Annotated in this window: 50 protein-coding genes (1 of these 50 cut by a window edge); 29 read left to right on the top strand and 21 right to left on the bottom strand. The window is 72.6% G+C overall.

The window, feature by feature from the left end:
- The coding region (locus FH608_RS33685) for a rhamnogalacturonan lyase family protein (protein ID WP_455430074.1) at positions 1–779 on the top strand (779 nt) is incomplete at its 5' end.
- A 70-nt stretch (positions 780–849) separates the two neighbouring features.
- Here FH608_RS33685 and FH608_RS33680 read toward each other — a convergent pair.
- From FH608_RS33680 to FH608_RS33665, 4 genes are all read right to left on the bottom strand, one after another.
- The gene (locus FH608_RS33680) at positions 850–1215 is read right to left on the bottom strand and encodes a DoxX family protein (RefSeq protein WP_139634400.1); all 366 of its coding nucleotides are present in this window, start codon (positions 1213–1215) and stop codon (positions 850–852) included.
- A complete protein-coding gene (locus tag FH608_RS33675; RefSeq protein ID WP_139634399.1) occupies positions 1212–1988 on the bottom strand; it encodes an SDR family oxidoreductase in 777 nt (258 codons plus the stop codon). The genes FH608_RS33680 and FH608_RS33675 overlap by 4 nt, the downstream gene beginning before the upstream one ends.
- Positions 1989–2518: 530 nt before the next feature.
- Complete coding sequence (locus FH608_RS33670) at positions 2519–2815, bottom strand: hypothetical protein (RefSeq protein ID WP_139634398.1); 297 nt, start codon at positions 2813–2815, stop codon at positions 2519–2521.
- A gap of 24 nt (positions 2816–2839) precedes the next feature.
- Complete coding sequence (locus tag FH608_RS33665) at positions 2840–3379, bottom strand: hypothetical protein (protein ID WP_139634397.1); 540 nt, start codon at positions 3377–3379, stop codon at positions 2840–2842.
- On the opposite strand from FH608_RS33665, the gene FH608_RS33660 reads away from it, so the two are divergent.
- Positions 3351–4115: a hypothetical protein gene (locus FH608_RS33660; RefSeq protein WP_139634396.1), complete on the top strand. Its 765-nt coding sequence runs from the start codon at positions 3351–3353 to the stop codon at positions 4113–4115. The two genes, FH608_RS33665 and FH608_RS33660, sit on opposite strands and share 29 nt — an antisense overlap.
- A gap of 151 nt (positions 4116–4266) precedes the next feature.
- Here the strand turns inward: FH608_RS33660 and FH608_RS33655 are convergent, their stop codons facing one another.
- Positions 4267–5295, bottom strand: coding sequence for a LacI family DNA-binding transcriptional regulator (locus tag FH608_RS33655; protein ID WP_139634395.1), 1029 nt, complete (start codon positions 5293–5295; stop codon positions 4267–4269).
- Positions 5296–5392: 97 nt separating this feature from the next.
- Here FH608_RS33655 and FH608_RS33650 point away from each other — a divergent pair, with 97 nt between their 5' ends.
- The 4 genes from FH608_RS33650 to FH608_RS33635 all read left to right on the top strand — a co-directional run bounded on the left by FH608_RS33650 (position 5393) and on the right by FH608_RS33635 (position 8400).
- On the top strand, positions 5393–5998 hold the full coding sequence (locus FH608_RS33650; RefSeq protein WP_139634394.1) for a TetR/AcrR family transcriptional regulator: 606 nt from the start codon (positions 5393–5395) through the stop codon (positions 5996–5998).
- A 53-nt stretch (positions 5999–6051) separates the two neighbouring features.
- Positions 6052–6756 (top strand): tyrosine-protein phosphatase, encoded by a 705-nt coding sequence (locus FH608_RS33645; protein ID WP_139634393.1) that lies wholly within the window; start codon positions 6052–6054, stop codon positions 6754–6756.
- Between the two features lie 174 nt (positions 6757–6930).
- On the top strand, positions 6931–7359 hold the full coding sequence (locus FH608_RS33640; RefSeq protein ID WP_226900131.1) for a cold shock domain-containing protein: 429 nt from the start codon (positions 6931–6933) through the stop codon (positions 7357–7359).
- Positions 7360–7560: 201 nt separating this feature from the next.
- Positions 7561–8400 (top strand): AfsR/SARP family transcriptional regulator, encoded by an 840-nt coding sequence (locus tag FH608_RS33635; protein ID WP_139634392.1) that lies wholly within the window; start codon positions 7561–7563, stop codon positions 8398–8400.
- On the opposite strand, the gene FH608_RS33630 is transcribed toward FH608_RS33635, so the two are convergent.
- Entirely contained in the window at positions 8385–8870 is a 486-nt protein-coding gene (locus FH608_RS33630; protein WP_139634391.1) for a S26 family signal peptidase, read from the bottom strand. The genes FH608_RS33635 and FH608_RS33630 overlap by 16 nt on opposite strands.
- A 20-nt stretch (positions 8871–8890) precedes the next feature.
- The gene (locus tag FH608_RS33625) at positions 8891–9433 is read right to left on the bottom strand and encodes a TlpA family protein disulfide reductase (protein ID WP_139634390.1); all 543 of its coding nucleotides are present in this window, start codon (positions 9431–9433) and stop codon (positions 8891–8893) included.
- Between the two features lie 171 nt (positions 9434–9604).
- Here FH608_RS33625 and FH608_RS33620 point away from each other — a divergent pair, with 171 nt between their 5' ends.
- Together FH608_RS33620 and FH608_RS33615 are read left to right on the top strand one after the other, a co-directional pair.
- Entirely contained in the window at positions 9605–9784 is a 180-nt protein-coding gene (locus tag FH608_RS33620; protein WP_139634389.1) for a hypothetical protein, read from the top strand.
- Positions 9785–9855: 71 nt separating this feature from the next.
- Positions 9856–10365, top strand: a complete 510-nt coding sequence (locus FH608_RS33615) for a thioredoxin domain-containing protein (protein ID WP_139634388.1) — start codon at positions 9856–9858, stop codon at positions 10363–10365.
- Positions 10366–10653: 288 nt separating this feature from the next.
- Here the strand turns inward: FH608_RS33615 and FH608_RS33605 are convergent, their stop codons facing one another.
- Complete coding sequence (locus FH608_RS33605; protein WP_193318774.1) at positions 10654–11511, bottom strand: FRG domain-containing protein; 858 nt, start codon at positions 11509–11511, stop codon at positions 10654–10656.
- 104 nt (positions 11512–11615) lie between these two features.
- Between FH608_RS33605 and FH608_RS33600 the strand changes: the two genes are divergently transcribed.
- A complete protein-coding gene (locus tag FH608_RS33600) occupies positions 11616–12041 on the top strand; it encodes a nuclear transport factor 2 family protein (protein ID WP_139634386.1) in 426 nt (141 codons plus the stop codon).
- A gap of 139 nt (positions 12042–12180) precedes the next feature.
- Here FH608_RS33600 and FH608_RS33595 read toward each other — a convergent pair whose 3' ends face one another.
- The 4 genes from FH608_RS33595 to FH608_RS33580 form a co-directional block, all read right to left on the bottom strand.
- Positions 12181–12516 (bottom strand): tetratricopeptide repeat protein, encoded by a 336-nt coding sequence (locus tag FH608_RS33595; protein WP_139634385.1) that lies wholly within the window; start codon positions 12514–12516, stop codon positions 12181–12183.
- 2 nt (positions 12517–12518) lie between these two features.
- Positions 12519–13493, bottom strand: coding sequence for a pirin family protein (locus tag FH608_RS33590; protein ID WP_139634384.1), 975 nt, complete (start codon positions 13491–13493; stop codon positions 12519–12521).
- A 71-nt stretch (positions 13494–13564) separates the two neighbouring features.
- Positions 13565–14785: an FAD-dependent oxidoreductase gene (locus FH608_RS33585; protein ID WP_139634383.1), complete on the bottom strand. Its 1221-nt coding sequence runs from the start codon at positions 14783–14785 to the stop codon at positions 13565–13567.
- The gene (locus FH608_RS33580; protein ID WP_226900130.1) at positions 14782–15222 is read right to left on the bottom strand and encodes a nitroreductase/quinone reductase family protein; all 441 of its coding nucleotides are present in this window, start codon (positions 15220–15222) and stop codon (positions 14782–14784) included. Before FH608_RS33580 ends, FH608_RS33585 begins: the two co-directional genes overlap by 4 nt.
- 85 nt (positions 15223–15307) lie before the next feature.
- On the opposite strand from FH608_RS33580, the gene FH608_RS33575 reads away from it, so the two are divergent.
- On the top strand, positions 15308–15772 hold the full coding sequence (locus FH608_RS33575) for a MarR family winged helix-turn-helix transcriptional regulator (protein WP_139634382.1): 465 nt from the start codon (positions 15308–15310) through the stop codon (positions 15770–15772).
- A gap of 233 nt (positions 15773–16005) precedes the next feature.
- On the opposite strand, the gene FH608_RS33570 is transcribed toward FH608_RS33575, so the two are convergent.
- The 3 genes from FH608_RS33570 to FH608_RS33560 all read right to left on the bottom strand — a co-directional run bounded on the left by FH608_RS33570 (position 16006) and on the right by FH608_RS33560 (position 20332).
- A complete protein-coding gene (locus FH608_RS33570) occupies positions 16006–16389 on the bottom strand; it encodes a hypothetical protein (protein ID WP_139634381.1) in 384 nt (127 codons plus the stop codon).
- Positions 16390–16412: 23 nt separating this feature from the next.
- A complete protein-coding gene (locus tag FH608_RS33565; RefSeq protein ID WP_139634380.1) occupies positions 16413–16799 on the bottom strand; it encodes a hypothetical protein in 387 nt (128 codons plus the stop codon).
- Between the two features lie 326 nt (positions 16800–17125).
- Positions 17126–20332: a GH92 family glycosyl hydrolase gene (locus tag FH608_RS33560; RefSeq protein WP_226900129.1), complete on the bottom strand. Its 3207-nt coding sequence runs from the start codon at positions 20330–20332 to the stop codon at positions 17126–17128.
- Between the two features lie 179 nt (positions 20333–20511).
- Here FH608_RS33560 and FH608_RS33555 point away from each other — a divergent pair, with 179 nt between their 5' ends.
- Positions 20512–21927, top strand: a complete 1416-nt coding sequence (locus tag FH608_RS33555) for an acyl-CoA carboxylase subunit beta (RefSeq protein WP_139634379.1) — start codon at positions 20512–20514, stop codon at positions 21925–21927.
- A gap of 22 nt (positions 21928–21949) precedes the next feature.
- On the opposite strand, the gene FH608_RS33550 is transcribed toward FH608_RS33555, so the two are convergent.
- Both FH608_RS33550 and FH608_RS33545 read right to left on the bottom strand, forming a co-directional pair.
- A complete protein-coding gene (locus tag FH608_RS33550; RefSeq protein ID WP_139634378.1) occupies positions 21950–24661 on the bottom strand; it encodes a helix-turn-helix transcriptional regulator in 2712 nt (903 codons plus the stop codon).
- 38 nt (positions 24662–24699) lie between these two features.
- A complete protein-coding gene (locus tag FH608_RS33545) occupies positions 24700–26433 on the bottom strand; it encodes a 2-isopropylmalate synthase (protein WP_139634377.1) in 1734 nt (577 codons plus the stop codon).
- Between the two features lie 328 nt (positions 26434–26761).
- Between FH608_RS33545 and FH608_RS33540 the strand changes: the two genes are divergently transcribed.
- The 3 genes from FH608_RS33540 to FH608_RS33530 all read left to right on the top strand — a co-directional run bounded on the left by FH608_RS33540 (position 26762) and on the right by FH608_RS33530 (position 29486).
- The gene (locus FH608_RS33540; RefSeq protein ID WP_139634376.1) at positions 26762–27655 is read left to right on the top strand and encodes a prenyltransferase; all 894 of its coding nucleotides are present in this window, start codon (positions 26762–26764) and stop codon (positions 27653–27655) included.
- Positions 27656–28000: 345 nt separating this feature from the next.
- Positions 28001–28837: a sensor histidine kinase gene (locus FH608_RS33535; protein ID WP_139634375.1), complete on the top strand. Its 837-nt coding sequence runs from the start codon at positions 28001–28003 to the stop codon at positions 28835–28837.
- Positions 28818–29486, top strand: coding sequence for a response regulator (locus tag FH608_RS33530; RefSeq protein WP_139634374.1), 669 nt, complete (start codon positions 28818–28820; stop codon positions 29484–29486). Before FH608_RS33535 ends, FH608_RS33530 begins: the two co-directional genes overlap by 20 nt.
- Here FH608_RS33530 and FH608_RS33525 read toward each other — a convergent pair.
- Positions 29462–30421 (bottom strand): aldo/keto reductase, encoded by a 960-nt coding sequence (locus FH608_RS33525; RefSeq protein ID WP_139634373.1) that lies wholly within the window; start codon positions 30419–30421, stop codon positions 29462–29464. The two genes, FH608_RS33530 and FH608_RS33525, sit on opposite strands and share 25 nt — an antisense overlap.
- A 257-nt stretch (positions 30422–30678) precedes the next feature.
- On the opposite strand from FH608_RS33525, the gene FH608_RS33520 reads away from it, so the two are divergent.
- A complete protein-coding gene (locus tag FH608_RS33520; protein WP_139634372.1) occupies positions 30679–31518 on the top strand; it encodes a TIGR03621 family F420-dependent LLM class oxidoreductase in 840 nt (279 codons plus the stop codon).
- Here the strand turns inward: FH608_RS33520 and FH608_RS33515 are convergent.
- The gene (locus FH608_RS33515; RefSeq protein ID WP_226900135.1) at positions 31499–32857 is read right to left on the bottom strand and encodes an NDP-hexose 2,3-dehydratase family protein; all 1359 of its coding nucleotides are present in this window, start codon (positions 32855–32857) and stop codon (positions 31499–31501) included. The genes FH608_RS33520 and FH608_RS33515 overlap by 20 nt on opposite strands.
- A gap of 164 nt (positions 32858–33021) precedes the next feature.
- On the opposite strand from FH608_RS33515, the gene FH608_RS33510 reads away from it, so the two are divergent.
- From FH608_RS33510 to FH608_RS33500, 3 genes are read left to right on the top strand one after another with little or no spacing between them, the layout of a single operon-like run.
- Positions 33022–33612 (top strand): DUF1707 SHOCT-like domain-containing protein, encoded by a 591-nt coding sequence (locus tag FH608_RS33510; protein ID WP_139634370.1) that lies wholly within the window; start codon positions 33022–33024, stop codon positions 33610–33612.
- A gap of 10 nt (positions 33613–33622) precedes the next feature.
- Complete coding sequence (locus FH608_RS33505; RefSeq protein WP_139634369.1) at positions 33623–34843, top strand: class I SAM-dependent methyltransferase; 1221 nt, start codon at positions 33623–33625, stop codon at positions 34841–34843.
- A 4-nt stretch (positions 34844–34847) separates the two neighbouring features.
- Entirely contained in the window at positions 34848–35417 is a 570-nt protein-coding gene (locus tag FH608_RS33500) for a dTDP-4-dehydrorhamnose 3,5-epimerase family protein (RefSeq protein ID WP_139634368.1), read from the top strand.
- Between the two features lie 4 nt (positions 35418–35421).
- On the opposite strand, the gene FH608_RS33495 is transcribed toward FH608_RS33500, so the two are convergent.
- A complete protein-coding gene (locus tag FH608_RS33495; RefSeq protein WP_139634367.1) occupies positions 35422–36522 on the bottom strand; it encodes a DegT/DnrJ/EryC1/StrS family aminotransferase in 1101 nt (366 codons plus the stop codon).
- A gap of 169 nt (positions 36523–36691) precedes the next feature.
- Between FH608_RS33495 and FH608_RS33490 the strand changes: the two genes are divergently transcribed.
- From FH608_RS33490 to FH608_RS51775, 3 genes are all read left to right on the top strand, one after another.
- Positions 36692–37891, top strand: coding sequence for a macrolide family glycosyltransferase (locus FH608_RS33490; RefSeq protein ID WP_139634366.1), 1200 nt, complete (start codon positions 36692–36694; stop codon positions 37889–37891).
- Entirely contained in the window at positions 37888–39378 is a 1491-nt protein-coding gene (locus tag FH608_RS33485; RefSeq protein WP_139634365.1) for an AfsR/SARP family transcriptional regulator, read from the top strand. The genes FH608_RS33490 and FH608_RS33485 overlap by 4 nt, the downstream gene beginning before the upstream one ends.
- 118 nt (positions 39379–39496) lie before the next feature.
- Positions 39497–39646: a hypothetical protein gene (locus FH608_RS51775; RefSeq protein ID WP_193318773.1), complete on the top strand. Its 150-nt coding sequence runs from the start codon at positions 39497–39499 to the stop codon at positions 39644–39646.
- 153 nt (positions 39647–39799) lie between these two features.
- Here FH608_RS51775 and FH608_RS33480 read toward each other — a convergent pair whose 3' ends face one another.
- Entirely contained in the window at positions 39800–41407 is a 1608-nt protein-coding gene (locus FH608_RS33480) for an FAD-dependent oxidoreductase (protein WP_139634364.1), read from the bottom strand.
- A gap of 140 nt (positions 41408–41547) precedes the next feature.
- Here FH608_RS33480 and FH608_RS33475 point away from each other — a divergent pair, with 140 nt between their 5' ends.
- The 8 genes in view from FH608_RS33475 to FH608_RS33440 are tightly spaced (at most 51 nt apart) and all read left to right on the top strand, a layout consistent with a single transcriptional unit that may run on beyond the window.
- Positions 41548–42300 carry an SDR family oxidoreductase gene (locus FH608_RS33475; protein ID WP_226900128.1) on the top strand — a complete coding sequence of 251 codons (753 nt, stop codon included), beginning with the start codon at positions 41548–41550 and terminating at the stop codon, positions 42298–42300.
- 51 nt (positions 42301–42351) lie between these two features.
- A complete protein-coding gene (locus tag FH608_RS33470; protein ID WP_139634363.1) occupies positions 42352–42642 on the top strand; it encodes an acyl carrier protein in 291 nt (96 codons plus the stop codon).
- A complete protein-coding gene (gene fabZ / locus FH608_RS33465) occupies positions 42639–43124 on the top strand; it encodes a 3-hydroxyacyl-ACP dehydratase FabZ (protein ID WP_139634362.1) in 486 nt (161 codons plus the stop codon). The genes FH608_RS33470 and fabZ overlap by 4 nt, the downstream gene beginning before the upstream one ends.
- Before the next feature lie 2 nt (positions 43125–43126).
- A complete protein-coding gene (locus FH608_RS33460) occupies positions 43127–44191 on the top strand; it encodes an aminomethyltransferase family protein (protein ID WP_139634361.1) in 1065 nt (354 codons plus the stop codon).
- A 29-nt stretch (positions 44192–44220) separates the two neighbouring features.
- Positions 44221–46530: a beta-ketoacyl-[acyl-carrier-protein] synthase family protein gene (locus FH608_RS33455; protein ID WP_139634360.1), complete on the top strand. Its 2310-nt coding sequence runs from the start codon at positions 44221–44223 to the stop codon at positions 46528–46530.
- A gap of 32 nt (positions 46531–46562) precedes the next feature.
- The gene (locus FH608_RS33450; RefSeq protein WP_139634359.1) at positions 46563–47291 is read left to right on the top strand and encodes a nitroreductase family protein; all 729 of its coding nucleotides are present in this window, start codon (positions 46563–46565) and stop codon (positions 47289–47291) included.
- The gene (locus tag FH608_RS33445; protein WP_226900127.1) at positions 47288–48535 is read left to right on the top strand and encodes an FAD-dependent oxidoreductase; all 1248 of its coding nucleotides are present in this window, start codon (positions 47288–47290) and stop codon (positions 48533–48535) included. Before FH608_RS33450 ends, FH608_RS33445 begins: the two co-directional genes overlap by 4 nt.
- Positions 48532–49031, top strand: the 5' portion of a protein-coding gene (locus FH608_RS33440; RefSeq protein ID WP_139634357.1) for an alpha/beta fold hydrolase. Its footprint extends 370 nt past the window's final position; only the first 500 of its 870 coding nucleotides appear in the window; the start codon lies at positions 48532–48534; its stop codon lies beyond the right edge, outside the window. Before FH608_RS33445 ends, FH608_RS33440 begins: the two co-directional genes overlap by 4 nt.

The raw sequence follows: 49031 nt of genomic DNA, 5'->3' as shown, positions 1-49031 counted from the left end.
AGGGCAATCACAACCTGTCGGTGGCCGATGTGGATGCCGATGGGCGGGACGAGATCGTCTACGGGTCGATGGCGGTCAACGACAACGGTGCTCCGTTGTGGAACAACCGCAACGGTCACGGCGATGCCATGCACGTCGGCGATCTGGATCCGTCCCGGCCGGGGCTGGAGGAGTTCAAGGTCGATGAGGACAGCAGCAAGCCGGGCTCCTGGTTCGCCGACGCGCGGACGGGTCAGGTGTTGTGGTCGACCGCTTCGGGTGGCGACAACGGCCGCGGGGTGTCGGGGGACATCTGGGCGGGCAGCCGGGGCGCGGAGTCGTGGTCGGCGCGGGACGGGTCGCTGCGCAGTCCCAGTGGCGCGAATGTGGGGCGCAAGCCGTCCTCGATGAACTTCCTGGCCTGGTGGGACGCCGATGCGGTGCGGGAGTTGCTGGATGGCACGCATATCGACAAGTACGGCACCGGTGGTGACAGCCGGCTGCTGACCGGGAGTGATGTGCATTCCAACAACGGGACCAAGGCGGTTCCGTCGCTGTCGGGCGACGTTCTGGGGGACTGGCGTGAGGAGGTGATCTGGCCCACCTCCGACAACCGGGCGTTGCGGATCTACGCCACGCCGGTCCGTACCGGCATCAAGATCCACACGTTGCTGCACGACCCGCAGTATCGCGTGGCTCTGGCCTGGCAGAACACCGCCTACAACCAGCCGCCGCATCCCAGCTTCTTCATCGGCGACGGCATGAGCACCCCGCCCCAGCCCGACATCTACGTCCGCTGACCATCCCCTCCGCCCTGGGCCCGCCCTCGCCCTCCTACGAGGCCGGGCCCGGGGCCTCATGCACGGCTCGCTACGACAGGACGAAGCGGCCCCAGACGACGGCCGCGGCGGCGAGGAACAGAACGGCGGTGAGCACGGTCGAGCCGTACTCGCGGCGGCGCAGATGCGTGCGCGCGGCCAGCACCATGATCACCGCCAGGCCGACCGCCGCCAGCGGGGTCAGCACCGGCGCGATGCCGGTGGCGGCGGGCAGGACCAGCCCCGCCGCCCCGGCCAGCTCGGCGACCGCGACGAGCCGGACGGCCGTCAGCGAGAAGCCGCCCAACGCGGGAAGCCCCGCCTTCAGGCCCTCCTCGGACTGGATCGCCTTGCGCAGGCCGGTCACGACGAACACCGCCGCGAGGGTGCCCTGGACGGCCCAGAGGAACGCGTTCACAAACCCGCCGCGGACACGCCGCCGTCGATGGTGAAGACCGCGCCGGTGGTGTACGCGGATCGGTCGGAGGCCAGGAAGGCGACCAGATCGGCGACCTCGCGCGGGCCGGCCGCGCGTCCGAGCGGGAACATCGCGGCCAGCTCGGCGTGGCGCGACTCGTCGCCGAAACGGGCGCGGGCCTGCGCCTTCATGAGCGTCAGGATGCGTTCGGTCGCCACCGGGCCGGGGTTCACGCCGACCACGCGGATGCCGTCGCGCAGGCTGTGCCCGCCCAGGGCCTTGGTGAACGTCATCAGGGCGGCGTTGCCGGTGCTGCCCGCGATGTAGTTGGCGTCGTAGCCCTCGCCGGAGGCGCCGATGTTGTTGACGATCACGCCGTGCCCGCGCTCCTTCATCCTGGCGTACAGGTGGCGGGTGAGGTTGATGTAGCCGAACACCTTCAGCTCCCAGCCGTGCCGCCACGCCTGCTCGTCCACCGCCGCCAAGGGGCCGCCGGGGATGTCGCCGGCGTTGTTGACCAGGACGTCCGGTACGGGCACCGCGGCGGCGAACCGGTCGAGGTCGTCGCCCTGGCGCAGGTCCACGACGTGCGTGGAGACGTCCACGCCGTGGTCGGAGCGCAGCCGGAAGGCCAGCTTGTCCAGCTCGGCGCCGCCGCGCGCGACCAGGTCGAGGTCGCAGCCCTCCTCCGCCAGGACCTCGGCGATGGCGGCGCCGATGCCGCGGGAGGCGCCGGTGATGAGCGCCCGCTTGCCACGCAGGTGCAGATCCATGTCATTCCCCGTTTGTCGGAACCGATGGTTTCGACAAAAGCCTTGCCGAAACTTACAGTTCCGTCAAGCGCCGCTGACTCGCCGGTTGCTCATGACGGCTCATCCCGCCTCTTCGGATCACCGCCCTCTCGGGGTGCTCGGCGACTTAAGGTAGATTTTTCCGCCATAACGCCTATGTGGGCATATATCGGACAGTGCCCCTGACCTGCGCTTTTGCTCTCGCCGAAGCTGCCGGGGCCCTATTGGCGGGCTCTTGACCTGCGGAAACGGCAAGGTACCCTCGCCCTACCCCGGGCTTCCGGAGCTGTTTCGAGAGGTTCCCCCACTTCCATGGCGCCAGAGATGCACACGTTTCCACCCCACCAGCCGCCCGGCTCCCACGCAGGTCAAGAACGGCCGTCCGGCGACAAGGCGGCCCACGTACCGCGCGACCAGGCTCCTCGCGTAACGGACGACCGCCCGCACCCGGCGGACCGGCCGCACCAGGCGGACACCCGGCCGGGCGCGGGCACCGGGGACGGCCCCACGTCTCACGGCGATTCCCACCAGCCGTCGAGCCCTGGCGGCGGGCGAGACGACTCCCATGCGTCCCCCGCCACGGGCGACCACCACCCTGGCGCCCCGGCCGCTCCAAGAGCCACCCACAAGTCCGACGCGCCATCCACCAGGCCGACCTCGCACAAGCCGGCGGCCACCGCGAGACCGTCCTCGGACCAGCCGTCCGCTACCGCGAGGCCCACCTCGCACGAGCCGACCGCCACGGCGAGGCCCACCTCGCACGAGCCGACCGCCACCGCGACGCCGACCTCCACCACACCGTCGGTCACGCCCACGTCCAAGCCGACCTCGGATCAGCCGTCGGCCACGCCGACGCCGACGTCCGAGACGCCCTCGGCCACTCCCACGCCGACGTCGGACTCGCCGTCGGCCACCCCGACCCCCACCTCCGACTCGCCGTCGGCCACTCCCACGCCGACGTCCGACACGCCCTCGGCCACCCCGACCTCCGACACGCCCTCCGCCACGGTCACCGCCTCGGCTCCGGAGACCGCCGCCCCCTCGTCGCCCCCCGCATCGGCCGAGACGAGTTCCGCTCCGGCGGAGCCGACCACGTCCCAGGCCGCGCCGCCCGCCAGTTCCGAACCTGAGGAGACCTCCTCACCGTCCGAGCAGGCGGCCACGTCGGAGCCGGAGCCGACGGCCACCTCCAACGACGCGCCGACCACCACGAGCGCCTCCCCGACGGAATCGACCGCGATCGCCGCACCCCGGCCGCCGGCCGAGAAGTCCGACGAAACCACACTGGCCTCATCCGCCACCACGACGGCGACGACCGCGTTCCCCTCGCACGCCCAGGCGTCGGTGACCGGCCCGCTGTCCGGCTCGTTCACCCCGATGGTGATCGCCTCGGCCGTGGTGGCGCTGATGGCCGTGCTCGTGATGTTCGCCGTGTTCAAAACCCGTCGCCGAGCCCACCTGGCCACCGCCGCGTACGTGACGCCGAGCCCGTCGACGCACGTCCCCCGCCACCGCGCCGCCGACCCCGACGAGGGCATTCTGTGGAGGCAGGAGCTCCTGGAAGCCATCGAGGCCGTCAGCACCCTGCCACCGCCACTCGACACCGTCCCACCCGGCGATCAGGACGACGTTCGGAGCGAGCAGGGCGACGCCTTGCCCCACATCCCGGTCGAGGATGCGGACGCACCGTCCGACGCCCCTGCCGACCAGGACGACGCTCGGAGCGGGCAGGGCGACGACTCACCGGACGGGCCCGACGAGCAGGTGGGCGCGGAACCCGAGGCCGGCTCGCCCGCACCCCGTTCAGGTGAGGACCCGCACGGGGAGCCCGCCGACCGGGGCAAGCCGCTGAAGGTCGTCGTCCCCACCGGGCCGCTGGAGTCGCTCGTCGACACCGAGCCGTTGGAGCGCATCGTCATCCCCGGCGCGACCACCCCGTTCGACGCCTTCGCCCCGGCCACGGACGGAAACGCCCCCGACGCGGAGTACCAGGGCCGCAGGCGGCGCGGCGAGGAGCCCGCGAGCGATGAGGACGCCGCCGCCGAGGGAACGCCGCCATCGGCCTCCGACCCGTCCGACGGTGCCCGGCCCGGGGAGGACGCCGGCTGAGCGTGCGGTGAGCGAGACGGCCAGGCCGCGTGGTGACGGCTCATGCGACCGTGACTCACCGCGCGCCCTGACCGTGGCCCGCCGCGTGCCGTGCGGTCCGGGACATCGGCCGTCCCAAAGGTTCGATCGCCCTGGGGGCGGGTCGCCGGCCCTACGAGCGCTTCCTGGCTGGGGGAGGGGCGGTGCTCTCGCGGATCACGAGGTCGGTGGCGAGCTCGATGCGGCTCTGGGGCAGCGGCTCGCCGTGCGCCAGGGTGAGCAGCATGGTGGTGGCCGCGGCGGCCATGTCGGCCAGGGGCTGGCGGATGGTGGTCAGCGGGGGGATGGCCCAGCGCATCGGTGGCAGGTCGTCGAAGCCGATCACGCTGAGATCGTCGGGGATGCGCAGGCCGAGCCGGCGGGCCGCGTGGTAGGCGCCGATGGCCTGCCCGTCGTTGGTGGCGAAGATGGCGGTGGGCGGGTCGGGCAGTCGCAGCAGCCGCTCCGCCTCGGCCAGGCCGCCCTCGATGAGGAAGTCGCCGCGGGCGATGAGCTGGGGGTCGACCGGCACGCCGGCCATGTCGAGGGCGGTGCGGTAGCCGTCGAGCCGGGCCCGGCTGGGCAGCGCGTTCTCGGGGCCGGTGATGATGGCGATGCGGCGGTGCCCGAGCTCCAGCAGGTGGCGGGTGGCGGTCAGGCCGCCGTTCCAGTTGCCGGCGCCGACCGAGGGGATGCCGTGCCCGGGGTCGTCGGCGGGGTCGAGCAGGACGAGGGGGATCTCGCGGTGGGCGAGCTGCTCGCGCTGCGACTGGGACAGGCTGGAGAAGACCGCGATCACGCCGAGCCCGGTCGGGCGGCGGCGCAGCACGCCCTCCAGCCAGCCGCGCTCGGGAGCGGGGTGGTGCAGCTCCGACACGCCCACGGTGATCTCCTGGGCGTGCGCCACCCGCTCGACGCCCTTGATGATCTCGGTGGGGTAGTCGCCTTCCAGGGCGTGGAAGACCAGCTCCACCAGGGCGGTCGGGGTGGGCCTGCGGCGCTGGCGGCGGTAGCCGTGCTGGCGGATGAGTTGTTCGACGGCGGCGCGGGTCTCCGGCGCGACCTCGGAGCGGCCGTTGACGACCTTCGACACCGTCGCGGTGGAGACGCCGGCCAGCTCGGCGAGCTGAGCGATGGTCAGAGGGGACGACTCCGCGGTCATGGCCGAAGTCTAACGACGGTACGCCGGCAACTCGATCAACCGGTGCCCGCCGCCAGGCGCTAGTGTGGACCGTGCAGTCCAGACCGGAGGGTTGACCATGCGTGCGCTGACCCGCAAGGGCGCCGCGACGCGGCAGCGCATCCTCGCGGGCGCGGCGGCGCACATCCGGGAGTTCGGGGTGGGCGCCACGACCCTCGACGACGTGCTGTCCAGGACGGCGACGAGCAAGAGCCAGCTCTTCCACTACTTCCCCGGCGGCCGGGAGGAGCTGCTGCTGGCCGTGGCCCGCTACGAGGCCGACCAGGTGCTGGAGGACCAGCGGCCCCAGCTCGGCGAGCTCACCTCCTGGCCCGCCTGGCAGGCGTGGCGCGACAAGGTCGTCGACCGCTACCGGCGGCAGGGCCGCCTGTGCCCGCTCAACTCCGTCACCTCGCACCTGGGCAACCGCACCCCCGGCGCCCAGGCCGTGGTCACGGAGCTGGTGCGCCGATGGCAGGCCGAGATCGCCGCCGGCGTACGGCACATGCAGGACGCCGGCGAGATCGACCGTGACCTGGACCCCGACCGCGCGGCGGCCGCCCTGCTCGCCGGCATCCAGGGCGGTGTCCTGATCCAGATGTCCACCGGCGACACCACGCATCTGGAGGCCGCCCTCGATATGGGCATCGCCCACCTCCGTACGGGCGGCCCGCGGCCGTCCTGAGCGGAGCCCCCGTAGAGTGGGCCCGCGTGAGAAGACATATCGCGTTTTAGCGTTTGCATAATTTCCGGGATCTGGGTGGTTATCGGGCCGCCGACGGCCGCACGGTGCGGTGGGGGCGGCTGTTCCGTTCCGACTCGCTGGCCAAGCTGCGCGGCGCGGACTGGGACCGGTTCCTCGCGCTCGGCGTCCGTACGGTGATCGACCTGCGCTATCCCTGGGAGATCGAGGCCAGGGGACGGGTGCCGCACCACGACGGGATGGCCTACCACAACCTCAGCATCGAGCACCGGCCCTACGACCAGGCGGAGATCGATCCGGACGCCGACCCGTGGCGCTACCTGGCCGACCGCTACGCCGAGGTGGCCGCGGACGGGGTGGCGGAACTGCGGCGCGCCCTGGAGCTCATCGCCTCGGCCGACGAGCCGCTGGTGTTCCACTGCGCTTCGGGCAAGGACCGCACCGGGCTGGTGGCCGCGCTCGTGCTGTCCCTGCTGGGGGTGGCGGAAGAGGACGTCGTACGGGACTTCGCGCTGACCGAGCGGGCCACTGGACGGCTGGTCGCCGACTGGCGCGCCGCGAACCCGGGCCGCGAGCTGAGATGGCCCGGGTACGGGCGGGCTCCCGCGGAGATCATGCGGCTGTTCCTGGCGGATCTGACGGCGGCCCACGGGTCCGTACGGAGTTATGTGACGGATGGGCTCAAGGTGGACGAGGAAGTGGTCGCACGGCTCCGGGACGGGCTGCTGCTGCCCCGCTGAGCTGCGAACGCTCACGTAAGCTGAAATGTACGGATAAATAACTTGGTGGCGTCGGACGGCGCGCGACCGCGTCCGCACGGCGCTTGATCTCGACGGCCGTTTGGCGTAACAAGGCGTACTGACGTTTCAGACAGGGCCTGCGTTGGCAGGGCGGCCCGGTGACAGGTGGTGGTCGTGGTGGCTGTTGGCAGGATTCTGCGTTTCGACGACGTGCGGGGATACGGGTTCATCGCTCCGTCGGCGGGCGGCGAGGACGTGTTCGTGCACGCGAACGACTTCGGGGACCAGCGCCACCTGGTCCAGCCGGGGCTGCGCGTCGAGTACGACGTGGAGGAGAGCGAGCGCGGCCTGAAGGTCACGACGGTGCGCATCCTCGACGACCACTCCGCGCCCCGGTCGTCGGTCCACGCCAACGGGCACGCGAGGGCGATGCCCGTGGGCGACGACGACGGCATGTGCGACGTGCTCGCGCCCGACGAGTTCACCACCGAGGTGACGGAGGTGCTGATCAAGCACGTGCCGTCGCTGACCGGCGCCCAGATCTCGCAGATCCGCGACCGGCTGGTGGAGAAGGCCCGCTCGCACGGCTGGGTGGAGAACTGAGCCGGGGGCACGTCCCGCGCATAAAGATAATTACGGGTGCCGAACGGCGTTCTGCATAAAGAAATTCAGAGGCATACTCGGAAGTAACAACACGCTACGTGACGCGGCCATTTCGGATAAGTCCTTGACCCATATTGGGCGAGGATTTATCGTGGCTCTTTGGGAGCGCTCCCAGAATATCGCCCCGACAATGGAGGCCGGATGAGCCTGCGGTTCGGTGTGCTGGGTCCCCTGCAGGTCACGCGGGACGGTGTGAGCGTGCGACTGGGCACGCTCAAACAGCGGCTCATGCTCACCATGCTGTTGATGGAGCCGAACAGGACGGTCCCCCTGGAGCGACTGATGGCCGCTCTGTGGGAGGATTCGCCACCCAATTCCGCGATGTACAACCTGCGCAGTTACGCCAACAAACTACGCCAGGCGCTGACCGACGGTCACAATTCCCGGGTCATAACGCGGCGGCCCGGTTACGCGCTGGAGGTGAATGGCGGCGAACTGGACAGCGTCGAATTCGCCGGGCGGCTGCGGCAGGGGCAGGCCGACCTGTCCAAGGGCGCGCCGCGCGAGGCGCTGCGCCACCTGTCCGCCGGGCTGGCGCTGTGGCGGGGGCGCCCCGCCGAGGACGTGCCGCGCACGGTGCCCGTCGCGCCCTGGCTGGACGCCCTGGAGGAGCAGCGCTGCCTGGCGCTGGAGTCGTACGCGGCGGCCCGGCTGGAGCTGGGCGAGCACGAGATCATGGTCACCGACCTGCGTACCCTCGTCTCGCGCCACCCGACCAGGGAGCGCATGTGGGGCCACCTCATGCTGGCCCTCTACCGCTCCGGCGACATCGAGGGGGCCCTGGCCGCGTACGCCGCCGCCCGCCAGGCGCTGGCCGAGCGCCTCGGCGTGGACCCCGGCCCCGACCTCGTCGCCCTGCACCGGGCCATGCTCGCCCGCGACCCCGCCCTGGCGCCGGCCTCCGCCCGCCGCCGCTCCGGCGCCCGCTGCGGCAGGGCCCGCAGCCGCGGCCACGGGCTGCCCTGCTACCGCCGCCGCTGACCCGCCGTCGTGACCGTGCGCAGCACCACGCCGAGCACCCGATCTCCCGCGTAGTAGCCGCAGGCCCGCGAGTCGAAGCTGAGCGGCGGGTTGTCGCCCAGCGCGACGAACCGGCCGCGCGGCACCCGGGACCCGGGGGCCGCGCCCACCGCGCCGGCGACCGCCTCGGGCACCGGATCCCCGGGCAGCCCGGCCACCCGCTTGATCACCCACCGCCCTCTCGGGGAGCCGGCCCGCAGCCGCGCTCCGGGGCGGCCCAGGCCGTGCTGCTCGACGACGACGATGTCCCCGGTGCGTACCCGTTCCAGCGGCCTGCGCCTCACCAGCACCCGGTCGCCCGCGTGCAGGGCCGGCTCCATGCTGCGGCCCTCCACGTCCACGACCGTCAGCGCCCGCCGCAGCCCCGCGAGGCCCGCCCCGGCCAGCACCACCAGGGCGAGCGCCACCACGATCACGGCACCACCGCTCATGGTGAGGAGAGGCGGGGGCGTCACGCCGTGACCGGCATGACGACCTTGTCGGGGTCGAGGCCGGACACCTTGACCTCGCCCCCCTCGCCCAGGATGCCGAAGGCCGGGAACGCCCTGACCTGGAGCGCCTGGTTGATCCCCGTACCCTCCCGCTCGATGACCACCCGCGCGACCGGCTCCAGCTCCAGGCGGTAGGGCTCGGCGTCCCCGCCCATCTCGGCGACGACCGCCACCACCTGGTCACGTCCGCCGGTGAACGACCGGGCCAGCCGGACGAAGGCGGGCAGCTGGGCCTTGCAGGCGGAGCAGTCCGGCGAGAAGACCGCGACCAGCGTGTTGCCGGACAGCCCGGCCCTGGAGACGATCTCCCCGGTGGTGGACAGGGCCTCGAACGCGCCGGCCGTCTCCCCGGTCTCCAGCATCGGTGCGGGCGGCTGCCCGCCGCCCATCTCGGTGATCAGGGTCGAGTGCTCGCGCAGCCGGCGGATGACCCCGACCGTCAGGACCAGGTCGAGCAGGCAGATCGCGCCGACGACGGCGACGAGGGACACGACGACAGGCATGGGTCCTCCAGCAAAGGCGCACATCGCTTCGCTGGGGACGCTAGGGGGCCGTGATACAACCCCCATACAGGTCGTATACACCCTGGTCGGCGAGTATCAAACCCGTATGAGACATGTACGGCGGAAGCCTACGGTCGTGCCGAAATCATCCGTGACGAACGGAGACCAACCATGGTACGACTCGTCGAATCCCTGGCCGACAGAATGCTCACGAAGCTCGTCCCCAAGGCCACCGCCCAGGCCTGCTCCTGCTGGACCGAGGGCAACACCTGCCTGGTCCGCACCTGCTGCCGCTACGGCAGCTCGTGCGGCCGGATCTCCTGCGGCAACTACATCTGCAACTGCTGCTGATGTCCGACCGTCTGCCCGGCGCGCGTGCCGCCGGCCGCCGCCGGGCAGGCCCCCAGGCAGACGGGATCCCCATGTCATTCACGGTTGTGCTCCTGTCGGTCGTGTCGGCCGCTCACCTGCTGGTGACGCTGTCCCTGGCACGCCAGGTACGCCGCCTCGCCCGGCAGGCCGAGGCCCGGCCGGTGGTCCTGGAGATGGACGAGACCGTCGGTCCGTTCCACGCGGACACGACCGACGGCGCACGCGTCGATCGGACCGCGCTGCCCGACTTCGGGCTGGTCGCGTTCTTCTCGCCGGCCTGCCCCGCCTCCGTGGACCAGGTTCCCGGCTTCGGGAGCATCGCCGGCCGGTTCCCCGGCGGGCGGGAGGCGGTGCTGGCCGTGGTGGTGGGGGAGGAGCGGGCCGCGCGGCCGTACGCGGCGGAGCTGGAGCGGGTGGCCAGGGTCGTGGTGGAGCCGGAGCGCGGCGCGCTGGGCAGGGCGTTCAAGGTCCGGGGGTTTCCCGCGTACGCGCTGGTGGACGCGACGGGGCTGGTGCTGGCGTCCAGTGGCGAGCTGGACGAGGTGTTCGTGATCCCCTGACCGAGGCGGCCCGCCCGGATCAGGCGGCCGGCCACCGGTCGAGCTCGGCGTGCAGGTGACCGGCGGGGCAGCCCAGTACACCCGCTCGGCGTTCCGCCGGCGCGACGGCGCACCGACCCTGGCGAAGATGATCACCCCACTGAACATCGTGTGGTCGCGCTCGATGCCGGTGGGTGCGCAGCCGTCCACGGCGACCGTGTCGAAGGACGCGGCCGGCCGGTGGTTCGTGTCCCTGCTGGTGGAGGAGGAGATCAGCCCGCCGCCGCCGGTCGCGCCGGGTCCGGCGCGTCATGTGGCCATGGGGCCTTCGTGCCGGTGGCGGCGCTCGCCGGCCGTCATCGAGGCGCCGCCGCCGTCGCCGGTCGCGACGCCGCCCGGCGAGTAGTAGCGACGCAGCCAGTCGGCCAGCCCGTCCAGCCCGGGGAGCAGCACGCGCTCGGTGATGTTCGCCTGGTCGAGCCGCTGCCTGATTTCCGCCTTGACCCCGGACGGGACCAGCCACCCGTGCCACAGCCCCGGATGTTCCTCCAGCCACTGCTCCAGCTGGAACGTGACGCACGAGAAGGCCGACAGCACCGACGACTGGTTGATCACCCGGTCGTCCAGCGACGGCGGCTCGAAGAACGCCAGGAACGGCTCGTCCCCGCCGAGCCGGTCGAAGCGCGCGAGGTCGCCGGCACTCTCCGCGAGCAGCTCCGTGGTGAAGACCAGCGCGCCCTCCGCCTCCAGCGACGCGCGCAGCGGCTCGGGCAGCAGCCGGTGCGCGCCCGCGCAGTCGACCGCCAGCAGCACGCCGTCGTCGTCCGGCCACGAGGCGGTCGTGAAGTGCAGGGCCACCAGCGGGGAGAACGTCCAGTCCAGCAGGCGCGTGGGCAGGCCGTGGTGTTGGCCCAGGGCCAGCCAGTCCCAGATCGTCGGTCCGGGCACCTGCCGATGGGCGTATTTCCGGAAATTTCGTATCAGGTGCGACTCTAGTGCTGCATAGTCGCCGTCCAGCCGGGCCAGGCCGGACATGTGCGAGTACGTGCTCCTCGCCGCCCCCCGGAAGACCAGCGTGGAGTGCGCGTGCTCGGTCCCGTCGCACCGGCCCGCCTCGCTGACCGCGTCGTCCAGCACGCGCCAGGACGAGACCCTCACCAGTTCCATTCCGGAGTGGATGCCCCCGGCCGTCCCTCCCACACGCGCGGCCGCAGTTTGCCCAGAGGTTACGTATGCTGTACGGTACAGCGTACGACAAGGGAGGGGCACGGATGTACCAGCCGAGCAACGAGGAACTGAAGAGCGTCGAGGCATGGTTCGCCGAGTACGACGCGGCGGCCGAGGAGGGCGCGCTCGAGAAGCTGGCCGACCTGGCGGTCTTCCCGATGAACCTGGCCACCGACGTGCCGGGCGGCTACGCGGCCGTCCGCCAGTGGACGCGGGCCGAGTACGTCGAGGCCATGAAGGAGGCCATGGGCGGCGGCACGGCCGGCCTGGGCCTGGAGTCGAGGCGGACGCCCCACTTCCTCAGCCCGAACCTGGTGGTCGTGGAGACGGAGGCGACGATGACGGTGGAGGGGCAGACGCACCACATGCACTACGCCGACCTGCTGGTGCGCACGGAGGACGGCTGGGCCTTCCAGACCATGGTCCAGGGCGGCTGGGGGCACGGCTGGCCCGCGGCCAGGCGAGGCTGACCGGGCCTGGCGGGGCTGACCGGCGGGCCGCCGCCCGGTGCGCACCAGGGCGCTTGACGTTGCCCAGTGTCGGCCCGGTGTCGGCCCGGTGTCGGCCCGGTGCCGGTCCAGGGCCGGCACCGGGCTCGCGTCCGGGTGGTCAGCCGCCCGTCATCGCGGCGTGGAGCCGGAGGTAGGGCTCGGCGTCCTTGTGACGGTTCTGGCGCTGCAGCGTGCGGCCGAGCAGGAGGCAGGCGTACCCCTCCGCCGGGTCGCGCTCCAGCACCAGCCGGAGCTCGGACTCGGCCCGGAGGAGCTGGGCCGAGTGGTAGTAGGCGCGGGCCAGCAGCAGACGGGCCGCGAGGTTGTCCGGGGCCGCGGCCACCACCCCGGCCAGGATGCGCGCGGCCCCGATGTAGTCCTCGGACTCGAAGAAGAGCCGCCCGCGCGCGTACTCCTCCGCGAGCCCTCGTCCAGTCAGGGTCTCGATCGGCATGGTCACTCTCCTCCCGTGTGCGGCATCCTCTCGGCGGGGACGACCCCCAGGCGACCGGCCTGGTAGTCCTCCATGGCCTGGAGGATCTCGGCGCGGGTGTTCATCACGAAGGGCCCGTAGTGCACGACCGGCTCCCGGATCGGCTGCCCGCCGAGCAGCAGCACCTCCAGGTTCGGCTCGGCCTGGGGCTGGGACGGGTCGGCGGCGAGGGAGAGCGACCCGCCCTGGCCGAAGACGGCGAGCTGCCCCTTGCGCACCGGCCGCCGCTCGTCCCCGACGGTGCCGTGCCCGGCCAGCACGTACGCGAGGGCGTTGAACGCGGGGTTCCACGGCAGTTCCAGCCGCGCCCCCGGGCTCACCGTCGCGTGCACCATCGTGATCGGCGTGAACGTGACGCCGGGACCGGCGTGCCCGTCGAGCTCGCCGGCGATCACCCGCAGCAGCGTCCCGCCGTCGGCCGAGGCGAGCAGCGCCGTCTGGCGGCCGCGGATGTCCTGGTAGCGGGGCGGGTGGAACTTGTGGGCGCGCGGCAGGTTGACCCAAAGTTGCACGCCGTGGAACAGCCCGCCCGAGACCACCAGGTGCTCCGGCGGCTTCTCGATGTGCAGCAGGCCGGCTCCGGCCGTCATCCACTGGGTGTCGCCGTTGGTGATCGTGCCGCCGCCGCCGTTGGAGTCCTGGTGGTCGAAGATGCCGTCGATGATGTAGGTGACGGTCTCGAAGCCGCGGTGCGGGTGCCAGGGGGTGCCCTTGGGCTCGCCGGGCGCGTACTCGACCTCGCCCATCTGGTCCATATGGATGAACGGGTCCAGCGCGGACACCGGCACTCCGGCGAACGCGCGCCGTACCGGGAAGCCCTCGCCCTCGTAGTCGCTCGGCGCGGTCGTCACCGACAGCACGGGCCGCCGCGCGGCGGCGGCCGGGTCGGGTGCGGCGACGCGCGGCAGCGTCAGGGTGTCGGCGGTGATGGCTGGCATGACCCCTCCAGGTGATTGAATGTTCAACCGCTGCCCGGCTCAACGCCCGGAGGGTATCCGGCATTCCCGGGTCAGGTGCCGAGGAGCGCCAGGTCCAGGCGGGGCGGGTGCGGCCCGTACGCGTTGCGCCGGGCGGCGCGGGCCCGCATCCCCGGCAGCGCGGTCAGCGCCTTGAGCAGAGGGGTGGGGGGAAGCAGCGGCCGGCCGGTGTCCCTGGCGCGGGCCGTGCGGCGCTCGGTGCGTACCTGCTGGGCCTGCACCCGCCGGATCGCCGGCTCCCGGTCGGACTGGACGGCCGCCAGCACCTCGTCGCCCACGGCCCCCGCCCGCAGGGGCGGGATGAGCCGGTTGGCCGCGGCCACCGCGTCCTGGACCGCCATGAGGATGCCGTTGCCGCCGACCGGCGAGATGACGTGCGCCGCGTCGCCGAGCAGCAGCAGCCCGGGCCGCCACCAGCGCGCCACCCGGCTGATCTCCACCGACAGCAGGGTCGTCTGGGCGAAGCCGGTCAGCAGGTCGACCCGGTCGGCCAGCCAGGTGACGTGCTCGGCCACGAAGTTCCTGATCGGCGTGACCCCGGCGTCCCGGGCGGCGGCGTAACCGCCCTTGGGCAGGGTGAAGCCGACCTGCCAGTCGTCCACGCCGCCGAGCAGGGCCACGTAGTGGTCGCGGCCGAAGTACAGGTCGACGTCGGCCTCGGGCGGGTCTCCCGGGCGGCGCGGCAGCCGGAACCAGAGCAGGTCGCCGGTCGCGCCCAGGCTCTCGGTCGGCAGTCCCGCCAGGCGCCGCATGCGCGAGTGGCGGCCGTCGGTCGCCACGACGAGGTCCGCCGGCAGCTCGCTCTCGCCGCAGCGGACGCCGGAGACCCGCTCCGCCGGCCCGGTGAGCAGGCCGGTCGCCTTGGACCTGGTGAGGACGCGGGCGTGGTCCAGCTCCGCGATCCGGCCGGCCATGAACTCCAGGAACCGCGACTGCGGCATGAGCGCCACGTAGTTGTACCTGGAGGCGATCCGGCCGTAGTCCGCGGTGACCACCGTGCCCGCCCGGGTGTGGAAGCGGAAGTGGCGGGCACGGTGGTGCGGCAGCCGCAGCAGGTCCTCGGCCAGCCCCAGTGTGGCGAGGAGCTCCAGCGTGTACGGGTGCAGCGAGTCGCCGCGGAAGTCGCGCTCGAAGTCGGCCCGCGCCTCCAGCAGGGTCACCTCGATCCCGGCCCGCCCCAGCAGGTAGGTCAGCAGCACGCCCCCCGGCCCCGCGCCGACCACCACGCATCGGGCCGGCCCCCGCGCGTTCACGGCCGCAGGTGGAAGACGGCCATGCGGGGCAGCGCCTGCTCGATCTCGGCGAGGGCGGGCTCCTCGCCCAGCCCGAAGGCGGCCTTCACCCAGGGCGCGTCCACCGCCTTGAGGTAGGCGGCCACCACCTCGGCCGCGCCCGCACCCGGCACCGGGACGCCGCTGCGCTCCTCCGCGCTCCGCCCCGCCAGCAGCGTGCAGCGCGGGTGCCCGGCCAGGTTGCGCGGCCAGTCGCGGGTGCGGTCGGGGCAGACGAGGTAGTCCTCCCCCTGGTGGCGCAGCACGCCGACCGGCACCCGCCGCCGCTCCCCGGTCCGGCGGCCCGGCACCTCCAGCACGCGGAGCGCGCACTCGCCCTCCGCGATCGGGCGTGGTGGCTCGGCGAGCAGCCGATCGATCATCATGCGGTTGAGCGCGACGACGTCCACAACGATCACCTACCCGAGTCGCTAGACACTCTAGCGAATATCACTCGATTGTCTAGCGAAATGTCCGGATGGAGCGCTCGATACAGTGGGCGCTGTGACAGACCAGACCGAATCCGGATATGCCATCGGGCAGGCGATACGCGAGGTGTTGCGTGATTCCCCCGACGTGCACCGGGCACTGGCCAGGCGGCTGGGGATCGGGGTGACCGACGTGCTCGCCCTCGATCACGTGACCTTCAGTCCCACGCCGCTGGGCGTGGTGGAGCTCGGTCACCTGCTGGGCATCCGGTCGGCGTCCGCCACCGTGCTGGTCGAGCGGCTGGTCGACACCGGCCATCTGGTCAAGGTCCCGCACGGGCAGGACAGGCGGCGGCTCGCGCTGCATCCGACGGAGCACGCGCGCGCGGAGGTCACGGCCGCGCTGGCCCCGCTCGTCGCCGAGCTGCGCGGGATCACCGACGCCCTCGACGCGCCCACCGCCGCCGCGGTCCTCGCCTTCCTGCAGCAGGTCCGCGACGCCCTCGCCCGCTTCGCCCACCAGCCACAGCCGTCCGACTGACGCAGCCGTCCGACTGACCGACGCCGGTCGATCGACCGCAGCCGCCTGTCTGACTGACTGACTGACCGCCGCCCGCCGATCGCCCACAGCGGCCGACCGCCCGCAGTCGGCCGACCGGCCGGCGCCGGCTGATCGACGCGCGGCGTGCGGGCCACGCGCGCCCGACCCCGAAAAGCGGGCGGCCACGCGCGTGCGACGCGCGTGGCCCTCGTCCTTCGGTACAGGTGAAGCGCTCAGGAGACGCTGAGCAGGAATGCGACCTCGGCCCGCCTCCCGTTGTAGAGCTGGCTGTAGACGGCGATCGTGTGGAACCGGTCCTGGCCGCACGTCGGCGCGCCGATGTCGACCGACAGCGACCGCGGTGCGTCGTAGTGCCCGATGGGCGTGACCTGGATCGCCACGGGCCCCTCCAGATCGACCGTCTCGTCCAGGCCGACGCAGTAGATCCCCTGGTACGGGTGCCAGACGTCGGTGACGTGCTTGCCGTGTTTCACCGACCCGTGCTCGTCGACCGTGGCCGACGCCTGCGCGTACGGCGTGTCCGCCCGTGCGGCGGCCGGGGCCAGGACCGCGGCCGCGGCCAGCATCCCCGCGGCGACGCGCCTGATCTGCTTCATGTGAATGCTCCTTTCTGTGGCGGTCAGGAGACGGACAGGTCGAAGCCGGAGTCGGCGGGGCGCCCCGTGTGGGGGTTGGCGACGTAGACGGTGATGGTGTGGTCCCGGTGGCAGGTGGCCGAGCGGTGCCGGTAGGCGATGGAGGGCAGCCGCATGACCTGGCGCGCGGTGATCTGGATCACCGAGTCGTCCAGGTTCAGGTGGGAGGCGACCTGCACGCAGTACTTGCCGGTGCCGGCCCGCCAGGACGTGACGACGTTCTTGCCGTTGTTCAGGCCGCCGTCCGCGTCGACGATCGCCGCGGCCCGCGCGTACGGGGCCTCCAGGTCGGCGTACGCGGCGGGTCCGGTGGCCAGGACGAGGCCGCTGACGGCCAGCGCGAGCCCGCCCGCCAAGACATGACGGAGCATGAAATCCCCCTCTGTTACGACAGATGTGTGTGCCACGACAGAAGGTAGGTTCGGCGCGGGGACCGCGGCATGAGACACCCCGGACCGCGACGCTCAAGGTTTCTTGATCGGCAGCACGCGAACCCATGGTCGTCGGCGGGCGTCGTGACCTCCCCTTCCGCGCCCGCCGGAGGGCCGCGTCCGACGCCGGAACCCCTGCCCCGCCTGCGCTGTACCGCCGCGACCGCGGCCAGGGCCAACGGCAAGCGCTCGGTAACCTGAGGCCGTGGGAAAGGCCCCCGCCCGCTCGGACGAGCGGACGGGGGCCTGCCGGTGTGCCGGGAAATCTAGGCGAACGCCCAGGTGAAGATGTGCATCCGGCCCTCGTCCACCGGGGAGAAAGTCAGGCTCTTCACCTTCTTGCCCGGGTCCAGGGTGATGGGCTGGGAGGCGTAGACGTACGCGTTGATCGGGTGGAGCTCCCACGACCCCCAGAACAGGCGGTACGGCGTGGTGGCCACGATCTCGTTGCCGAACTGCGGGTCGTCCGAGCCGAAGTCCAGGATCCAGTCGCTGAAGCCCAGCTTGGCCGTGCTCTTCGTGCCGTCCGTGTAGGTGACGGTCACCTCGGACTCGGGGTTGCCCTGCGTGCCCGAGCCGAGGAAGGAGAGCTTGGTGGCCCCGTCAGGTGCCGCCACCTCGATCGGCTCGGTGCCCGGGCGGAGGTTGTCCCACTCGCCCTTCTTCCGGTCCGGCCAGGTGAAGCTGAAGTCCTTCCAGGTCACCGGCTCGCCGGGCCGCAGGCCCGCGTCGGCCAGCGCCTGGGCGGAGTAGCTGAAGCCGGGCCCGTCGAGGTTGGCCTCGCCGGGGGAGGCGGCGTCGCCGATGCCGGCGTTGTTGTGGTACCACTCCGGGCTGCCGCGCTCGGCCACGTTGAGCCGCACGCTCGCCGTGGTGTCGCCGACCGCGATGGGGACGGTCGCGAAGCCGAGCCCGGCCGAGCCGGACACCGAGACGGTGAGCGGCACCCGGGCCTCGCCGGTGGCGGGGACGCTGAGCGTGCCGCCGGACGGCGACACCGTGACGCCCGCCGGCGGCCTGGCCTGCCACGTCAGGGTGGCCGCCCGGCCGAGGGAGCGCACCGCGAGCTCCGTCTTGAAGGTGCCGCCCGGCTCGACGGGCCCGCTGCCGGGGCCCAGGCCGGCGACGTACGGCTTCGAGCCCTCGTCGAAGGAGGGCGGCACGTCGCGCGGCTGAGTGCCGAACCACCAGCCGGGACTCGTTCCGAGGTCGAAGTCGAGCCGCCCGCCCTGGGTCGCGAACCCCTCGGGCAGCCACGCCTTGGTGGTGTTCACGCCGTTCACCTTGAGCCCCCGGATGTAGGGCTCGTCGGCGTCCGGCGCGCTGATGACGATGTCGCCCGCCGGGCGGTCGATCGTGATGCGGTCGAACAGCGGCGTGCTCACGAACAGCTCGGCGCGGCCGGGGATCGCCGGGAACAGCCCCATGGCCGACCAGACGTACCACGAGCCCATGGCGCCCAGGTCGTCGTTGCCGACCAGGCCGTCGGGGCCGGGCCCGAACAGCTCCTTCTGCACGCGCCGCACCAGCTCCTGCGTCTTGTACGGCTGCCGCAGCCAGGCGTACAGCCACGGCGCCGGCAGCCCCGGCTCGTTGCCCAGGTAGGCGTACGGCTCGGCCGGCCCGGCGTTCAGCTTGCCGAAGAACTTGTCCAGGCGGCCGCTCGCCTCGGCGCCCCCGCCCATCGCGGTGAACAGGCCGAGCGGGTTGTGCGGCACCAGCCAGGTGTACTGGGCGCCGTTGCCCTCCTGGTAGACGTCGGGGTCGCCCGGGTCGAACGGGGCCTTGAACGAGCCGTCGCTCATGCGCGGCTCGATCCACTGCTCGGCCGGGTTGTACATGCTCTGCCAGGCCTGCGACCGCTTCATGAACTCGGCGGCCGTCGCCCGGTCGCCGAGCCGGTTCGCGAGCTGGGCGATGCCGAAGTCGGCGATGCCGTACTCCAGGGTGGAGGAGACGTCCAGGGGGACGTAGCCCTTGTCCATGTAGGAGGCGTTGCCGGGCCGCTCGTCGTAGCCGATCTGCGGGTGGCCGACGTCCATGGGGCCGACGCGGCGGGCCGCCTCCGCCATGGCCTTGAGCGCGGAGGCGTACTCGAAGTCGCGGGCGCCGAAGGCGTACATGGTCGACAGGATCACGTGGTAGGGGTCGCCGACCATGACGCCGGTGACGGCGTTCTGGTGCGACCAGCGGTCCCAGACGTTGCCGATGGCCTGCGCGTTGTCGTACATCGACTGGGCGATGTCGCTCGCCACGTCCGGCGCGAGCAGGGCCAGCAGCTGCACCTCGCTGCGGTAGATGTCCCAGCCGGAGAAGGTCGCGTACTGGTGGTGGCCGGGGCGCACGGTGTGCGGCTTCTGGTCGAAGCCGGCGTAGGTGCCGTCGACGTCCTCGAACACGTACGGCTGGAGCAGCGCGTGGTAGAGGCTGCTGTAGAAGGTGCGCTGCTGGTCGGCGGTGCCGCCGGTGACGGACACCTGGGCCAGGCGCTTGTTCCAGGCCGTGGTGGCCTCCTGCCGCACCTGGTCGAGGCCCTTGCCCGCGATCTCGGCGGCGTAGTTCTTCTTCGCGCCCTCGAGGCTCACGTACGACAGCCCGACGCGCATCTGGACCGGGCGGGCGGCGTCGAACTGGAGGTAGGCCCCCGAGCCGGGCCCGTTGACGACGACGTCGTCCTGGGTGACCACGTCGCCCCTGACCCGGGCGGCGCCCTTGTTGGCCACGGTCTGGGCCCCGGGCCGCACCTCGTCGTCCTTCCACGTGCCGAAGCCGGTGACCGGCTGGTCGAAGGTGGCGTGGAAGTAGACCTTGTAGCGCATCGGCGGGCCGCAGAAGCCGCCGGTCTGCACCCAGCCCTCGACCGTGTTGCCGCTGATCCGGGTCTCACCGTCGTCCACGCCGTTGATGGAGCCGCTGGTGTTGAGCAGCACGGTGCCCGGCTTGCCCTGCGGGAACGTGAAGCGGGCGACGCCCGCCCGCATGCTGACGGAGATCTCCGTCTTGATCCCGGTGTCCAGGACGCTGCTGTAGAAGCCGGGGGAGGCCTGCTCGTTGTCGTGCTTGAAGGTCTGGACGTAGTCCTCGCCGTGGGTGGCGGGCGAGCGGCCGACCTCGCCGGAGAACGGCATCACCGGGAAGTCCTGCGCGCCCGTGCAGCCGGGCCCCGAGATGTGCGTCATGGAGTAGCCGCGCAACCGGTTGTCCTCCCAGCGGTAGCCGCCTCCGGCGTCGGCCACCGTGTCGGGACTCCACTGCATCATGCCGAACGGCAGCACGGCGCCGGGGAACGTCATGCCCCCGCCGCCGCCGTGGCCGAAGTCGGTCGCGGCCTCCTTGGTCCCGTGGAAGACGTTGACCAGGGCGGCCGGGTTCTGCACCGGGGTGGCGACGGAGGCCGCCGCCGCCCCGGTTCCGGACGGGAACGCTGCCGCCGCCACGAGGGCGGCGACGATCGGTAAGGACCATTTGGACACGGCAGTCCTCCAGAAAGTGGGATCGCAGTATCGAAACCCGGGCCCCACAAGGGGGTCAACGAGGAAAAAAGACGGCCAGAACCTGTCACCAGCGGACACCCCGGTAGGGGTTGGCGGGCGCCGGACACCGTTGCCACATTCGCAGGTACCTGTGTGTCGAACCGGCGTGAGGAAGAGCGATGACTGTCGTGTCCACGGTTTCCGTCGAGAGCCCCGCCGCCGATCCCCGGGCCCCCGCCGCCCGGCTCGCCCGCCTGCTCGACCCCGGCTCGGCCGTGCCGCTCCACGGCGACGACGACAGCGGGGTGCTGGCCGTGCACGGGCTGATCGGCGGCGCGCCCGCCGTCGCCTACTGCACGGACGCGCGCCGGATGGGCGGCGCGCTCGGCGCGGAGGGGTCCCTGCACATCGTCGAGGCGATCGAGGCCGCCGTACGCCAGGGCTGCCCGGTGGTCGGCCTCTGGCACTCCGGCGGAGCCAGGCTCGCCGACGGCGTGGAGTCCATGGACGGCGTCGGCCGCATGTTCGCCGCCATGACCTGGGCCTCCGGCGTGGTCCCGCAGATCTCGGTCATCCTCGGGCCGGCCGCGGGCGCGGCGGCGTACGGCCCGGCGCTCACCGACGTCGTCGTCATGGCCGGCACCGGGCGCGTCTTCGTGACCGGCCCGGACATCGTGCGCAGCGTCACCGGCGAGAGCATCGACATGGCCGGGCTCGGCGGCCCCGAGGCGCACGGCCGCAGGTCGGGCGTGGCCCACATCGTGGCCGCCGACGAGGAGGACGCCCTGCGCCGCGCCCGCCGCCTGACCGGCGTCTTCTCCCACCACGGCACGTTCGACCTGCCCGCGCTCGCCGAGCCTCGGGACCTGCGCGCGCTGCTGCCCGACTCGCCGCGCCGCGCGTACGACGTGCGCCCGCTGGTGCGGGAGCTCATGGACGGCGGCTTCGAGGAGCTGCAGCCCCGCTGGGCCGCCAACGTGCTGGTCGGCCTCGGCCGGCTCGGCGGCAGGTCCGTGGGCGTGCTGGCGAGCAACCCCCGGCACAAGGGCGGCTGCCTCGACTCGCTGTCGGCCGAGAAGAGCGCGCGGTTCGTCCGCATGTGCGACTCCCACGGGCTGCCGCTCGTCGTGCTGGTGGACGTGCCCGGCTACCTGCCGGGGGTGGACCAGGAGTGGGGCGGCGTCGTCCGCAGGGGCGCCAAGCTGCTGCACGCCTTCGCCGAGTCGGTCGTGCCCCGGGTCACCCTGATCACCCGCAAGGCGTACGGGGGCGCGTACATCGCGATGAACTCCCGCTCGCTCGGCGCCACCAGCGTGTTCGCCTGGCCCGGCGCTGAGGTCGCCGTCATGGGCGCGGAGTCCGCGGTCGGCGTCCTGCACAGGAAGGCCCTGGCGGCGGTCCCCGAGCCGGAGCGCGCGGAGCTGCGCGCGCGCCTGGCCGAGGAGCACCGGCAGCTCGCGGGCGGGATCGAGCGGGCCGTGGCCATCGGTGTCGTGGACGAGGTCATCGCGCCGGAGACCTCGCGGCTGCGGATCGCGCAGGCGTTGGCCCGCGCGCCCCGCGCCCGCGGCCGCCACTCCAACATCCCGCTGTGAGCCCCCCTGGCCGCGGGCGGGCCTAGGCGTGTTCACGGACCAGCTTGGACGGCAGCTCGGCCCGGCGTGACACGTTGAGCTTGCGGTAGACGCGCGTCAGGTGCTGCTCAACGGTGCTGACCGTGATGTACAGCTTGGCGGAGATGTCGCGGTTGGAGTAACCCTCGGCGGCGAGGGCGGCCACCCGCCGCTCGGCGTCGCTGAGGATCGGCCGCACGCCCGGCGGCTCGCCGTCGTAGTCGCCGCCGGGCGCCAGCGCCCTGATCAGCCCGTCGGCGTGGCACTCCTGCGCCAGCGCGCGGGCCCGCCGCATCAGCACCCCGCCGCGCCGGAACTCCCCGATGGCGTGGTAGGCCTCGATGAGGTCGAACAGCGTCCTGGCCAGCTCGTACCGGTCGCCGCCCGCCTGGAGCATCTCGGCCGAGCGCAGCAGCAGCACGACACGCCGGCGGCTCTCGCCGGCGGCGGCCAGCACGCGCATGGCCATGCCCTGCACCCGCCGGGAGCGCCGGTGGCAGCTCCCCAGCCGGTCCTCCAGGAGCCGCCGGGCCTCGTCGGGCTCCCCGAGCCGGACCAGGCACTCGGCGGCGTCCACCCACCAGGGGATGAACTCCGCCGAGTCCAGCCCCCACGCGGCCATCCGCTCGCCGCAGAGCCGCAGGTCGCGCAGGGCCTGCCCGGCCTGCCCCGCCATGAGGTCGAAGCGGGCCTTGCCGTGCAGGTAGAGCAGGCCGAAGCGGGTCTCCATCATCGCCTCGGGCACGGGATGGGTGACGTACGGCAGCGCCTCCTCCTGGCGGGACATGCCCGCGCCGGCCAGCAGCAGCACGCCCAGCGGCGCCCCGACGGCCACGCCCCAGCCGCCCGGCGGGATGATCTCCAGCGCGCGGCGGGCGTCGCGCGTGGCCGCCGCCAGGTCGCCCGAGCGCAGGCCGATCTCCGCGCGGATCGCGGACAGCCTGGCCTGCCTGCTGGGGGCGTGCCGGGAGGCGGCCTCCTCGATGAAGGCGTCGCACCACGGCGCGGCCCGGTCGGGGCGGCCGGAGTAGGTCAGGGCCAGCAGCGCGCTCTCGACCGTGTCCATGGACATCTCGTCCAGCCGGGACCCGCGCAGGATGCGCTCGGCGGTCGCCACCGTCTCCGGGCAGGGCCCCTCCGTCAGCGCCCGCACCAGCGTGCCCGCCGACTCGATGCGGCGGCTGGCGCCGAGCGGGTGGGCGCCGGCGGACTCCTCCTCGCTCGGCTCCGGCAGGTGCGGCAGGAAGGACGGGCAGGTGCCGCGGAGCCAGGCGCGGGCCACGGCCAGCTCCGCCAGGCCGTCGCGGTCCAGGTCGCCCAGCTCGCCCAGGTGGTCGAGGACGTCCCTGGCGTCCGCCACGTGGCCGTGCCAGAGCAGCGCCTTGGCCAGCACGACGGCGTCGCCGCCGCCCAGGTGGCCCTTGTGCAGGGCCTTGGTCAGCTCGGCCAGGTGCCCGGCCGGGCCGCTCGGGTTGATCCGCCACATGGCGCGTACCAGCGTGGTGGCGATCCTGGCCCGCCGCCGCTCGTCGCCGCAGCCCTCGCGGGCCAGCTTGAGGTACTCGATCGCGGGCTCCACGCCGCCGTCGCGCAGCGCCTGGCCGGCCGCCTCCTCCAGCACCGACACGGCCCAGGCGTCGCTCGCCCGCCCGGCCAGCAGCAGGTGACCGGCCACCACGCCGGCCGGGGCGCCCTCGTGGTAGGTGAGCTCGGCGGCGCGGCGGTGCAGGTCCACGCGGTCGTGGGCGTCGAGGGAGGCCAGCACCGCCGAGCGGGCGCTCTCGTGGCGGAACCGGCCGCCGTCGAGCAGGCCCGCTCGCTCCAGCGCCTGGAGCGAGCGGGCGGCATTCGGCTCGCTCTCGCCGATCAGCCGGGCGACGCCGGCGGGCTCGCCGAGCACCGCCAGCCCGCGCGCGGCGAGCAGCATGCCGGGCCCCGCGCTGTGCAGGCAGGTCAGGACGGCCTCCGCGTAGCGATCGCCGGGGCCGCCCACCGCCTCGTGGTCCTCGACGAGGGCGTCGACCAGGAGGCGGTTGCCGCCGCTCAGCTCGTGGCAGCGGGCCGCGTACCGGCCGGCGGCCTTCTCGCCCGCCCGCTCGGCCACCCGCCTGGCCACGGCCTCGGCGGACAGGTGGCTGAGCCGGACCGGGCGGCAGTGCGGCTGGCGCAGCAGGTCGGTGTGGAAGGCGGAGCTCCGGTGCGCGTGGTGGTCCGGCGCGCTGACGACCAGCATGATCGAGGCGTACCTGATCCGCCGGGCCAGGTAGGCGAGGCAGAGCTGGGAGGCGCGGTCGGCGTGGTGCGCGTCGTCCACGGTGATCAGCAGGGGGCACCGCGCCGACAGCTCCAGCAGGACCGTGCAGAGCGCGTCGACGATCTGCACGTCCACGTGGTCCAGGGTCTCGCCGGCGAGCTGGGCGCGGGCGCCCTCCCGCAGCAGGTCCGTCGTGATGGTCCGGTGCGCGTCGGTCATCGGCGTGTTGCGCAGCAGCTGAGCGAGCACGCCGAGCGGCAGGTCGCGCTCCGCGCGGGAGCCGGTCGCGGTGAGGGGCAGCGCCCCGTGGTCCAGCGCGTGCTCGGTCAGCGCGTACAGCAGGTGGCTCTTGCCGGTGGCGATGGGACCGGTCACCACCGCGATGCGCCCCCGGCAGGTCACCGCCTCGTCCAGGAGGTCGCGCAGGAGGGCCATCCCCTGCCGCTCATCGTGCTCGGCCATGACGGCCCTCCTTCATGATCAGAGTCACCGCTCGGTCGTCAGCCCGCCGCCGCCAGCCGGGGCCGGGGGAGCGGCCGTACGCCTTCCCGCCCGCCGCCGATCGCCGCCCGCACGGCCGAGAAGGCGCTGGCGGCGACGTCGCCGTCGATGCCCACCCCCCATGCCGTGCCCTCGCCGGCCGCGCACTCCGCGTAGATCACGATCCCGCCGGTGGCGCGGTCGCCGAGCACGGAGCGCTCGGGGGTCATCTCGTCGTCGTCCAGCGGGGGAGCGGTCGTGTGCACGGCGCGTACCTGGATGCCCCAGGGGGCGAGCACCGAGCCGAGGCCGCGCACGGCCTGTGCCCGCGCGCCGTCCACGACCGAGCCGCCGTCCACGTGCAGCGTCACCGTGACCGGCTCCGCGCCCAGCGGCAGGGGCTGCGACGGGTCGCCGTGGTACAGGTACTCGTCCTCGAACAGCGCGCCGATGCGGTCCGGCGACAGCTCGCCGCCCGCCGCGTCGGCCTGCGCCTGGACGCGGGTGGACAGGTCGGCCTGGAGGCCGTACGGCAGGTTGAGCCCGTGCCAGGCGCTCATCACGTACGCCACGCCGCCCTTGCCCGACTGGCTGTTCACCCGGACCACCGCCTCGTACGTCCTGCCCACGTCCTTGGGGTCCACCGGCAGGTACGGCATGCGCCAGGGCAGCTCGCCCACCGGCGTGCCGGTCGCGGCGGACTGCCGCTCGAGCTCGTCGAAGCCCTTCTTGATGGCGTCCTGGTGCGAGCCGGAGAAGGCGGTGTAGACGAGGTCGCCGCCGTAGGGGTGGCGCGGGTGCACGGGGAGCCGGTTGCACCGCTCCACCGTGCGGCGCACCGCGTCGAGGTCGGAGAAGTCGATGCCCGGGTCGACGCCCTGCACGTACAGGTTCATGCCGAGCGTGACGAGGTCGACGTTGCCGGCCCGCTCGCCGTTGCCGAACAGGCAGCCCTCGATGCGCTCGGCCCCGGCCAGCAGGGCGAGCTCCGCCGAGGCCACGCCCGTTCCGCGGTCGTTGTGCGGGTGGATCGACAGGCAGACGTGCTCGCGGCGGGACAGGTTGCGGTCCAGCCACTCGATCTGGTCGGCGAAGACGTTGGGCAGCGAGCGCTCGACGGTCGTGGGGAAGTTGAGGATGATGCCGCGACCGGGGCCGGGCCGCCAGACGTCCATGACGGCCTCGCAGACCTCCAGCGAGAAGTCCGGCTCGGTCTCGTTGAAGAGCTCGGGCGAGTACTGGTAGCCGAGGTCGCAGTCGCCGAGTACCCGCTCGGCGTGCTCCATCATCACCCGGGTGGCCCGGACGGCCAGTTCGCGGCAGCCGGCCCGGTCGATGCCGAAGACGAGCCGGCGGAAGAGCGGCGACGTGGCGTTGTAGATGTGGATCGTCGCGCGGGCGGCGCCCTTGAGGGTGTCGACGGTGGCCCTGATGAGCTCCTCGCGGGCCTGGGTGAGCACGGTGATCCGGACGTCGGCCGGGATGCGGTCCTGCTCGATGAGCAGCCGCACGAAGTCGTGGTCGTCCTGGCTGGCGACGGGGAAGCCGACCTCGATCTCCTTGTACCCCATGCGGACGAGCAGCTCGAACATCGTCAGCTTGCGCTCGGGTGACATGGGCCGGGCCAGCGACTGGTTGCCGTCCCGCAGGTCGGTGGAGAGCCAGCGCGGGGCCGTGCGGATGCGCCTGCTCGGCCACGTGCGGTCGGTCAGGTCGATCGGCCGGAATTCTGCGTAACGTTCGGCGCCCTGCATCTCTGATTTCCTTTCCCGCATGGCCTGCTCGTCGGGTGGCGTGCATCGGGCCGCCGGAATCCCGCCGGCGCGGCGGGATTCTCACGAGCGCGACGCGTATAGGCGCATGGAGACGGAGAACTCGCCGCGAGTTCCGTCCCCAGTGGAAATCTGGCTGGTTCCGGCCCCGAAGCTATAGACGGCGGGCCGCGCCGGACAATACAGGGGGTCATGAGTTCGGCCCCGTTATCCACGGTGCGCACGCCCGGGTATCGAAAGGTGTAGCCCCTCTACCGCTTTAGGAGCACACCCCTTACCGGTGTGCGGAGCGCGGTCCACACTCCGTGCCATGACGGCTATCCCTCGCGCTGTCGCGCTGTGCGTCGTCGAAGCCCGTCCCCTGGTGCTGGCGGTCGCACTCCTCCGATTTCTGACCGGTGTCGTGCTGGCCCTGCCGGTCGCCGCGGACCCGCAGCCGCCGGCCGTCCTCCGGGGCGCGGCGGCCTGGGTGCTGTCCATCTTCGCGGTCTACCTGTTCAACGGCATCACCGACGTCGCCGAGGACCGGATCAACGGCTCCGGCCGGCCGATCTCCCGGGGAGACCTGGACCAGCGCCAGGCCATGGCGGTCGCCGCCGCCGCGGCCTGTCTGGCGGTGCTCGCCACCGTGGGCCTGCCCGCGCCGATGCTCTGGATCATCGTCGCCAACCTGGCGCTGGGCTACCTCTACTCGGGGCCGCCGCTGCCGCTGAAGGGCAGCCCCGGCGGCACGGTGGCCGTGCTGTGCCTGTCGGGCCTGCTGTCCTATCTGGGTGGTTACGTGGTCGCGACCGGGGGCGCGCACGTGTCCGTACCGACCGCGCTGATCGTCTTCGCGGCCGCGTCGATCTGCTGGATGGTCTTCGTCGGCATGCCCGCCAAGGACCTCTCGGACATCCCGGGGGACGCCGCCGCGGGCCGCCGCACGCTCGGCGTGCGGATCGGCGAGCGGGTGTCGCGGCGCGTGATGGTGGTGGCGGCGCTGGCGCTGCTGGTGGCCTTCTACCTCGCCGTGTCGCTGCTCGGGGTGCCGCTGGTGGGCGTCTCGCTGGCGATGACCATGGGCGTCGCCGCGGTGACGGTGGCGGGCATCGTGGTGCCCGCGTCCGGCGGTGAAGGGCGCCGCGGGAGGCGCCGCGCGTACGGAGCCTTCATGGGAACGCAACATCTCGTTCACCTGACCGCCCTTGTGTGCCATATATGACCATAAATGTTGCATTAGTGCTCTAAGCAAGGGATAGTTAGGGAACGCTTGATCACTCGTCCCGCGGGCGGAGGGGGGACATTGGAGGCGGTACACGGGGCGGCGGGAGATCCGGCGAGATTTGTCGAATCGTGTCGTGACGAAATACTCGCCGAGTTCGAGTCAGCCCTCCGGACCGCCGACAGCGTCGTTTTCGCAGATCAGCGTGCCAGGAGCCAGGCTCTCTCCACTGCCAGATACGTGCTGGACGACGTCGCGGCTACGCTACGCGCCGGAAAGGTACAGGTAAGTGAACTGTACAAATTTCAAGCATGGGAAGTTGGAAATGCGCGGGCGGCCGGTGGCGTGCATCCGAAGACCTCTCTTGAGGCGGGCTCATATTTTTTCCGTATCGCACTCCGGCGTCTGGCCCGGCTAATAGCCGACGAGTCCGACACCCCCGCCGAACTGATCACGCTGGCCGTCTCCGGCATGGAGGAGAGCCTGTCGCGGCGCATCCGCGAGTCGGCCGAGAGCTATCACAGCTTCCTGCTCAACCAGGTCCATGAGGCGCAGGAGGAGGAGCGCCGCCGCATCGCCCGCGAGCTGCACGACCGCATCGGGCACGGCATCAGCGTCGCCCACCAGCAGCTGGCCCTGTCGGAGGCCTACCGGGCGTCGGACTCGGCGCGCGCCTCCGCCAAGATCACCGTGGTGCAGCACGCCATCCAGGAGACCATGGAGAACCTGCGGCAGCTGACCTCCGAGCTGCACCCGCAGACGCCGGTCAAGAGCCTGGAGAAGTCGCTCATGGGCTTCCTCGAGGCGGTCGAGGACGACGGCGTCTCCGTCGCGCTCACCGTCAGCGGCGACGAGGGCTGGGCCGACCCGCGCGTGCTGGACGAGGCGTTCCTCATCGTGCGCGAGGCGGTCCGCAACGCCCTCACGCACGGGCGCCCGCCGGTGGTGCTGGTGCGGGTGAACATCGCCCCCCACGAGCTGTTCGCGTCGGTGCAGGACAACGGGCGCGGCTTCGACCAGGCGGCGGTACGGGGGCGCGGCGGCGTGGGCCTGACGTCCATGAGCGAACGGGCCGAGCTCCTCGACGGCCAGGTCATCGTCTCCAGCGAGCCGGGGCAGGGCTGCCTCGTCGAGCTGTCCATCCCGCTCAAGAGGCACTCCCGTGGCAGACGCGACCGCTGATGATGTGATCTCCGTGGTCCTGGTGGACGACCACGCCCTGTTCCGGGAGGGGCTGCGCGAGATCCTGGAGGCCGACCGCGGCATCGGCATCGTGGGCGAGGCGGGCGACTCCGAGTCGGCCGTGACCGTGGTCGCGCGGACCCTGCCGGACGTGGTGCTGCTCGACGTCGAGATCCCCGGCGACGAGGTCACGGAGACCGTCGCCAGGATCGGGAAGCTGTCGCCGGAGACCAGGATCATCATCCTGAGCATGTACGACGGGCCCCAGCTCCTCACCCGGCTGCTGGCCGCGGGCATCCGGGGCTACCTGCTGAAGAGCGTGCACCGGCACGAGCTGATCGCGGCGGTGCACAGCGTGTGCGAGGACCCGTCGAGGATCGTGCTCGCCGTCTCCACCCACAGCCTGGCCCGCGTCGAGGCGCCCGGCACCGCGATCCTCTCCGACAAGGAACTGGAGGTCCTGCAGCTGGCGGCGCAGGCGCTGAGCAACGTGCAGATCGCCCGCCGCCTGGGCCTGGCGGAGGCCACCGTCAAGCGGCACATGCGCAACATCTTCGTCAAGCTCAACGCGGTCTCGCGGATCGACGCGGTCAACAAGGCGCTCGCGGCCGACCTGATCTCGCCTCACAGCAGGGGGGACGGCGACTGACCCGCCCGGGAGGGAAGGAGGCGGTCGAGCTTGCCGACGGTCTCGCGTGACAGGCTGACCGACGCGGCGGCCAGGTTCATCTCCAGATGCACCTGATCGCGGGTGCTCGGGACCGGCACGACGTGCTCGCCCCGGGAGAACAGCCAGCTCAGCGCCAGCCGCCCGGTGCCGAGGTCGAGCTGAGCGGCCACGGACTCGAGCGCCCGCAGCCGGCCCGCGCCGCTGTGCCGGTGCTCGGGGCCGAAGCGGGGGTCGGCGTGGCGCCAGTCGCTCGGGACCAGGCTCGCCTGCCGGCGCATCCGGCCGGTGAGGAACCCGCGGCCGAGCGGGCGGGCGGCCACCACGGCGATGCCCAGCTCGCGGGCGGTGTCGAGCAGCTCGGGCGCCGGGAGCCGGCCCCACAGGGAGTATTCGACGCCGACCGCGCACAGCCGGTGGACCGCGTGCGCCCGCCGGATCTGCTCGGGCGTGCCGCCGGACAGCCCGACGTGCCGGATCTTCCCGGCCCGCACCAGCTCGGCCAGCCGGGCCATGCCGGCCTCCACCGGCACCTGGTCGTGGCAGTGCAGGTAGTAGAGATCGATGCAGTCCGTACGGAGCCGTCTGAGGGAGGCGTCACAGGCCTGCTCCAGCAGCTCGGGACGCGCGTCGAACACCACCGGGCCGTGCGGGCCGAGCACCCGCACCCCGCCCCGCGTGCTCACCACCACCTGGTCGGCGCGCCCGGCGACCGCGCGCCCGATCAGGCTCTCCACCCGCCCGGCGGAGTAGAAGTCGGCCGTGTCGAGCAGCGTCACCCCGGCGTCGAGCGCCCTGCGGACCACCCGCTCCGCCTCGGCGGGGTCGACCCGGCCATAGTGACCGCTCAGGGCGAGGGAGCCGAGCCCGATGGCGGAGACCACCGGCCCCGAGGGACCCAATCTCGTGTAACGCACGAAAGCACCCTTCGCGCCGCGAGCCGTTCATCAACATGATCAGTCAAGGGTCCGTAAAGTTCAAAGTCAACCCCACTTCGCGAGGAATCGCTGTGCTGGTCATCACAGTCGGCCACGAGCGATGTTAGGGGTTTCGACCCGTATCCGGACCCCTATTTTCGGGATCGAACCCCTTACTCCGCGCGCTGCTCTTTTTACCGATTCCGCATTTGACTAGTGTGCGGGTGTCCTCCCGCCGGCAGGAAGGCCGTCCAGAGGTGACCAGATTCGGTGTCGTGCTCATCTCCGAGCGCTCCTCCAAGGAGGAGTGGCTGGCCAGGTGCCGCCGGGCGGACGCGCTCGGCTACGACGTGATCGCCGTGCCCGACCACCTGAACCTGCTCTCGCCGTTCCCCACAGCCCTGCTGGCGGCCGAGGCCAGCGAGCGGGCCACGATCGGGACATACGTGCTGAACGCCAGCTTCCACCGCCCCGCGCTGCTCGCCAGGGAGGTCACCACCACCGTGGCCCTGATCGGCGAGCGGCTGGAGCTGGGGCTCGGCACGGGGTACGTGGAGTCCGAGTTCGCCGCCGCCGGGCTGCCCTTCGACGCCCCCACGCGGATCGACCGGCTGGCCGGGCTCGTGGCCGAGCTGGACCGGCTGCTCGACCACAAGGGGCCGCCGCTGCTGATCGGCGGGCACGGCGACCGGGTGCTCGGCCTGGCCGCCCGCCGCGCCGAGATCGTCAGCTTCACCGGCGCCCCGTACCGGCCCGAGTACGGCAGGACGGCGCTGGTCACCGCCGGCGCGCTGCTGCGCCGCGTGGAGCACGTGCGGGCCGCCGCCGGCGAGCGGGCCCCGCGGCTGGAGCTCAACGTCCTCTCCAAGGCCACGGTGCTGACCGGCGACCGGCGCGCGGGCGTGGCCGGGCTCCGGCGTTACGCCCCCGATCTGACCGTCGACGAGCTGCTGGAGGTGCCGACCCTCTTCGTCGGCACGCCGGCGCAGATCGCGGAGCAGGTGCGCCAGAACGAGGAGCGCTTCGGGTTCTCGTACATCACCGTGATGGACTCGGCGATGGAGGACTTCGGAAAGGTCATCGAACACCTCCGCTGACCGGCTCCCTGGCCGGGTGGGCCAGGCCGTGCAGGCACGCGTTGAGCGTGCGGGCCTGCACGTTCAGGTAGTAGCTGTGCCGCAGCAGCTCGTCGAGCTGGTGCAGGGCGATCCACCGGAAGGCCGGGTGGCCGGGCAGCGGGTCCTCGTCCACCTCGACCACCAGGTAGCGGTTGCGCGCGTGGTAGAAGCGCCCGCCCTCCTCCGACAGCACGGTGTCGAAGCGCACCCGCTCCGGCGGGGCGTCCAGCACCTCGGCGAGCAGCGGTGGGCGGGCCTGGGACGGCAGGTGGTCGTAGTTGCCCGGCGTGCACTGCACGGTCGGGGCCAGCTCCACCACGTCGGTGTAGCCGGGCTCCACGCGGGCGTGCGCGAGCGCGTGCACCACGCCGCCGATCCGCCGTACGAGGAAGCCGACCACGCCCGTGCCCACCGGTGAGATCATCGGCTGGTCCCAGCCGACGACCTCGCGGCCGTCGGCCTCCACGCGCACCCCGATCACGTCGAAGAAGCGGCCCGTCTCGTGCGAGATGCGGCCGCCGGCCCGCCGCCACCGGCTGACCTGGTTCAGCGGCACCGTCCTCGCCTGGACGTCCACCGTGGAGCGGATGCCGCTCAGCCAGCTCAGCAGCTCGGCGGTGTGATGACGGGAGCCCCGGCGCGGATCGCGGGAGCGCGCCACCGCGGCGCCGAACCCCTCCCCGCCGTCGCCGTGCTCGCCGTCCTGGACGGGCAGGCAGGCCAGCACCGTCCTGGCGTCCATGTTGACCAGGTCGGGGACCGACAGCAGCTCCCGCACCCGCCGCAGCGGCAGCCAGCGAAACCCCTCGGCGGCCTCGACCTCCCCGGCCACCTCCACGACCATGTTCCTGTTGCGCTTGCGGTAGAACCACGCGCCCTGCTCCGACTGGCGCACGTCGGCCAGCACCCGGCCCCGGGGCTGCCGGAAGAAGTCCAGGTACGGCACCGCCTTCCCCTGGTGGACGCGCGTGTAGTTGCTCCTCGTGGCCTGCACGGTGGGGGAGAGCTGCGCGCCGTCGGGGTTGCCCGGCTCGTTCTTGGCCTGCATCAGCAGGTACGGCACGCCCTCGACCCGCCGCAGCAGGATGCCGAGGATGCCCGCCTCCGGCTGGTGGAGTATCGGCTGGCTCCAGGCGGACACCGCCCAGCCGGGGCGGTGCACCTCCAGCCCCTCGACGGAGAAGAACCTGCCGCTCGCGTGGCGCAGGTCGCCCGTCGCCGCGTCCTCCCGCCAGCCGGCGAGCTCCTCCAGCGGCAGGGGGGTCACCCGCATGCGCGTGAGCCCGGCGACCTCGCGAAGCCATTCGTGAACGTCGATGATGGCACACCCCTCACAAGCGGTCCGATGCCGCCGAAGCTGTCACGGGAGTGGGGCGTGCTCAACCCCTGCCCGGAGGTTCTGGGACCCCTGTCAACGGCGGCAGGGGTGGATAGGGGTTTTTCGGGTGGGCCGGGCCTTCGTAGCCTTCTAGTGTGGACGCCATGACCGATCATCGGGAAGTGCGGGCCGGCGACCGCGACCGCGAGCGGGTGGCCGAGATGCTCCGCGTCGCGGTCACCGAGGGGCGCATCACGCTGGAGGAGCTCGAGGAGCGGGTCGATCGTGCCTACACCGCCCGCACGCTGGGCGACCTGGACGACGTCATCGCCGACCTGCCGCGCTTCGACCTTCCTGGCGCGCCCACGGCCCAGCTCGCCACCCTGCCCGGTGCCGATGTGCTCCAGCTGCACACCCGCAGCGGCCGGCTGGAGCAGGTGGGCCGCTGGGTGGTGCCGGAGCGCATGAGCGCCAAGGCCGGTCGCTGGGGCAAGGTGCGCATCGACTTCACCGCGGCCGAGTGCCCGCACCGCGAGGTCGTGATCGACGTCGAGATCACCTCCTGGTTCGGCGACATCGTGCTCGTGGTGCCCCACGGCTGGTGGGTCAGCGACGAGCAGGTCTTACGCCGCTGGCTGGGCAGTGTCCACAACCATCCGCCCGTGCCGCTCGCGCCCGGCGGCGTGACCCTGCGCCTGACCGGTTACGTGCAGACCGGCGACGTCTGGGTGAGGTACCGCCGGGCAGCAACCTGAGGAGGATCGCATGGCGTGCCGGATCTGTTCGGGCCCTGTCCATCCGTTCGCCGACTTCGGGAGCCAGCCGCTCTCCGACGCCTTCGTCACCCCGGGCGACCCGGGCGAGGAGTTCTTCTTCCACCTGGCCGTGGGCCTGTGCGAGAGCTGCTCGATGGTGCAGTTGCTGGAGGAGGTGCCGCGCGAGCGCATGTTCCACGCCGGCTACCCCTACCTGTCCTCCGGCTCCTCGGTGATGCGCGAGCACTTCCACGGCCTGGCCAAGCGGCTGCTGGCCACCGAGCTGGCCGGGCCCGACCCCTTCGTGGTGGAGCTGGGCTGCAACGACGGCACCATGCTGTCCGCCATCGCCGACGCGGGGGTCAGGCACCTCGGCGTCGAGCCGTCCGGCGGCGTCGCCGACCTGGCCGCGGCCAGGGGCGTGCGCGTGCGCAAGGACTTCTTCGAGGCCGCCACCGCGGCCGCCGTCCTCGCCGAGGACGGCCCCGCCGACGTCGTGTACGCGGCCAACACGCTGTGCCACATCCCCTACCTCGACTCGATCATGGCGGGCCTCGACACGCTGCTGCGGCCCGGAGGGGTGTTCGTCTTCGAGGACCCGTACCTCGGCGACATCGTGGAGCGCGCCTCCTTCGACCAGATCTACGACGAGCACTTCTACTTCTTCAGCGCCACCTCGGTCAGCGGCCTGGCCCGGCGGCACGGCTTCGAGCTCGTGGACGTCGAACGGCTGGCCGTGCACGGCGGCGAGGTCCGCTACACGCTCGCCAGGCGCGGCGCCAGGACGCCGAGCGCGGCCGTGGCCGAGCTGCTGGCCGCCGAGGAGGCCGCGGCGCTCAGCGAGCCGGCCACCCTGCACCGTTTCGCCGCCCGCGTCGCCGACACCCGCGAGCGCCTGGTGCGGCTCCTCACCGACCTGCGCGACCAGGGCGCCCGCGTGTACGGCTACGGCGCCACCGCCAAGAGCGCCACCGTGCTCAACTACTGCGGCATCGGCCCTGAACTGATCACGTTCGTCAGCGACACCACCCCGGCCAAACAGGGCAGGCTCACGCCCGGCTCCCACATCCCGGTGCGGGGGCCCGAGGCGTTCGCCGACCCGTACCCCGACTACGCGGTGCTGTTCGCGTGGAACCACGCCGAGGAGATCATGGCCAAGGAGACGGCCTTCGGCCGGGCGGGCGGCACGTGGATCCACTACGTGCCCGACGTGCACCTGGTGCGGGCCTGATCCGATGGACCACCGCGAGCTGGGCGTCGCCGGCGCCTACGCGTTCTTCCCCGAGGTCTTCCCCGACGAGCGCGGCGACTTCGCCTCGCCGTACCAGGAGACCGCCTTCGCCGCCGCCGTCGGGCGGCGGCTCTTCCCCGTGGCGCAGGCCAGCAGGAGCGTCTCCCGGCGCGGGGTGGTGCGGGGCGTGCACTACACGCTGGTGCCGCCCGGCACCGCCAAGTACGTCACCTGCGCCGGGGGCCGCGCCCTCGACTACGTGATCGACCTGCGGATCGGCTCGCCGACGTTCGGGCGGTGGGAGTCGCTGGAGCTGACCGCCGCCAACGGCGTCGCCGTCTACCTGCCGCCCGGGGTCGGCCACGCCTTCGCCGCGCTGGAGGACGACACGGTCGTCTGCTACCTGCTGTCGGAGGAGTACCAGAAGGAGCACGAGCTGGCGCTGTCGGTCTTCGACGGGGAGCTCGGGCTGCGGCTGCCGCCGGGCCCGCCGGTGCTGTCCGAACGCGACCGGCGGGCGCCTACGCTGGCCGAGGCGGCGGCCCAGGGCCTGCTGCCCCGCTACGACGGGTAGCCGGTCACAGGACCTCTCGGAGCGCGGAGATGATCTTCTCCTGGAGCTCGACGGGGAGCGACGGGTACATCGGCAGCGAGAAGATCTCCCGCGCCAGCGCCTCGGTCACCGGCAGGCTGCCCGGACCGAGGCCCAGGTGCGCGAATCCCGACATGGTGTGCACCGGCCAGGGATAGCTGATGTTGAGGTGGATGTCGTACGCGCGCAGCGCCTCGATGATCTCGTCCCGGCGCGGGTGCCGCACCACGTACAGGTAGTAGGCGTGCTCGTTGCCCTCGGCGGTCACGGGCAGCACCAGATCGGTGCCCGCCAGGCCCTCGGCGTAGCGGGCGGCCACGGCGCGGCGGCCGGCCAGGTAGGCGTCCAGGCGGGTCAGCTTGCGGCGCAGGATCTCCGCCTGCACCTCGTCCAGGCGGGCGTTGTGGCCGGGCGTGGACACGACGTAGTACGTCTTCTCCATCCCGTAGTAGCGCAGCCGCCGCAGCGCCCGGTCCACCTCGCCGTCGGAGGTGATGACCGCGCCGCCGTCGCCGTACGCGCCGAGCACCTTGGTGGGGTAGAAGGAGAAGGCCGCCGCGTGGCCCATCGAACCGGCCACCCGGCCGTGGTGGCGGGCGCCGTGCGCCTGAGCGCAGTCCTCCATGATCACCAGGTCGTGCTCGGCCGCCAGCCGCTCCAGCGGGGCCATGTCCACGCACTGGCCGTACAGATGGACCGGCAGCAGGCAGCGGGTCCGCGGCGTGATGGCCGCCGCCACCTGGGAGACGTCCATCAGGTACGTCACGGGGTCGACGTCGGTGAAGACCGGCGTCGCGCCCACGGCGTCGATGGCGACCACGGTCGGCGCGGCCGTGTTGGAGACGGTGATCACCTCGTCGCCCGGGCCGACGCCGAGCGCCTGCAGGGCGAGCTTGATGGCGTTGGTGCCGTTGTCCACGCCGGTGCAGTGGCGTGCGCCGTGGTAGGCGGCGAACTCCTCCTCGAAGGAGCGCACGCTCTCGCCGAGGATGAGCTGGCCCGAGCGGAAGACGGTCTCGACGGCGTCCATGATGTCGGCGCGCTCGGCTTCGTATTCCGGAAGATAGTCCCAGACACGGGTGGGCATCGTCTGTCCTCCTAGAGACTCCGGGCCCGAGTAAACGCCCTGGTTCCCGGCCGGCGGAACCCCTAAGAAAGGCCCGTACATGAGGGGACGGGTAGGGGGTGACCCCAGTGGGCGGGCTTATTACCGTGGACCGTGGCACACATCATGCGAATGAGCCGAAAGAACCCTCATGACGGCGCATTATTTATTCATATGTCATTCAGATCGCGGTCATCTCATTCCGACGCTCGCCGTGGTGGCCGAATTGACGCGACGGGGGAACCGCGTCACCTATCTCACCGCGGAATGCAATGCCGGCCTGGTCGCGCAGGCCGGGGCCGAGCCCGTCACCTATGACTCGCCGTACCGGCTGGCGCACTCGCGCCGGCTGGAAGACGACCCTCTCGCGCTGCTGTCGCTCCTGCTCGACGAGAGCGAGGCGATGCTCGGCGCCGCCGGGCGCGTGACCGGGCGGCCCGACGCGCTCGTCTACGACATCTCGGTCCTGCACGCCGGGCGCATCCTGGCCAGGAAGCACGGCCTGCCCGCCGCCCAGTTCATCCCGATCTTCGCCTCCAACGCCCACTACTCCGTGCTCGCCTCCACGTACGAGGGCGAGGACCGCGGCGACCTCGACCGGGAGCTGCCCGGCTGGGTGGACGGCATGGTCGCCAGGATCGGCGCGCTGGCGCGGGTCCACGGCGTCCTCGACGACCCCGCCGAGCTGTGGTGGGAGATCCAGGACCGCAACGTGGTGGCGCTGCCGCGCTCCTTCCAGTTCGCCGGCGAGACCTTCGACGAGCGGTTCGCCTTCGTCGGCCCCTGCCTGGGCGAACGGACCTTCCTCAGCGAATGGGAGCCGCCGGGCGACGGGCTGCCGGTCGCGCTGCTCTCCTTCGGCACCGCGGCCCGCTCCCGGCCCGAGCTGCTGCGCACCTGCGTCCAGGCGCTCGCCGGGCTGCCCTGGCGGACCGTCGTCACGCTGCCCGACGGCGTGGACCCCGCCGACCTCGGCCCGCTGCCGCCCACCGTCGAGCCGCACCGGTGGCTCTCGCACCTCAGCGTGCTGCGCCACGCCTCCGTGGCCGTCACCCACGGCGGCATCGGGACCACCATGGAGGCCCTGTACTCGGGCTGCCCCCTGGTCGCCGTGCCGACCACCGCCATGGACCGGCCGCCGGCGCGGCGCATCCAGGAGCTCGGCCTCGGCCGCGCCCTCGACCCGGCCCGGCTGACCCCCGAGGGCCTGGCCGAGCAGGTGCTCGCCGTCGCGGGCGACCCGCTCGTACGGCGGGCCGTCGCCGCGATGCGCCAGGAGATCAGCGACTCCGGCGGCACCTCGCGAGCCGCCGACGAGCTCGAACGCCTGACGGCCAGGGCGGCGGCATGACGGGGGCCGCGTTCGAGTTCCGCGTGCTGGGGCCGCTCACCGTCGTCAAGGACGGCGCCGAGGTGCCCATGAGCGCCAACAGGGAGCTGGTCATCCTGGCCAGCCTGCTGCTGAACGCCAACCGCGTGATGAGCGTGGAACGCCTGATCGAGGCGGTGTGGGCCGGCTCCGCGCCGCCCAGCGCGTGGCGGCAGGTCGCCATCTGCGTCTCGCGGCTGCGCCGCACGCTCGGGGCCGGGCTGATCGAGACCTCCAGCCCCGGCTACCTGCTCAGAGCCACCCCCGACAGCATCGACTGGCTCCGGTTCACCTCCATGGTCTCCCGCTCGCGTGCCCTGTCCGACTCCGGCCAGGCCGAGGCGGCCGTCCTGCTGCTGCGCGAGGCGCTCGCGCTCTGGCACGGCCGCCCCTTCGAGGACATCAGGGGGCTGCGGCACGACGTGGCGCGGATGGAGGAGTCCCGGCTGGAGGCGCTGGAGACGTGCCTGGAGCTGGAGATCGAGCTAGGACGCCACCACCAGGTCATCCCCGAGCTGCTGGCCCTGGTCGCGGAGTCGCCCTTCCGCGAGCGGGTACGCGCCCAGCTCATGCTCGCCCAGTACCGCGCCGGCCGGCGGGCCGAGGCGCTGCGCACGTACCAGGAGACCCGCCGCTACCTGCTGGAGCAGATCGGCCTGGAGCCAGGACCGGCGCTGCGGCGGCTGCACGAGCAGATACTCCGGGACGAGTCCGCCCTCATGCGCCCGCCCGCCCACCGGCCCGCGGGCGTGGTGCCCAGCCAGCTCCCGCCCCAGGTCCTGCCCTTCGTGGGGCGGGCCGGCGAGCTGGCCGCCCTCGACGCCGCCCTGCTCGGCGACGGCGCGGCACCCGCCACCATGGTCATCAGCGGCGCCGCAGGCGTCGGCAAGACCACCCTGGCCCTGCACTGGGCGCACGCCCAGATCGACGCCTTCCCCGACGGGCAGCTGTACGCCGACCTCGCGGGCGCCGACCCCGGTGCCGTGCTCGACCGCTTCCTGCGCGCGCTCGGCGGCCCCGCCGACACCCTGCCCGCCGACCTGCCCGCCGACCCGGCCGAGAAGGTCGCCCTCTACCGCAGCCGCACCGCCCGGGCGCGGCTGCTGGTCGTGCTGGACGGCGCCGCCGACGCGGACCAGGTGCTGCCGCTGCTGCCCGGCGGCGCCCACTGCCGGGTCGTCGTCACCGCCGTCGACCCGCTGGACGACCTCGTGGCCCGGCAGGGGGCGCACCGGGCGTTCCTGCCGCCGCTGCCCGAGGAGGCGGCGCGGGAGCTCGCCGGGCTTCTGGTGGGCGCGTCGCCGTACGGGGCGGAGGCCGTCCGCGACCTCGTGGCCGCGTCCTGCGGCAACCCCCTGTCCCTGCGCCTGGCCGCCGCCCGCCTCCGCTCCCGCCACGCGACCTCGCCCACCTTCGGCCCGGAACCGGCGCGGCGAGGCACCGACCAGGCAGGGCAACCGGCCGCCTGACGCTCCCATGGGTCCCGCGTGACGGGTCCCGCCACGCCGCGCTGGATGTGCTGCGGGCCTGAGCCACGGTCTGATGTGCTGCCCTCCGGTGTGCCATGAGCCTGAGCCACGGTGTGACGTGCTGCCCTCCGATGTGCCGCGCCTGACCTTGCGGCGCCCGCGCGCCGTTGGCCGTGCGCTGCTGGATGCGCCGGCCGGCGTGCTGCGGCCGGCCGCTCTGTGCTCGCCGCTCGCCGTGCGCCGCTCGCTGTGCATCGTGCGCCGCTGAGCGTGTTGCGTCAGATGATCGATGGCCCTGTGCCGGCATGCGACCGCCTCCGGCATGCCACCCTCCCCGGCATACCGTTACGCCTCTCTCAAAGGCGGCGGAGTGGGATGTCGGCCGGCGCGATCCGGGCCTGTCCTTGGCGGCGCCTTCGGGTCACGGGCGGGAGAGGATCGTGGTGAGGGCGTCCACCAGGGCGGAAGCCGAGGGGGCCGTGTCGTGGGCGCGCCAGCCCACGTGGCCGTCCGGGCGGACGAGGACGGCCCCGCGCGGGCCGAGGCCGTACTCCTTGGCCCAGGTGGGCGAGGTGAGTGGGGAGGCCGTGTCGCCGTCAGCGATCTCCACGGCGGTGAGCGGCACCCCGGTGGCCGCGGCGGCCTCGCGGGCCGCCCGGAGCCAGCCGGCGCCGGCTGGGGCCATCAGGGTGAAGCGCGGTCCGAGCAGGTCGAGCGTCGACACCTGGCCGTCGCGGCCGGTGAGCCAGACGTGCGGGGCGCGGTGCCCGGGCCGGGCCGTCGGGACGTACGTACGGTACGGGTCCTCCGGCGCGGGCGGCGGGGTGCCGTCGGGGACGACGGCGGCGGAGGCGTAGTGGAAGCCCAGCACCAGCCCTTCCGAGCTGCGCCGGTCGGCCTGCCGCTGGATGGCCTCGTCCATGGACAGCCGCCCCTCCATCATCTGGAAGGTGATCAGGGCGTTGCTCAGGCTCTCGTCCACAGTACGCGCGGCGATCGGGCGGCGCTCGGCCTCGTACGTGTCCAGCAGCCCTTCGCCGCCCCTCCCGCGCAGCACGGCGGCCAGCTTCCAGGCCAGGTTGTGGGCGTCCTGGATGCCGCAGTTCATGCCGAACCCGCCCTGCGGGGTCGCCACGTGGGCGGCGTCCCCGGCGAGGAAGACGGGGCCGGAGCGGAACGCGGAGGCGACCATGACCTGCTGCACCCATGGCAGCATGCCGAGCAGGGTGACCGGCAGGTCGGGCACGCCGACGGCGTCCCGCACCGCGCGCAGGCACACCTCGTCGGTGAAGTCCTCCGGGCTGCCGCCCTCCTCGGGGTCGTAGCCGGTCTGCACCATCCAGCGCCGCCGCTGGTCCACCGCCTCGACGGCGCAGGGCGGCTCGCGCAGGAACGACAGGGCGGCCCGCCGTTCGGGGGGCAGGAAGCCGAGGTCGGCCTCGAACATGATGCTGATCATGTGGCCGAGCGGGGGCGGGCCCTCGGTGGTGATGCCGAGGGATTCCCTGACGCCGCTGCGGCCGCCGTCGGCCGCCACCAGGTAGCGGCAGCGCACCAGGGTCTCTCCGCCGGCGCCCGAGATGACGGCCTCGACGCCGTCACCGGTGGGCCGCGTCCCGGTCATGGAGGTGGCGAACCTGACGTCGGTCAGAGATTCGGCGAGGCGCCGCAGGATCACTTCGAGGAGGTCCTGCGCGCACAGGAACGTGTAGGTGGGGCTCTGCGGGGCGTCCCTGCTCAGCTCCGCCGCCGCGCGTACGAAGTCGGTGGCCGTCAGCGAGCTGCCCACGCCCACCGCGAGGTACTCCTCGCGCGGCATGCCGGCCCGCTCCACCTCCTCCTGGATGCCCCAGGCGCGGAAGAGCTCCATTGTCCTGGTGGTGATGAGCCGGGCCTTCGGGAAAATCGACGTTCCCGCGTGCCGCTCCACCAGCAGGGTCGATATTCCGTGCCGGGAGAGCTCGATGGCGGTGCAAAGCCCCACCGGTCCACCGCCGACCACTAAAACTTCGACATCGAGCTCCTTCATGATGCCAAGAGTCATATATGGCGATTGTTCAGGTCAATGCGGAGATAACCGTCTGATACAGGCGTGATATCCCGGCTTAGTAGCTTATGCGGTGCAGATCCAGATTAAGTCCAGCGGCGATTGTCGAATTCCTGGAGACCATGATGCTGTTTGCGCAGGGCGCCGTGGCGCTGGTGACCGGCGGGTCGCGCGGGATCGGCCGCGCCGTCGCGCTCGACCTGGCCAGGGAGGGCGCCCACGTCATCGTGAACTACGCGCGGTCCGAGCGGGACGCCAAGGAGGTCGTCGCCCTGATCGAGGCGGAGGGCGGCAGCGCGGCGGCCGTCCAGGCGGACGTGACGGACGAGGAGGCCGTCTGCGGCATGTTCCGCGGCGTACGGGCCGAGCACGGACGCCTCGACGTGCTGGTGACCAGCGCGGGCATCACGTCCGACCGCTACCTCATCGCCATGAGCCTCGAACGCTTCCGCGCCCCGGTCGAGACCAACCTCATCGGCACCTTCCTGTCCTGCAGGGAGGCGCTCAAGCTGATGCAGCACCAGCGGAGCGGGGCGATCGTGACACTGTCCTCCTCCAGCGGGCTCGACGGGGGCTTCCCCGGCCAGACCAACTACGTCTCCTCCAAGGGCGCGATCGTCGCTTTCACCCACGCGCTGTCCAACGAGGCGGCCCCGCACGGGGTGCGGGCCAACGTGGTGTGCCCCGGCTTCGTGGCCACCGACATGACGCGCAAGGTCCCCGCGGACCTCAAGAAGCAGTACGAGTCCCGCATCCGGCTGGGCCGCATGGGCCGGCCCGAGGAGATCGCCTCGATCGTGAGCTTCCTGGCCTCCGACAAGGCCTCGTACATGTCCGGCTCCGTGGTGGTCGCCCACGGCGGCGGCCTCGGCTGAGCCCTCCGGAACCACCGCGCTCCCCAGATCACCACGCAACAAGGAGAACGCATGACCATCGACGAACTTCGCGCCAGGGCCGCCGAGCGACAGCAGACCTGCAGCCAGATCAAGAAGATGATCGTCTCCAGACTGGACCTGGAGATCGAGCCGGACTGGATCACCGACGACCAGCCGCTGTTCGGCCGCGGCCTGGAGCTCGACAGTCTCGACGTGCTCGAACTGTACGTGGCGATCGAGGCCGAGTTCGGCGTGGCGTTGTACGACAGCGAGATGTCGGTGTTCGGCTCGGTGTCGCGGCTGGCCGACGAGGTCAACCCAGCCCTGCGGGCGACGGCATGACGATCGCCGAGGAGGCGCCCGCCTCGACCCGCAAGGCGGCCGCGGTCACCGGGCTGACGCACGACCAGGTCCGCCAGGTGCTCCCGCACCGCTGGCCGATGCTGCTGCTCGACCGGGTCTCCTCCGTGACGCCCGGCGCCAAGGGCACGGCCACGAAGAACGTGGCAGGGACCGAGCTGTGGTTCCAGGGACACTTCCCCGGCGAGGCCGTGCTGCCGGGCGTCGTGATCGTCGAGGCCATGGCCCAGCTCGCCGGGGTGGTCTTCGCCCTGGCGGGGGCCAGCGAGATCAGCTACCTGGCGGGGGTCAGGTCGATGCGGTTCCGCCGCCCGATCGTCCCGGGGGACCAGGTCACGCTGACGGCCGAGCGCACGGCGGGCGGCGCCGGGTTCGCGGAGTTCCGGGTCTCGGCCCGGGTGGACGGCCAGGTCGCCGCCGAAGGAAACCTCACGATCGCCGATCCGGCACAGCGAAAGGTGTGAACATGGCAAGCGTCCTCGCGTCCATCCACCCGGAGGACACCGTCTACGGCGAGGTGGGCGACGCCACCGTGCCCCTGCGCTTCTCCTCGCTGACGGAGGAGTACGGCGTGCTGCGCGAGCGAGCCGCGCTCCTGGACCTCAGCGGGCACCGGCTCATCGAGATCACCGGCCCGGCCGCCGTGGACTTCGCGCAGCGGCTGCTGGCCCGCGACGTCGAGTACCTCACCTCCGACCGCTGCATGATGAGCCTCGTCCTGGACGAGTCCGGGCAGGTCGTGGACCAGGTCGTCGCGTTCGGCAGGGAGGACGGGATCCTGCTGGAGAGCTCCTGCGGCGCCGGCACCCGGCTGCTGGAGCACCTGCAGGCCCGCAAGGAGGACGGCGTCGAGGTCACCGACCGCTCGGGTGACCTGACCGCCCTGGGGCTGGAGGGCCCGTACTCCTGGGGCGTGGTGGGCCGCCTGATCGACGGCGAGCTGGCGTCGCTGCCGTTCGAGTCGGTGGTGGACACCACCTGGGACGACGTGGAGATCGTCTTCGCCAGGACCGGCCTGACCGGCGAGTACGGCTACCAGATGATCGTGCCCGTCGAGGCCGCCGCCGGGCTGTGGCAGCGGTCGCTGGAGCACGCGCAGGCGGCCGGGCTGGACGCGCTGGAGCTCGCCATGCTGGAGGTGCGCCAGCCGATCCCGCGCCACGAGGCCACCCCCGGCGCGACGGTCGTCGAGATCGGCGCCAACTGGCTGGTGGACATCACCAAGGACGAGTTCGTCGGCAGGGACGCCGTGGTCGAGGCGTTCGAGAACGGCGGCGGCCGGCGCACGGTCGGCTTCACCGGCTGCACCGGCGTTCCCGCGCCCGGCACCCGCGTCCAGGCGGGCGGCCAGGACGTCGGCGAGATCGTGTACGCCGTCCACAGCGTCGGCCTCGACGCCACGCTCGGCCTGGCCAGGGTGGAGCAGGACCTGGCGGCGGCCGGGCTGGAGCTGTCCGTCGGCGGCATGCCCGTGACCACGCTGACCAGCCCGTACGTCGTGCCCAAGAGCTGGGGCATCCCGATCATCTGATCGACCGGCGCGCTGAGAAGGAGACAAGCATGGCGCTGCGGCCCGTCGTGGTCACCGGCCTGGGCATCATCTGCGCGGCCGGGCGCGACCCCGTCGAGTTCTGGAGCCGGCTCACGACCGGCCAGGGCGGACTCACCCCGATCGAGGACGAGGCGTTCGCCGTGTTCGCGGCCAGGCACGCGGGCCAGGTGCCCGACGCGTGGATCGACGACCAGCTCCCGCCCTCGGACGCCCACCACGACCGTACGGCGAGGCTGGCGCTGGTCGCGGCCCGCCAGGCGATCGAGCAGGCGGGCCTGGCGGAGGGCGGGCCCGATCGGGAGCGGTTCGGGATCATCCTCGGCAAGTGCCAGGCCACCCCCGACGCGGCGGGCCGCTACCAGCCCATGCACCGTACGGGTGATGTGGTGGCGTCGCTGCTGGACCTGCGCGGCCCGCGCGTCCTGGTGTCCACGGCGTGCGCCGCCGGCGGCAACGCCGTCGGCCTGGCCAGGGACAAGATCCTCACGGGCGAGGCGGACGCGGTGCTGGCCGGGGGCGTCGACCCGCTGCTGTTCGGCACGTACGCGGGCTTCGCCGGGCTGCAGGCCCTGAGCACGGGACCCTGCCGGCCCTACAGCCACTCCGACGGGCTCAACCTCGGCGAGGGCGCCGCCTTCCTGCTGGTGGAGCCGCTGGACCTGGCGCTGGCGAGGGGCGCCACGCCGCTGGCCGAGGTGGCGGGCTACGGGCTGTCCGCCGACGCCTACCACGCGACCGCCCCCGACCCCACCGGCCGGGGCGGCGCCAGCGCGGTACGGAGGGCGCTGGCCGACGCGGGGCTCACCCCCGGCGACGTCCACTACGTCAGCGGCCACGGCACCGGCACCCCCGCCAACGACGCCATGGAGGCCAAGGTCATGCGCCTGGTCTTCGGCGAGCGGGCCGGGCACGTGCCCACCAGCAGCATCAAGTCGTTCCTCGGCCACACGCTGGGCGCGGCCGGCGCGGTGGAGGCGGTGGCGAGCGTGCTCGCCCTGCGCCACGGCACGGCCCCGCCCACCATCGGCTTCGAGGACGGCCCCGGCGACGGCGGCGGCGGCAAGGCCGCGGCGGACCTGGACTTCGTGCCCAACCAGGCCAGGCCGATGACCATCGACACCGTCGTCTCCAACAACTACGCCTTCGGCGGCAACAACGTCTCGCTCGTGCTGACCAGGCCCCGCGGCCCCCGCGAGCACGAGGAGCTGCCGCGGCGCGAGGCCGTCATCACGGGCCTCGGTCCCGTGACCGGGGTCGGCGCCGGGATCGCGGAGGTGGCCGAGGCCGTCGCCGCGGGCCGCCAGGCGCCGGGCCGGCCGCCGTCGCTGGACGGCCGGACGTACGCGCCGCGCTCGCTGTGGCGGCACATGAACCACCTGTCGCGCATGGCCATCGCGGCCTCCCGGCTGGCCTGGGAGGACGCCGGGCTGAAGCTGCCCAGGAAGGCCCTGGACGACGTGGGGCTGGTGTTCGCCACCGGCGCGGGATCGGCCGAGAGCACCGGCGGGTTCGACGAGAGCATCGCCGTGAACCCGAACAAGCCGGCCGTCCTCAGCTTCTCCAACGTCGTGCTCAACGCCACCGGCGGCGCGGTCTGCCAGACCCTGGGACTGCGCGGGCCGACCACCACGATCTGCAACGGCGGCGCGTCGGCGTCGATCGCCCTCGACTGCGCGCTGGAGATGATCCGGGCGGGCAAGGCCGAGGTGGTGCTGGTCGTCGCCGCCGACGAGACCACCGCCCCGCTCGGCACGGCGCAGCCGTACGACGAGGACGACCTGCCCGAGGCCGGGGCTCCGGTGCCGTACGGGGAAGGGGCCGGGCCCGTGCGAGGGTCGGCGGCCGTGGCCTTCGTCGTGGAGTCGGCCGAGCACTGCGCGGAGCGGGGCGGCACCCCGTACGCGCGGGTGGAGGGCACCCGGCACGCCGCGGGCGGTGACGCCGGGACGGTCGGGCGCAGCCTCGCGCTGCTCGGCGGGCAGGCGCCGGGCCTGGTGATCGGGGCGGGGACCGGGCTGCCGGAGGACGCCGACGAGGCCGCCGCCGTGCTCGAACAGGCACCCGGCGCGCTGCTCACCAGCACGGCCGGGCTGACCGGCGACTGCCAGGCGGCGACCGGCGCCCTGAACATCGCGCTGGGCGCGCTCGCCGTGCGGGAGCGGATCGCGCCCGCGCTGACCGGCCTCACCGCGCCCTTCGCCGGAGACCTCGCCTCCTACGTCACCAAGCCGGACCTGCCGGGACCCGTACGCCGTGCGCTGGCCCTGACCGCGGCCGGCGGCTCCGTACGCGGCGCCGTGCTCCTGGAGGCGATATGAGTGCTCCGCCCTTCGACGCTCCGGGGAGCGCTGTGAACGCTCCGCCGTTCGACGTCGCGGAGACCGACCGCCTGCTGACCACCACCCGGTCCGTACGCCGCCGGCTCGACCTGGAGCGGCCCGTCCCCCGCGAGGTCGTCCAGGAGGCCCTGGAGGTCGCCGTCCAGGCGCCCACCGCCAACAACCACCAGAACTGGCGCTGGCTGGTGGTCACGGAACCCGCGACCAAGGCCGAACTGGCCGGGATGATCCGCTCGTCCTGGCAGTTCCACCTCAACGACATCTGGACCAGGGCGGGACGGCGGCGCCACGACGCGCAGGCCCGCCGCAACCACGCCTCCGCGCAGGCGCTCATCGAGACCATCGCCAGGGTGCCCGCGCTGGTGATCCCGTGCGTGCTCGGCCGGCCGCCGGACATCGCGGCGATCAACGCCGCCTGGCGCGACCGGATGGCCGACAAGGTCGCCGAGGACCCCGGCCACCAGGTGCAGCACGGCGAGACGCGCGCCAGCATCTTCTACGGCTCGATCTTCCCGGCCATCTGGTCCTTCCAGCTCGCCCTGCGCAGCCGGGGCCTGGGCAGCACCATCACCTGCCTGCACGTGCCCCACGAACGCGCGGTGGGGCGGCTGCTCGGCATCCCGTCCGGGGTCACGCAGGTGTGCATGATCCCGGTCGCGTACACGGTGGGCTCCGACTTCCGGCCCGCCGACCGCTACAGCGCCAAGGAACGCACCTACTGGGAGAGGTGGGGTACGTGACCCAACGACCCGAAGAGCCCGACGTCGTCATCGTCGGCGGCGGCATCTCGGGCGCGTCGGCGGCCTGCAGGCTCGTCGCCGGCGGGCTCTCGGTGGTGCTGCTGGAGAAACAGGAGACCTATCACGACCTGGTACGCGGCGAGTGGCTGGCGCCCTGGGGCATCAGGGAGGCGCAGCGGCTCGGCGTCTACGACTGCTTCTCGGCCGGCGGCGCCTGGGAGATCCGCGAGTGGATGACCTGGGACGAGGCCGTCAGCGACGACGAGGTCGAAGCCGTGGACATGACCAGGTTCATCCCCGGCATCGGCGGCCCGATGTCCTTCCCGCACCACCAGGTGTGCGAGCTGATGGCCGAGCAGGCCGTGGCCGGCGGCGCCCGCCTGGTGATGAACGCCGCCAAGATCGGCGTGGTCGCCGGCCGGCGGCCGGCGGTGACGTACTCGACGCCCGAGGGCCGGCACGAGCTGCGGCCCCGCATCGTGCTCGGCGCGACGGGACGGGGCAACACGGTCGGCCGCCAGATCGGCGTCACCATGACCAACTCCATGCACCACTGGGGCGGCGGCATGATGGTCGAGGGGCTGGACGGCTGGCCGCCCGACGTGCAGGCCATGGGCACCGAGGGCGACGTCATGTTCATGGTCTTCCCCCAGGGGTACGGCCGAGCCCGCCTCTACCTCAACTTCCCCACCGCGAACAAGCACCGCTACCGGGGGCCGGGCGGCGTCGAGCGCTTCCTGGCCGCGTACGAGCTCGACTGCCTGCCCGACCGGGGCAAGATGGTCACCGAGGCCGTACCCGCCGGGCCGCTGTCGGTCTGGCCGTCGGTCTCCAGCGTCCCCCAGGGCCCGCCGCTGGCCGAGGGCGTGGTGCTGATCGGCGATGAGGCCGGCAACGCCGACACCGTGCTCGGCACCGGCCTGTCCTGCGCGATGCGCGACGCCAGGACCGTCTGCGAGATCCTGCTAGCCTCCGACGACTGGTCGCCCGAGGCGTTCGCCCCGTACGTGGAGGAGCGGCTCTTCCGCCTGGAACGGCTCGACTTCGGCGCCTCCATCGTCAGCAGGCTGCACGTCGAGTTCGGCCCCGCGGCGCTCGAACGCCGGCGCCGGGTGCGCAGGCTGATGGCGAAGAACTTCGCCGCGCAGGTGACCGGGCTGCTCAACATGGTCGCCCCCGAGGACGTACCGGAGTTCGGCTTCAGCGAGTTCTTCGCTGAGCGCCTGTTCAGGGAGACAGCATGACCGAGAAGAAGACCGTGCGCGTCAACGACGTGGACCTGGCCTACGTGGACGAGGGAGAGGGCGACCCCGTCATCCTCCTCCACGGCTTCCCCGACTCCTCCTACCTGTGGCGTCACCAGATCCCCGCCCTCGTCGAGGGCGGGTTCCGGGTGATCGCGCCCGACCTGCGCGGCTTCGGCGACTCCGGCAAGCCGCAGGAGGTCGAGGCGTACGGCATGCAGACCATCGTCAACGACATCGTGGCCATGACCATCAAGCTCGGCGTCAAGCGGCCGCACGTGGTGGGCCACGACTGGGGCGCGGCCATCGCCTGGATGTACGCCTTCCTCATGCCCCGCAGGATCGACCACCTGGTCGCCCTGTCGGTCGGCCACCCCGGCGTGTTCGCCACGCCCTCGCTGGAGCAGCGGGCGGCCTCCTGGTACATGCTCTTCTACCAGTTCCCCGGGGTGAGCGAGGAACTGCTGCGCCGCAACGGCTGGCGGCTGTTCAAGGA

It is taken from the genome of Nonomuraea phyllanthi, assembly GCF_006334985.2.
Classification (GTDB): Bacteria; Actinomycetota; Actinomycetes; order Streptosporangiales; family Streptosporangiaceae; genus Nonomuraea; species Nonomuraea phyllanthi.
Note: the sequence above shows the minus strand (reverse complement) of the source record. Positions and strands in the feature narration are given on the sequence as shown.

Coding starts and splice junctions, on each gene's coding strand:
- FH608_RS33675 (WP_139634399.1), bottom strand. CDS start 1,988: ATGGATCTGCACCTGCGTGGCAAGCGGGCGCTCATCACCGGCGCCTCC.
- FH608_RS33655 (WP_139634395.1), bottom strand. CDS start 5,295: ATGACCGCGGAGTCGTCCCCTCTGACCATCGCTCAGCTCGCCGAGCTG.
- FH608_RS33650 (WP_139634394.1), top strand. CDS start 5,393: ATGCGTGCGCTGACCCGCAAGGGCGCCGCGACGCGGCAGCGCATCCTC.
- FH608_RS33635 (WP_139634392.1), top strand. CDS start 7,561: ATGAGCCTGCGGTTCGGTGTGCTGGGTCCCCTGCAGGTCACGCGGGAC.
- FH608_RS33630 (WP_139634391.1), bottom strand. CDS start 8,870: ATGAGCGGTGGTGCCGTGATCGTGGTGGCGCTCGCCCTGGTGGTGCTG.
- FH608_RS33625 (WP_139634390.1), bottom strand. CDS start 9,433: ATGCCTGTCGTCGTGTCCCTCGTCGCCGTCGTCGGCGCGATCTGCCTG.
- FH608_RS33620 (WP_139634389.1), top strand. CDS start 9,605: ATGGTACGACTCGTCGAATCCCTGGCCGACAGAATGCTCACGAAGCTC.
- FH608_RS33615 (WP_139634388.1), top strand. CDS start 9,856: ATGTCATTCACGGTTGTGCTCCTGTCGGTCGTGTCGGCCGCTCACCTG.
- FH608_RS33605 (WP_193318774.1), bottom strand. CDS start 11,511: ATGGAACTGGTGAGGGTCTCGTCCTGGCGCGTGCTGGACGACGCGGTC.
- FH608_RS33600 (WP_139634386.1), top strand. CDS start 11,616: ATGTACCAGCCGAGCAACGAGGAACTGAAGAGCGTCGAGGCATGGTTC.
- FH608_RS33595 (WP_139634385.1), bottom strand. CDS start 12,516: ATGCCGATCGAGACCCTGACTGGACGAGGGCTCGCGGAGGAGTACGCG.
- FH608_RS33590 (WP_139634384.1), bottom strand. CDS start 13,493: ATGCCAGCCATCACCGCCGACACCCTGACGCTGCCGCGCGTCGCCGCA.
- FH608_RS33570 (WP_139634381.1), bottom strand. CDS start 16,389: ATGAAGCAGATCAGGCGCGTCGCCGCGGGGATGCTGGCCGCGGCCGCG.
- FH608_RS33565 (WP_139634380.1), bottom strand. CDS start 16,799: ATGCTCCGTCATGTCTTGGCGGGCGGGCTCGCGCTGGCCGTCAGCGGC.
- FH608_RS33555 (WP_139634379.1), top strand. CDS start 20,512: ATGACTGTCGTGTCCACGGTTTCCGTCGAGAGCCCCGCCGCCGATCCC.
- FH608_RS33550 (WP_139634378.1), bottom strand. CDS start 24,661: ATGGCCGAGCACGATGAGCGGCAGGGGATGGCCCTCCTGCGCGACCTC.
- FH608_RS33545 (WP_139634377.1), bottom strand. CDS start 26,433: ATGCAGGGCGCCGAACGTTACGCAGAATTCCGGCCGATCGACCTGACC.
- FH608_RS33540 (WP_139634376.1), top strand. CDS start 26,762: ATGACGGCTATCCCTCGCGCTGTCGCGCTGTGCGTCGTCGAAGCCCGT.
- FH608_RS33510 (WP_139634370.1), top strand. CDS start 33,022: ATGACCGATCATCGGGAAGTGCGGGCCGGCGACCGCGACCGCGAGCGG.
- FH608_RS33505 (WP_139634369.1), top strand. CDS start 33,623: ATGGCGTGCCGGATCTGTTCGGGCCCTGTCCATCCGTTCGCCGACTTC.
- FH608_RS33500 (WP_139634368.1), top strand. CDS start 34,848: ATGGACCACCGCGAGCTGGGCGTCGCCGGCGCCTACGCGTTCTTCCCC.
- FH608_RS33495 (WP_139634367.1), bottom strand. CDS start 36,522: ATGCCCACCCGTGTCTGGGACTATCTTCCGGAATACGAAGCCGAGCGC.
- FH608_RS33490 (WP_139634366.1), top strand. CDS start 36,692: ATGACGGCGCATTATTTATTCATATGTCATTCAGATCGCGGTCATCTC.
- FH608_RS33485 (WP_139634365.1), top strand. CDS start 37,888: ATGACGGGGGCCGCGTTCGAGTTCCGCGTGCTGGGGCCGCTCACCGTC.
- FH608_RS33480 (WP_139634364.1), bottom strand. CDS start 41,407: ATGAAGGAGCTCGATGTCGAAGTTTTAGTGGTCGGCGGTGGACCGGTG.
- FH608_RS33475 (WP_226900128.1), top strand. CDS start 41,548: ATGATGCTGTTTGCGCAGGGCGCCGTGGCGCTGGTGACCGGCGGGTCG.
- FH608_RS33470 (WP_139634363.1), top strand. CDS start 42,352: ATGACCATCGACGAACTTCGCGCCAGGGCCGCCGAGCGACAGCAGACC.
- fabZ (WP_139634362.1), top strand. CDS start 42,639: ATGACGATCGCCGAGGAGGCGCCCGCCTCGACCCGCAAGGCGGCCGCG.
- FH608_RS33460 (WP_139634361.1), top strand. CDS start 43,127: ATGGCAAGCGTCCTCGCGTCCATCCACCCGGAGGACACCGTCTACGGC.
- FH608_RS33455 (WP_139634360.1), top strand. CDS start 44,221: ATGGCGCTGCGGCCCGTCGTGGTCACCGGCCTGGGCATCATCTGCGCG.